61 protein-coding genes and 1 other RNA gene (1 of these 62 running past the window's edge) are annotated in these 57671 nt (G+C 43.9%); 9 read left to right on the plus strand and 53 right to left on the minus strand.

What is annotated here, in order from left to right; all coding sequences use genetic code 11:
- On the plus strand, positions 1–188 hold a 188-nt coding region (locus AC58QM_RS26125), incomplete at its 5' end, for a hypothetical protein (protein WP_497287742.1).
- A 407-nt stretch (positions 189–595) separates the two neighbouring features.
- Here AC58QM_RS26125 and AC58QM_RS26130 read toward each other — a convergent pair.
- The 10 genes from AC58QM_RS26130 to AC58QM_RS26175 all read right to left on the minus strand — a co-directional run bounded on the left by AC58QM_RS26130 (position 596) and on the right by AC58QM_RS26175 (position 11842).
- Positions 596–1858, minus strand: coding sequence for an adenosylhomocysteinase (locus AC58QM_RS26130; protein ID WP_497287743.1), 1263 nt, complete (start codon positions 1856–1858; stop codon positions 596–598).
- A gap of 11 nt (positions 1859–1869) precedes the next feature.
- The gene (bshC, locus tag AC58QM_RS26135) at positions 1870–3504 is read right to left on the minus strand and encodes a bacillithiol biosynthesis cysteine-adding enzyme BshC (protein ID WP_497287744.1); all 1635 of its coding nucleotides are present in this window, start codon (positions 3502–3504) and stop codon (positions 1870–1872) included.
- A 156-nt stretch (positions 3505–3660) separates the two neighbouring features.
- Positions 3661–4635, minus strand: coding sequence for an ABC transporter ATP-binding protein (locus AC58QM_RS26140; protein ID WP_497287745.1), 975 nt, complete (start codon positions 4633–4635; stop codon positions 3661–3663).
- The gene (locus tag AC58QM_RS26145; protein ID WP_497287746.1) at positions 4628–5665 is read right to left on the minus strand and encodes an ABC transporter ATP-binding protein; all 1038 of its coding nucleotides are present in this window, start codon (positions 5663–5665) and stop codon (positions 4628–4630) included. Before AC58QM_RS26145 ends, AC58QM_RS26140 begins: the two co-directional genes overlap by 8 nt.
- Before the next feature lie 13 nt (positions 5666–5678).
- The gene (locus AC58QM_RS26150) at positions 5679–6611 is read right to left on the minus strand and encodes an ABC transporter permease (protein ID WP_497287747.1); all 933 of its coding nucleotides are present in this window, start codon (positions 6609–6611) and stop codon (positions 5679–5681) included.
- Between the two features lie 3 nt (positions 6612–6614).
- The gene (locus tag AC58QM_RS26155; RefSeq protein WP_497287748.1) at positions 6615–7547 is read right to left on the minus strand and encodes an ABC transporter permease; all 933 of its coding nucleotides are present in this window, start codon (positions 7545–7547) and stop codon (positions 6615–6617) included.
- Between the two features lie 98 nt (positions 7548–7645).
- Positions 7646–9331 carry a peptide ABC transporter substrate-binding protein gene (locus AC58QM_RS26160; protein WP_497287749.1) on the minus strand — a complete coding sequence of 562 codons (1686 nt, stop codon included), beginning with the start codon at positions 9329–9331 and terminating at the stop codon, positions 7646–7648.
- A gap of 399 nt (positions 9332–9730) precedes the next feature.
- Complete coding sequence (locus AC58QM_RS26165) at positions 9731–10132, minus strand: DUF3397 domain-containing protein (protein ID WP_497287750.1); 402 nt, start codon at positions 10130–10132, stop codon at positions 9731–9733.
- Positions 10133–10145: 13 nt separating this feature from the next.
- On the minus strand, positions 10146–11099 hold the full coding sequence (locus AC58QM_RS26170; RefSeq protein WP_497287751.1) for a ketopantoate reductase family protein: 954 nt from the start codon (positions 11097–11099) through the stop codon (positions 10146–10148).
- Positions 11100–11188: 89 nt separating this feature from the next.
- Complete coding sequence (locus tag AC58QM_RS26175; RefSeq protein WP_497287752.1) at positions 11189–11842, minus strand: RsfA family transcriptional regulator; 654 nt, start codon at positions 11840–11842, stop codon at positions 11189–11191.
- A 389-nt stretch (positions 11843–12231) separates the two neighbouring features.
- On the opposite strand from AC58QM_RS26175, the gene AC58QM_RS26180 reads away from it, so the two are divergent.
- The gene (locus AC58QM_RS26180) at positions 12232–12462 is read left to right on the plus strand and encodes a DUF2626 domain-containing protein (RefSeq protein ID WP_028558057.1); all 231 of its coding nucleotides are present in this window, start codon (positions 12232–12234) and stop codon (positions 12460–12462) included.
- A 32-nt stretch (positions 12463–12494) separates the two neighbouring features.
- Here AC58QM_RS26180 and AC58QM_RS26185 read toward each other — a convergent pair whose 3' ends face one another.
- Complete coding sequence (locus AC58QM_RS26185; RefSeq protein WP_497287753.1) at positions 12495–13625, minus strand: class I SAM-dependent methyltransferase; 1131 nt, start codon at positions 13623–13625, stop codon at positions 12495–12497.
- A gap of 90 nt (positions 13626–13715) precedes the next feature.
- Between AC58QM_RS26185 and AC58QM_RS26190 the strand changes: the two genes are divergently transcribed.
- The 3 genes from AC58QM_RS26190 (at position 13716) to AC58QM_RS26200 (ending at position 16410) form a co-directional block, all read left to right on the plus strand.
- The gene (locus tag AC58QM_RS26190) at positions 13716–14684 is read left to right on the plus strand and encodes a hypothetical protein (RefSeq protein WP_497287754.1); all 969 of its coding nucleotides are present in this window, start codon (positions 13716–13718) and stop codon (positions 14682–14684) included.
- A gap of 100 nt (positions 14685–14784) precedes the next feature.
- A complete protein-coding gene (locus tag AC58QM_RS26195; protein ID WP_497287755.1) occupies positions 14785–15882 on the plus strand; it encodes a hypothetical protein in 1098 nt (365 codons plus the stop codon).
- A gap of 39 nt (positions 15883–15921) precedes the next feature.
- Positions 15922–16410: a hypothetical protein gene (locus AC58QM_RS26200; protein ID WP_497287756.1), complete on the plus strand. Its 489-nt coding sequence runs from the start codon at positions 15922–15924 to the stop codon at positions 16408–16410.
- Between the two features lie 42 nt (positions 16411–16452).
- Here the strand turns inward: AC58QM_RS26200 and AC58QM_RS26205 are convergent, their stop codons facing one another.
- Complete coding sequence (locus AC58QM_RS26205; protein WP_310226975.1) at positions 16453–17784, minus strand: PhoH family protein; 1332 nt, start codon at positions 17782–17784, stop codon at positions 16453–16455.
- Between the two features lie 113 nt (positions 17785–17897).
- Between AC58QM_RS26205 and AC58QM_RS26210 the strand changes: the two genes are divergently transcribed.
- Positions 17898–18446, plus strand: coding sequence for a YhcN/YlaJ family sporulation lipoprotein (locus AC58QM_RS26210; RefSeq protein ID WP_497287757.1), 549 nt, complete (start codon positions 17898–17900; stop codon positions 18444–18446).
- A 40-nt stretch (positions 18447–18486) separates the two neighbouring features.
- On the opposite strand, the gene AC58QM_RS26215 is transcribed toward AC58QM_RS26210, so the two are convergent.
- The 6 genes from AC58QM_RS26215 to AC58QM_RS26240 form a co-directional block, all read right to left on the minus strand.
- Positions 18487–18630 carry a hypothetical protein gene (locus AC58QM_RS26215; protein WP_497287758.1) on the minus strand — a complete coding sequence of 48 codons (144 nt, stop codon included), beginning with the start codon at positions 18628–18630 and terminating at the stop codon, positions 18487–18489.
- 198 nt (positions 18631–18828) lie between these two features.
- Entirely contained in the window at positions 18829–19110 is a 282-nt protein-coding gene (locus AC58QM_RS26220) for a hypothetical protein (RefSeq protein WP_497287759.1), read from the minus strand.
- Positions 19107–19550 (minus strand): hypothetical protein, encoded by a 444-nt coding sequence (locus tag AC58QM_RS26225; protein ID WP_497287760.1) that lies wholly within the window; start codon positions 19548–19550, stop codon positions 19107–19109. Before AC58QM_RS26225 ends, AC58QM_RS26220 begins: the two co-directional genes overlap by 4 nt.
- A gap of 16 nt (positions 19551–19566) precedes the next feature.
- Positions 19567–19845, minus strand: a complete 279-nt coding sequence (locus AC58QM_RS26230) for a YlaH-like family protein (protein ID WP_497287961.1) — start codon at positions 19843–19845, stop codon at positions 19567–19569.
- A 146-nt stretch (positions 19846–19991) separates the two neighbouring features.
- Entirely contained in the window at positions 19992–21833 is a 1842-nt protein-coding gene (typA, locus tag AC58QM_RS26235) for a translational GTPase TypA (RefSeq protein ID WP_497287761.1), read from the minus strand.
- 164 nt (positions 21834–21997) lie between these two features.
- Entirely contained in the window at positions 21998–22231 is a 234-nt protein-coding gene (locus AC58QM_RS26240; RefSeq protein WP_497287762.1) for a hypothetical protein, read from the minus strand.
- Positions 22232–22707: 476 nt separating this feature from the next.
- On the opposite strand from AC58QM_RS26240, the gene AC58QM_RS26245 reads away from it, so the two are divergent.
- Entirely contained in the window at positions 22708–23913 is a 1206-nt protein-coding gene (locus tag AC58QM_RS26245) for an MFS transporter (RefSeq protein WP_497287763.1), read from the plus strand.
- Between the two features lie 23 nt (positions 23914–23936).
- On the opposite strand, the gene AC58QM_RS26250 is transcribed toward AC58QM_RS26245, so the two are convergent.
- From AC58QM_RS26250 to AC58QM_RS26290, 9 genes are all read right to left on the minus strand, one after another.
- Complete coding sequence (locus AC58QM_RS26250; RefSeq protein WP_497287764.1) at positions 23937–24617, minus strand: TerC family protein; 681 nt, start codon at positions 24615–24617, stop codon at positions 23937–23939.
- A 71-nt stretch (positions 24618–24688) separates the two neighbouring features.
- Positions 24689–25897, minus strand: a complete 1209-nt coding sequence (gene thiI / locus AC58QM_RS26255; protein ID WP_497287765.1) for a tRNA uracil 4-sulfurtransferase ThiI — start codon at positions 25895–25897, stop codon at positions 24689–24691.
- Entirely contained in the window at positions 25894–27072 is a 1179-nt protein-coding gene (locus AC58QM_RS26260) for a cysteine desulfurase family protein (RefSeq protein ID WP_497287766.1), read from the minus strand. The genes thiI and AC58QM_RS26260 overlap by 4 nt, the downstream gene beginning before the upstream one ends.
- Positions 27073–27237: 165 nt before the next feature.
- On the minus strand, positions 27238–27948 hold the full coding sequence (locus AC58QM_RS26265) for a lytic transglycosylase domain-containing protein (protein ID WP_497287767.1): 711 nt from the start codon (positions 27946–27948) through the stop codon (positions 27238–27240).
- A gap of 121 nt (positions 27949–28069) precedes the next feature.
- Positions 28070–29362 carry a hemolysin family protein gene (locus AC58QM_RS26270; protein WP_310499111.1) on the minus strand — a complete coding sequence of 431 codons (1293 nt, stop codon included), beginning with the start codon at positions 29360–29362 and terminating at the stop codon, positions 28070–28072.
- 340 nt (positions 29363–29702) lie between these two features.
- Positions 29703–30104, minus strand: a complete 402-nt coding sequence (locus AC58QM_RS26275) for a hypothetical protein (protein WP_497287768.1) — start codon at positions 30102–30104, stop codon at positions 29703–29705.
- A gap of 22 nt (positions 30105–30126) precedes the next feature.
- Positions 30127–30348, minus strand: coding sequence for a DUF1540 domain-containing protein (locus AC58QM_RS26280; RefSeq protein ID WP_397340570.1), 222 nt, complete (start codon positions 30346–30348; stop codon positions 30127–30129).
- Positions 30349–30386: 38 nt separating this feature from the next.
- Positions 30387–31487: a glycoside hydrolase family 15 protein gene (locus tag AC58QM_RS26285; protein WP_497287769.1), complete on the minus strand. Its 1101-nt coding sequence runs from the start codon at positions 31485–31487 to the stop codon at positions 30387–30389.
- 74 nt (positions 31488–31561) lie between these two features.
- Positions 31562–32062, minus strand: a complete 501-nt coding sequence (locus tag AC58QM_RS26290) for a YpuI family protein (RefSeq protein WP_028558040.1) — start codon at positions 32060–32062, stop codon at positions 31562–31564.
- A 179-nt stretch (positions 32063–32241) separates the two neighbouring features.
- Here AC58QM_RS26290 and AC58QM_RS26295 point away from each other — a divergent pair, with 179 nt between their 5' ends.
- Complete coding sequence (locus tag AC58QM_RS26295) at positions 32242–34161, plus strand: S8 family peptidase (RefSeq protein ID WP_497287770.1); 1920 nt, start codon at positions 32242–32244, stop codon at positions 34159–34161.
- 148 nt (positions 34162–34309) lie between these two features.
- Here AC58QM_RS26295 and rnpB read toward each other — a convergent pair.
- The 25 genes from rnpB to rsgA all read right to left on the minus strand — a co-directional run bounded on the left by rnpB (position 34310) and on the right by rsgA (position 55378).
- An RNA gene (rnpB, locus tag AC58QM_RS26300) (RNase P RNA component class A) lies at positions 34310–34724 on the minus strand.
- Between the two features lie 87 nt (positions 34725–34811).
- The gene (locus AC58QM_RS26305) at positions 34812–35921 is read right to left on the minus strand and encodes a Nif3-like dinuclear metal center hexameric protein (RefSeq protein ID WP_497287771.1); all 1110 of its coding nucleotides are present in this window, start codon (positions 35919–35921) and stop codon (positions 34812–34814) included.
- A complete protein-coding gene (locus AC58QM_RS26310; protein ID WP_497287772.1) occupies positions 35897–36661 on the minus strand; it encodes a tRNA (adenine(22)-N(1))-methyltransferase in 765 nt (254 codons plus the stop codon). The genes AC58QM_RS26305 and AC58QM_RS26310 overlap by 25 nt, the downstream gene beginning before the upstream one ends.
- A 3-nt stretch (positions 36662–36664) precedes the next feature.
- Positions 36665–37495 (minus strand): hypothetical protein, encoded by an 831-nt coding sequence (locus tag AC58QM_RS26315; protein WP_497287773.1) that lies wholly within the window; start codon positions 37493–37495, stop codon positions 36665–36667.
- A gap of 118 nt (positions 37496–37613) precedes the next feature.
- Positions 37614–38729 carry an RNA polymerase sigma factor RpoD gene (gene rpoD / locus AC58QM_RS26320; protein WP_028558036.1) on the minus strand — a complete coding sequence of 372 codons (1116 nt, stop codon included), beginning with the start codon at positions 38727–38729 and terminating at the stop codon, positions 37614–37616.
- A gap of 37 nt (positions 38730–38766) precedes the next feature.
- Positions 38767–40614, minus strand: a complete 1848-nt coding sequence (dnaG, locus tag AC58QM_RS26325) for a DNA primase (RefSeq protein WP_497287774.1) — start codon at positions 40612–40614, stop codon at positions 38767–38769.
- Positions 40615–40662: 48 nt separating this feature from the next.
- Positions 40663–41127, minus strand: coding sequence for a YaiI/YqxD family protein (locus AC58QM_RS26330; protein ID WP_497287775.1), 465 nt, complete (start codon positions 41125–41127; stop codon positions 40663–40665).
- 88 nt (positions 41128–41215) lie between these two features.
- The gene (locus AC58QM_RS26335) at positions 41216–42031 is read right to left on the minus strand and encodes a pyruvate, water dikinase regulatory protein (protein WP_497287776.1); all 816 of its coding nucleotides are present in this window, start codon (positions 42029–42031) and stop codon (positions 41216–41218) included.
- Between the two features lie 178 nt (positions 42032–42209).
- Entirely contained in the window at positions 42210–42959 is a 750-nt protein-coding gene (gene recO, locus AC58QM_RS26340) for a DNA repair protein RecO (protein WP_497287777.1), read from the minus strand.
- A 46-nt stretch (positions 42960–43005) separates the two neighbouring features.
- Complete coding sequence (locus AC58QM_RS26345) at positions 43006–43158, minus strand: YqzL family protein (protein ID WP_497287778.1); 153 nt, start codon at positions 43156–43158, stop codon at positions 43006–43008.
- A 94-nt stretch (positions 43159–43252) separates the two neighbouring features.
- Positions 43253–44152 (minus strand): GTPase Era, encoded by a 900-nt coding sequence (era, locus tag AC58QM_RS26350; RefSeq protein WP_497263897.1) that lies wholly within the window; start codon positions 44150–44152, stop codon positions 43253–43255.
- Positions 44153–44158: 6 nt separating this feature from the next.
- Entirely contained in the window at positions 44159–44572 is a 414-nt protein-coding gene (gene cdd, locus AC58QM_RS26355; protein WP_497287779.1) for a cytidine deaminase, read from the minus strand.
- Between the two features lie 42 nt (positions 44573–44614).
- On the minus strand, positions 44615–45319 hold the full coding sequence (locus AC58QM_RS26360) for a diacylglycerol kinase (protein ID WP_497287780.1): 705 nt from the start codon (positions 45317–45319) through the stop codon (positions 44615–44617).
- Positions 45319–45846, minus strand: a complete 528-nt coding sequence (ybeY, locus tag AC58QM_RS26365; protein ID WP_497287962.1) for an rRNA maturation RNase YbeY — start codon at positions 45844–45846, stop codon at positions 45319–45321. Before ybeY ends, AC58QM_RS26360 begins: the two co-directional genes overlap by 1 nt.
- An 8-nt stretch (positions 45847–45854) precedes the next feature.
- Positions 45855–48101 (minus strand): HD family phosphohydrolase, encoded by a 2247-nt coding sequence (locus AC58QM_RS26370; RefSeq protein ID WP_497287781.1) that lies wholly within the window; start codon positions 48099–48101, stop codon positions 45855–45857.
- Positions 48102–48141: 40 nt separating this feature from the next.
- Positions 48142–49107: a PhoH family protein gene (locus AC58QM_RS26375; protein WP_497287782.1), complete on the minus strand. Its 966-nt coding sequence runs from the start codon at positions 49105–49107 to the stop codon at positions 48142–48144.
- 6 nt (positions 49108–49113) lie between these two features.
- On the minus strand, positions 49114–50307 hold the full coding sequence (yqfD, locus tag AC58QM_RS26380; protein ID WP_497287783.1) for a sporulation protein YqfD: 1194 nt from the start codon (positions 50305–50307) through the stop codon (positions 49114–49116).
- A gap of 41 nt (positions 50308–50348) precedes the next feature.
- A complete protein-coding gene (gene yqfC, locus AC58QM_RS26385) occupies positions 50349–50627 on the minus strand; it encodes a sporulation protein YqfC (RefSeq protein WP_056609736.1) in 279 nt (92 codons plus the stop codon).
- A gap of 197 nt (positions 50628–50824) precedes the next feature.
- The gene (locus AC58QM_RS26390) at positions 50825–51286 is read right to left on the minus strand and encodes a YqfB family membrane protein (protein ID WP_497287784.1); all 462 of its coding nucleotides are present in this window, start codon (positions 51284–51286) and stop codon (positions 50825–50827) included.
- Between the two features lie 17 nt (positions 51287–51303).
- On the minus strand, positions 51304–52293 hold the full coding sequence (gene floA, locus AC58QM_RS26395; protein ID WP_310226916.1) for a flotillin-like protein FloA: 990 nt from the start codon (positions 52291–52293) through the stop codon (positions 51304–51306).
- A 13-nt stretch (positions 52294–52306) separates the two neighbouring features.
- The gene (locus AC58QM_RS26400; RefSeq protein WP_497287785.1) at positions 52307–52972 is read right to left on the minus strand and encodes an NfeD family protein; all 666 of its coding nucleotides are present in this window, start codon (positions 52970–52972) and stop codon (positions 52307–52309) included.
- A gap of 160 nt (positions 52973–53132) precedes the next feature.
- Entirely contained in the window at positions 53133–53576 is a 444-nt protein-coding gene (locus AC58QM_RS26405; protein ID WP_057314579.1) for a GatB/YqeY domain-containing protein, read from the minus strand.
- Positions 53577–53584: 8 nt separating this feature from the next.
- Positions 53585–53758 (minus strand): 30S ribosomal protein S21, encoded by a 174-nt coding sequence (rpsU, locus tag AC58QM_RS26410; RefSeq protein ID WP_028558020.1) that lies wholly within the window; start codon positions 53756–53758, stop codon positions 53585–53587.
- Positions 53759–53872: 114 nt separating this feature from the next.
- The gene (locus tag AC58QM_RS26415; RefSeq protein WP_497287786.1) at positions 53873–54223 is read right to left on the minus strand and encodes a histidine triad nucleotide-binding protein; all 351 of its coding nucleotides are present in this window, start codon (positions 54221–54223) and stop codon (positions 53873–53875) included.
- A gap of 90 nt (positions 54224–54313) precedes the next feature.
- The gene (gene rsgA / locus AC58QM_RS26420) at positions 54314–55378 is read right to left on the minus strand and encodes a ribosome small subunit-dependent GTPase A (protein ID WP_497287787.1); all 1065 of its coding nucleotides are present in this window, start codon (positions 55376–55378) and stop codon (positions 54314–54316) included.
- A 191-nt stretch (positions 55379–55569) separates the two neighbouring features.
- Between rsgA and AC58QM_RS26425 the strand changes: the two genes are divergently transcribed.
- On the plus strand, positions 55570–57492 hold the full coding sequence (locus AC58QM_RS26425; protein ID WP_497287788.1) for an FAD-dependent oxidoreductase: 1923 nt from the start codon (positions 55570–55572) through the stop codon (positions 57490–57492).
- Positions 57493–57568: 76 nt separating this feature from the next.
- On the opposite strand, the gene AC58QM_RS26430 is transcribed toward AC58QM_RS26425, so the two are convergent.
- A protein-coding gene (locus AC58QM_RS26430) for a stalk domain-containing protein (RefSeq protein WP_497287963.1) crosses the window boundary here: on the minus strand, positions 57569–57671 show its final stretch. It continues 1835 nt past the right edge of the window; only the last 103 of its 1938 coding nucleotides appear in the window; its start codon lies off the right edge, out of view; its stop codon occupies positions 57569–57571.

The raw sequence follows: 57671 nt of genomic DNA on the forward strand, positions 1-57671 counted from the left end.
GTTGGGGTTGGGGTTGGGGTTGGGGTTGGGGTTGGGGTTGGGGTTGGGGTTGGGGTTGGGGTTGGGGTTGGGGTTGGGGTTGGGGTTGGGGTTGGGGTTGGGGTTGGGGTTGGGGTTCTGACTCTGGCTCTGGCTCTAGTTCTGGTTCTGCTGGTCTTGCCCTGTTCTGGCTCTGGTTCTGGCTCTGATTCCGTTCCTGCTGGTATGGCTCTGGGTTGAACAAATCAGACGACCACCATACCATTCGAACCCTTTCCAAAATCTAACTGGAAAAAGTACATCTATTTCGGGGAATTCTCCTCGAAAACAGGAATTAGATGGAAAATATACAGCAATTTCCTCCTCATTAGGGCTATACCGAGGAATATCGCAAAATTAGCTGTACGAAATCCAGTTATTCCGCAAAACAGCTCCCTTTTGATTTATTTAACTGTATAAAATACATCTATTCAAAGAAGCAACTAGCCACAAGTCCTACCACAAATGCCTCCAACTAACCTCCTCCTCTAAACAAATACAAGTTTCGCAACACATCCCCATAAATAAAAAAACACCCTTCAATCCACAAGTGGACCAAAGGGTATTCCAATCAATTCTAGTGCTCATCCCAGCTGTCTAGGTAAGCTTTTTGCTCATCAGATAGAGCATCAACGCTAGTACCTAGTGATTCCAGCTTGTAGCGAGCTACTTGCTCATCAAGTACATAAGGAACATTCACAACTGTATTACCAAGTGATTCGTAGGCATCATTCACATGTTTCAAGGACATCGCTTGAAGCGCAAATGTCATGTCCATGATTTCTGCTGGGTGACCATCACCAGCTGCAAGGTTAACCAAGCGGCCTTCAGCGAGTACGTAAATTTTACGACCATCTGTCAATTGATATTCCTCAATGTTACGACGAACTGTACGCTTCGAAGAAGACAATGCTTCTAACTCTGGTTTGTTCACTTCAACATCAAAGTGACCTGCGTTAGAAAGAATCGCGCCATCCTTCATCACTTTGTAGTGTTCACCACGAATGACATCACGGTTACCTGTAACCGTTACGAAGAAATCGCCTAATTTAGCTGCTTCAATCATCGGCATAACTGCGAAACCGTCCATGTAAGCCTCTACGCCTTTGATCGCATCGATTTCAGTAACGATAACGTTAGCGCCTAAGCCTTTTGCACGCATAGCCACACCTTTACCACACCAGCCGTAACCTACAACTACGACCGTTTTACCTGCAACAACCAAGTTCGTTGTACGGTTAATGCCATCCCAAACGGATTGGCCAGTACCGTAACGGTTGTCGAACAAATATTTACAGTAAGCATCATTAACAGCAACCATCGGGAAACCAAGCTTCCCGTCTTTTTCCATCGCTTTCAAACGAAGAATACCTGTTGTTGTTTCTTCTGCTCCACCGCGAACATTAACTGCCAAGTCTTTGCGCTCGGAGTGCAAGAGTGAAACGAGATCGCCACCATCATCAATGATTAGATCCGGTTTGGATTCCAATGACTTAATAAGAAGTTCTTTGTATTCTTCAGGACTTGGGTTGTATTTCGCAAATACAGTAATCCCATCTTCTACAAGCGCCGCGCAAACATCGTCTTGTGTGGAAAGCGGGTTGCTTCCCGTGATCGTCACTTCCGCACCACCAGCTTGAACGACTTTTGCTAAGTAAGCTGTTTTGGCTTCCAAGTGCAAGGAAATCGTAACTTTCAATCCTTTGAAAGGCTGCTCTTTCTCAAATTGCTCACGAATCCGATTCAAAACCGGCATATGCGCTTGAACCCAATCAATTTTCAAATGACCATCTGGCGCTAACGCCATGTCTGTTACAATACTGTTTGTTGCAGTTGTCATGTTCGTTCCTCCTACAAATAATAGATACGGTGCAAGCCATCTACGGGTATCGGCGTTTGTATTAATGTATGTAGCCAAACATTCCCATAACGATTCAGATAAGCACACCCATTATACACTCTTTCTTGGGGCTTGGCTAACGGAAATATCGTAAGTCGAACTCGATCCAATTGCCGGATCGCCGCATCGAACTGCGTGTGGGATGCTTCGCTAGCTTTATGATGCAAATATTCGATTTGTTCCACGATTTTAGCCAGATTCGTATCACCAAGTTTCTTCACACCAGGGTTAATGCTACTGAGTGATTCTACTAAGGGAGCATACGCACTCAAGAAGGATGCTTTTACGTCCTCAAATCGCTCATTAAGCTGAAGTGTGTCTTGCGCATCCAACCAAGCTTGCTTCTTCTCATCAAAACGTTCAATAACATCTGTCAATGCGAGCTCATATTTGTCCATCTGTTTCTTGATCGTGCCTTCAATCAATGTGAACTCCATACGCGGCAATACAATCGGCATCCGCATGTGAAAATGTTCAAACGCTTGCTTCGTAAGTGCCCAGTAAGCAATTTCGCCAGGGCCTAGTACGGTCGCTAAGACTGGGAATAAAAATTCTTGCATAAGCGGTCGCGTCATCACATTGTTACTAAACTGTTCAGGCGTCGTTATCGCTTTATCTAGAAGCTCATCTTTCGAGTAAGTTACGATATGTTTCTTATCCGAAAATTGATCACCTTCACGCTGTAGCAGCAGTCTTGCTCCCTCTGCAAAAACGAACAAGTTCGCAGCTTGCTCATGTACCTCAGCTTGAATCCCGTAGCCAGCTTGACTAACCTCCGCTTTACTTTGCATCAATGCCGCAGCTAAGGTCTCGTTCTGCCCAATAATCCGCTCGAACATCGATGATTCCAACGCGCGGAGCGCAGGCTCATCAGAATCAATCAATACGAGACCATACTCCCCGAACAACATCGCCATCCATCGAGCAAAAGCATCTGAAAGCGTCGCTTCACCTTCTGAAGCTGAACGCATTTTATCTAACAAAGAAGCTTTGAATTCCGTATCCATCAATGACTGATCTAACTTATTCAGCGCCTCTTCCCACGCGTCAGAGGTTAATGGCAGGCGGCTCACAGAAGTCCTTGCTCCTGTAGGATGATCTACCTTCAACTTTTCAATTTGCTGCGCGCTAGAAAGAACATGAACATGATTGACTTCGTCAAAATCGTGATCCTCCCCAGCTATCCAGAAAATAGGCACAACGGGGCGCTGTAACTTTGCACTCCATTCACGAGCGGATTGGATAAGGGTGATTGCCTTATACAAGATCATGAGTTGGCCGCCAAACAACCCTGCTTGCTGACCACCCACTACGGCTAGCGTTTGCTTGTCGCTTAGAGCCGCAATATGTTCGAATGCAGTCTCGCCATTCCCTACACGTCTATTGTAGGCTTCTAACACCTCTACAAGGCGCTCACGCTGAACATGCGGAGCATCTTGAGCTCCATCTAACCAAGTGACGCGAGCTTGCCAATCTTGTTCATTTCCAAAATGATACGGAAACAACGCTTTCGCATTGCCTTTACCCGTTATATAATCTTCCGCCAATATTTGATTTTTCTTCCAATGAAAAGTTTCCATTTGCATATGCGACTAGTGTCTCCTCTTCATAACAAATAAAACAACTATCTTTTGATTGTACACGGTAGCCCTGAAATCGTCAAAACTGTATTTATTATAATTACAATTATGTAGGAAGAGTTTAATGATGAAAAGCCGCCCCAATCGGGACGGCTAAACAAATTAGTATAAGTGACAAGCAACAAAGTGGTTTGGTTCCACTTCTTTACTAGGCGGCATGGAATCTGCACACTTCGCCATCGCTTGCGGACAACGTGTACGGAACGGACAACCACTTGGCGGGTTGAGCGGACTCGGTACATCGCCTTGAAGAATAATACGCTCACGCGTACGTTCAATTTCTGGATCCGGGATCGGAATCGCCGAAAGCAGTGATTGTGTATACGGATGTAACGGCTTCGCATAAAGTGCGTCGGACGTTGTCACCTCTACAAGGCTTCCCAAATACATAACTCCGATTCGATCAGAGATATGCTTAACCATCGCCAAATCATGCGCGATAAATAGATATGTTAAGCCCATTTCTTTTTGCAATCTTTTGAAAAGGTTAACGACTTGAGCTTGTACGGAAACGTCCAATGCTGAGATTGGCTCATCGGCGATAATGAACTTCGGTTCAATCGCAAGCGCACGGGCAATCCCAATACGTTGACGTTGACCACCGGAGAACTCATGCGGGAAACGACTTGCATGCTCATCGTTCAAGCCGACAGCACGAAGCAATTCCATAACGCGTTCTTTACGTTTCGCGCCTTTGTACAACCCGTGAATATCAATACCTTCAGCAATGATATTCCCAACAGTCATACGCGGGTTCAAGGATGCGTAAGGATCTTGGAATACCATTTGCATATTCCGATTAAATTCCTTCAGCTTTTTCCCAGTCAGCTTATGAACATCTTCACCATCGAAAATGACTTCGCCTTCTGTAGCGTCATAAAGTTTAATAATCGTTCTTCCTGCTGTGGATTTCCCACAACCGGACTCCCCTACTAAACCAAATGTTTCACCGCGTTTAATTTCTATTGAAAAATTGTCTACGGCTTTTAAAATCTTGCCGTTTCCAAGATTAAAGTGCTTCTTCATATTGCGAATTTGCAAAATCGGTTGATCAGACTTAGCCACTGACTTAGACATGACTGCTACCTCCCACTCCTACAGGACGTTCAACCTTCGGTGCGTCAGGGTGAAGCAACCAGCAAGCTGCTGAATGAGTATCAGACAACACAGAATGAGCTGGATCTTCTTCCAGACAGTGATTCATCGCATATGGACATCTCGCTGCGAATGCACACCCTTTAGGCGGAGCGAACAAATCTGGCGGTGTACCAGGAATCGGCACAAGCTCTTCATTCGTGTTCGTATCCAACCGCGGCACTGAACGAAGTAAACCCCACGTATACGGATGCTGTGGCTCGTAGAAAATCTCATCTACGGTGCCTTGTTCAATAATTTTCCCTGCATACATAACCACAACGCGGTCTGCCATATCGGCAACAACCCCTAGGTCATGCGTAATTAATATAATAGAAGAGTCCGTTTTCTCCGAGATCGTCTTCATTAGATCAATAATTTGTGCTTGGATCGTAACGTCTAGCGCTGTTGTAGGCTCATCAGCAATAAGAAGCTTAGGCGAACAAGCTAGAGCAATCGCGATCATAATACGTTGACGCATACCACCTGAAAGTTCATGTGGATATTGGTGAATACGCCCTTCAGGCGAATTGATACCAACAAGCTTGAGAATTTCAATTGCTTTTTCTCTAGCTGCGCTTTTACTCAAACCTTCGTGCTTAATCAAACCTTCCGTGATTTGATCGCCGATTTTCATCGTCGGATTCAATGAAGTCATTGGATCCTGGAAAATCATACCCATTTCTGAGCCACGAATTTTCTCCATCTGTCTGTTGGATAGTTTGGTAATGTCCACTTTCCCGTCAAACATGATAGAACCGCTTTTTATATAACTAGGCGGAGTAGGAATTAAACGCATGAGCGTTTGTGCCGTTACGGATTTACCGCAGCCGGATTCACCTACAATCGCCAACACTTCACCTTTTTTCAAAGAAAAAGATACGCCACGAACAGCTTGAACTTCACCCGCATAAGTCTGGAATGAAACTCGTAAATCTTTCACTTCTAGTAAATTGTCTTTGGTGCTCATCATTATTCACCCCTTCTTACTTGCGCATTTTTGGATCTAGCGCATCACGAAGCCCATCGCCGAGAAGATTGAAGCTTAACAAAATCAAGCTGAAGATAATCGTCGGGAAAATAAGGCGATGCGGATATAACCGAATATAGTTAGCACCATCTGACAGTAAGTTACCTAGCGATGCCAGAGGCGGCTTTACACCTAGACCAATGAAACTCAAGAATGCTTCAGTAAAGATCGCAGATGGCACAACGAATGTGATCTGTACGATAATTATACCAAGTGCATTCGGGATCAAGCTACGCATAATTATTCTCATGGGAGAAGCTCCCAATGTGCGTGAAGCAAGTACGAATTCTTGCTCTTTGAGCGTCAACATTTGTCCACGAACAAGTCGGGCCATCGGTACCCACCCTGTAATACTGTAGGCGATAATGATGGACGAAACCCCCGAACCGATAACCATGATCAATAGAATGGCAATCAACAAGAACGGAATCGCATAAACAATCTCAATGGAGCGTTGCATAATTTCATCGACTTTTCCGCCGTAATAAGCAGAAATACCACCGTAAATAACACCAACGACCAAATCAATTAAAGCAGCTGTAATACCAATAAATAGGGAGATACGAGTACCCCACCATACACGTGTCCAAACATCACGACCGAAGTCATCTGTTCCAAAGAAGTGCGACCCGCTTGGCACCGCATTTTTAAGCTTCAAATTTTGAGTCTGATAATCGTAGCTCGAAACAAATGGAACGATAATCGCAAGCACGATTAAAGTTACCAATATAATTAAGCCAGCCATAGCCAGTCTATTTTTCTTAAGTCGTCTCCATGCGTCCTGCCAATAATTAAGTGAAGGTCTTACAATAACTTCACCAGTTAGAGATTTATTTGAAACGGGAGCAAACTTGAAGTTAGTCTCTGTTGATTCATTTGGAGTTTGCATGAACTATTTCCCGCCTTTCCCAAGACGAATTCTAGGGTCTACTAAGCCATATACAACGTCAGTAATAAAGATAACGACAATCAAAATTGCTGAGTAAAAGATAGTTAATCCAGAAATCATCGTATAATCGTTCGAATATACAGATGATACAAAGTGTTTTCCTAAACCTGGCACACTAAAAATTTGTTCAACAACTAACGTTCCTGTGATGACGTTTACAAATATTGGGCCAATTATCGTGATAACCGGTAATATCGCGTTACGAATTGTATGCTTAACAACAACTGTTATAGTTGATAAACCTTTTGATTTCGCTGTTTTAATATAGTCTTGATTCAAAACATCTAACATCGACGTTCTCATTAAACGTGCCAAAATCGCAATCGTACCGAATGACAACGCAATAGCTGGTAAAATCTTGTATTCTGGGCCTTTCCAAAGACCTGCAGGAAGAATTCCCCACTTCACACCAACATAATAAGATAGCATAGGCCCAAGCACGAAAGATGGAATGGAAACACCTAAGATCGCAATGAACATCGCTGTGTAATCGCCGGCTTTGTTATGTTTCAAGGCCGCAATAATCCCTAAAGTCAAACCAACAACAATTGCGATTACAATTGAAATTAATCCAAGTTCTAAGGATGAAGGGAAAGCTTGTTTAATAATATCTGTTACTTTGTGAGCAGGGAATTGAAAGGAAGCTCCTAGATCGCCATGAATGATATTGTTCATGAATGTTAGGTATTGTTGCCATAACGGCTTATCAAGACCATATTGCTTCAATAACATATCTCTCGTAGCTTTCGGGATCTTCTCAGCGCCTTCTCCTAAGGGATTACCTGGCAAATTTTTCATCAAGACGAACGTGAATGTAGCAATTAGCCATAACGTAATAAGCGCATATAGGAAACGGCGAAGAATGAACTTAATCATATTGCTCCTCCTTTATTAAAATATAAAACAAGAAAGTTAGAAGGGGCCGCTCCCACGAGGTGCGAACGGCCCCTTCTGTTTAAAACAACGTTACAAGATTACTTACCAACGGAAGCCCATTTCAATTCCCACTCTTGTCCAAACGAAGGAAGAATCAAACCGTTAATTGTTGGTTTTTTCAAGTAAGCACGAGTACGGAAGTACAACGGCGCTACACCTTGATCATCCATAAGGATTTTCTCAGCGTCAACCAAAGCTTTAGCACGTTTTGTAACGTCTGTTTCTGTTTGAGCACCTTTTACAAGCTTATCGTATTCTGGGTTGCTGTAATCACCTTCATCAAACTCGCCGCCAGTTACCCACATATCCAAGAACGTCATTGGATCGTTGTAATCTGCGCCCCATAGGGAAAGAACGATGTCGAAATCTTTTTTGGAGGAAAGCTCGATACGCAATGCGTGAGGAACTGGGTTCGCTTCAGCTACGTAATTAAGGTTTTGTTTCCATTGTGCAAGGATAAACTCAAGTGATTTTTTCGCAGTTTCCGTATCATCCGCGTTCACTTTCATTTTTGGAAGTTCTTTCAGACCAAGCTCAGCCAAACCTTCAGCAAGCAAAGTTTTTGCTTTAGCAGCATCAAACTTCGGTTGTGTGTCGCCAGCTGTTTTACGGAATTCGCCGCCCGCACCGTCAGAAGTACCACCTGGTACTAGACCAGTGGAAGCTACGGAACCGTTAGCAAGTACTGTATCTACGTAAGCTTGACGATCGATTGCCATACCAAGCGCTTGACGGATCTTTTTGTTAGCAAGAGCTGGTTGTTTTTTCACTTGATACATAAGGTATGAGTTCGTCAACTCTGGTTTAGGCAGGTTGTCTGGTTTACCTTTGTACAAAGTTAATTGGTCACGGTTGATTTCAGTCAAATCAGCCGCGTCTGTTTCATATAGGTTAAGTCCTGTATTTGTGTCTTTAACGATATTGATCGTTGCTTTTGTTAATTTCACATTAGCAGCATCCCAATATTTTTCGTTTTTCACAAGCTCAAGCGTTTGGCCATGATCCCATTTGCTCAAAATGAACGGACCAGCACCAATAACTTTATCAGCTTCTGCGCCATATTTGTCGCCAGCTTTTGTTACGAAATCTTCACGTTGTGGTAAGAAAGTACCAAACGCAAGCATTTGCGTAAAGAAAGCAACTGGTTTTTCTAGTTTAATTTCGATTTGCTTGTCGCTGATTGCTTTAACGCCAAGTGCATCTTGTGCTTTTTTAACATCTTCAGGAGTTTTCGCTTTAGTAACAGCTTCTCCACCTTTAATCCAAGCTACTACGAAGCTATATTGCCCTTTTGTAGCAGGATCTAATGTACGTTTGAAGGAATAAACAAAATCTTGTGCTTTAACTGGTTGTCCATCAGACCAGTTCGCGTTATCACGAATATCGATCGTGTACGTAAGACCATCAGGAGAGATTTTAGGCATATCTTTTGCAAGACCAGCTACTGCTTTACCGTCTTTATCTGTACGGTATAGACCTTCGTTAAATGCGCTAATAAAAGTAAAAGCAGCATTTGCAGTTGCTTTGGAGCTGTCCATAATCGGAGGCTCAGCAGAGAAATTGATTTTAATTTCTTGAGGTTTGTTAGAAGCTGGAGCAGTTGTACCTTTAGTACCATCTGTTGGAGATACCGCTGGTGTTTCTTCACTTTTGCCACAACCTACTGCTACGCTACCCATAAGCGTTAATGCTACTGCTGTAGTAACCCATTTTGTCGCTTTCATATAAACTCCTCCTTTAAAATATGTATGTCTAGACATCTATGGTTAGGTGTTTTGTCAGCTTTATTCACATAAACCTTACACCTTTAACCCGGAGACCAATGAAACCGCTTCTTTAATGTTATGTTACATTACTTAGACCTCTGGTAAAAAAAATTACTAGAGTCTACGCAAGGAATTATAACATATACGATGAGTTTGTCTACAATTAATTTACCTGCGACTAAATAACCAGTAAAAAAATTTACTCTCACGGTTTTTAATTATACAACCAACGGTCAATAAAATCTAGACGATTTTGTTTGTTATTTTCTACAAATCTCAAAGAAATATTACAAAGAAACACTAATTTATTCCCCAAAACATCCAATGATAGGTAATTCCAATTCCATTCTATGTGAACTATGTCGAAAAAAGGTAGTTTTTGCCGATATGCACAACAAACAACAGAATGTAAAGGGCCGATAATCCTACAAAGCTAAGGCGCCATACAAGCCTGCCTACTTTGATTAAATTAGTCTCCCCTTTCAAGTGATTTTGATAACCTCCAATAATACCAAAGGCAATTAACAAGATAAGTACAATTAACCAGAAGCCAAATTGCGTATGAAAAAGCTTGTTCCACATTAAGGACACAGATCCTAGTAGAAACAAGGTTGTAATATCCATAGTAAACCTCGTGGTCATCTTCTTATCCTTGAGAATAAGAAAGATGATAAACCAAAATAGAGCAAACGTTAGAAATGGCGCTACAGCCAGCATTGCATATAAAGTAGATAATAGACTAACGAATCCATTCAGCAAGAAGAGTCACCTCTTAATTTTCTATCGCTTTAATCATTCTATACACCATGTCATGCGTGGAAAGTTTGAGCCCCAGTTCTTCCGCCATCTTTACTAATCTACCATTTAAATAATCAATTTCCGTCTGTCGTGCAGCCTCAATATCCTGCAACATGGAAGAATGATTCATTTTCGTCGCTTCACATACCGTTAGAATGGTTTCCCACAGCTCATCTGGCAGCGCAATCCTCTTGAGATTCGCCAAGTTGAGCGCTTCTTCATATAGATCTTTCATGAGGGATCGACTCCATTTAGAACGAAGCAAGTCACCATTGGGTACACGTAGTATGGCAGTTAGCGGGTTGATGACAACATTGATGACTAATTTGCTCCAAATTCTGACCTCCATGTTGTTCGACAATTCCGCAAGAAATCCTGCTGATTTCAACATCTGCATGAAAAAAATATGTTGGTTATTTGGAGTAAGCTGCTTATTTGATTCCAAAACCCCGAAATAGGTGATTCCACGCCCTGTATGGCGGACCGAATTATGCCCATTTCGTTTAGCCCCCTCTGTTGTAACGGCAAATAAAAGCTTATCGTATCCGATAGCTTGGCTTAATTTAAGTTCATGTCCAATCCCATTTTGAAAACAAACGAGATAAGTCTGATCTGTCATTTGATTCCGAAGATAGGTGACAAGTTCATCTGTAATGGCAGTTTGTTTCACCATAAGAAAGATATAATCGACTTGCCGCTCATTCGGAATGACGTCTTCCCTCGTTTCCTCGGAATAGCTGCTATATACGATTGGTTTGGTGGAATCCGTAGTTTGCGACGCTTCCCCATCCAACTCAACCCCTTGCTTAGACAATTCACTGGCTTGTTCCGTAGTCCTAGTTACCACCGTTAACTGCGAACATCGCGGCGCAAGCTTAGCGGCAAAAAGAAGCCCCAGAGAGCCCGCTCCAACAACCATAATATGCATGCCATAACCACCCTTTGATTCATGTAACCTTATTATACAGCAAAAAAGCCACACACCAAGGTTCCCCTTGATCAGTGGCTTCGCTTCACTTACTCTACTCTTTCCAAATTACCGTTGGCATCCATTTTGAATCGAGGCTTCTCTTCTTCCTCTTCTTCAACTAGAAATGCCATTTTCCGAGCACGATCCATAATTTGAATAAGCGCTTTATAATCATCATTCACAACGCGATAATCGGTTTCAACTTCATTCACTTGTTTATTTAACTTATTATTTTCTCTGCCAAGTCTATCGAGTTCGTCCTCTTTATCCTGCAGTTCTTTCTCTAACGTTTTAATATGACGATTCATATCCTGATAGGTGCTGCGCCATTGCCGTAAGAAACGAATAACCGCATCTATAGAGAGCGTTTCTTCTGAAAATACTTCATTTTTACCCGTAGATACCTCTGGACTATCAAGTAAACCAATTGAAGATGATCCGGAAATTGAAACAGGTGCGTGCTTTTTCATCTGCGTGCGCTTCTGACGTTGCGCTTTCGCAATTTGAATCGCTGCTTCATATTTTTTTCTAACAAAGCTGTTCCAACGAAACCCACATGCAGCCGCAGTACGTCCAATGCGCTCCCCAACTTCTTCAAACGCAGATAATTGTGTACTTCCTTCTCGGATATGACGCAATGTCAACTCCGCTAAAATTAAGTCGTCTTCATCGCTCCATGCATCTTGTCTTATTGCCGACATAAGGCCAAACCTCCTAACAAATTATAGGGATCTTTGGTCGGAGAGCAAAGTCTCTCCATTTGGGAGCTTCGATTCCCTGATCAAATTCTCTCCTACCCGCGGATACATCATAAAGAAGAATCAATTAGTCAGACAGGTATTAATTGATTCGTTGCCATTATTACTATTTCTATGCCCGTACTAGAGTTCATAGAATCTATTTGATACTAAATGGTATTGCCAAATTTTTTGACACTCATACATGGGATTCGTATAAAAAGGAATACTACGACTATATGATGAAATGTTTTGAATTTCGTCACCGTTTGACGGTTTACACCACTGGGATCAAACGGTATAATGTGTTGTAGTTAAAGTGCAACGTGGTACGAGAGGGGGATGTAACGAGAATGGATCGCATGTTTCGGGTTCTAGGTTTTTGGACACTTGTTATCGCACTAATGAGCTTAGCTGGCGATATGATACCTATGTCTCTGATTTTCTTTTTTCAAACTGCCGTATTCGTCATTCTAGGCTATATGCGCTTGTCAGAACGTACTTACATATTGTTGTTCTGGGGATATATGATTATCTCTTTCAGCGGATTTACGTATTGGTCATTTTTCAAAATGTCCATCTAAGACAAACGACAAACGAAAAGGTGAATCGGCATTTATGCCGATTCACCTTTTTTAATTGCGATAAACACTTTAAACAATTCGCTCATTCCATCGCTAAGCAGCAATTGTCGAATCGAACGATTCCTTTTGGAAACTTCACTAAAAGGATTTGGATCGAAATGATTTTGCAGCTTTTCCAAAATGCCCTGCTCCACTAAGAACTGACGCTGCGTCTGCAGGAGGTAGGGTTCAAATCCACTGGAAACCGCGGCGGCTTGACATAAGCTAAAATTGACATGAGCTGTGATATCCTGCTCACCCGGGTCGATGAAGGGGTTCCCATGCGCTTCGTGCTTACGATAGCACATCAATGTCCCCTGATGCCGATGAGAGGCATATAACTCCTCTGCTACATCACCATAATCAATTGCAATGACGCAGCCGCTTATGATTCGTTCCGTAAGTCGATCATACCAATCTACGGCTTCTAGATTCACTTCACTAATCTGTCCGTCTTGCCATTGAACTTCTAGCGTGTTCAGATAGTCTAATATGCGTCCCGGCTTAAGAGGTAACCAGATTTCTTGGAAATTCGGTTCTTCCTCCTGCCAATGCACGTAGGATTCCAGGAATGCTTGATCCCTATATTGAATACGGTGAATCGGAAAAGCATCCAGCAGTTCATTGGCTAAAACATAGACAGATTCTGCTGGTTCCTCACTTAACCATGCCGCTTCTTCCATGAAACGAATTCGTTCCACATGTTCAATCAGCATTTCTTTTTGCAAGTGACGATGGAAGGCACTCGATTCAATTAGGGTATAAGTTACTCGTTCGTAGATATCAGGGGCAGATTGTCGTAATTCATTCAGGACATGGAGAGCCATACGTCCATTCCCTCCTCCCCATTCAACCACTTCAATACATGATGGCTGACCAGCCTCACCATGAAGTTGTTTTAATAGGAAGGTGGCTACCATTTCACCCATGATGGTACCAATGGAAGAGCTCGTATAGAAATCCCCTTGCTTCCCTATTTTTATTTGTTCTTTACGGTAATAGCCGCCTGGATCCTGATATAAGCATATTTCCATATAGTCTCGAAAAGTAATTCGTTGATTAACCGCTGAATTCATTCGCTCTTTTAGCGCTGATATAACACCCGTGTGACCTAGTTGATTCACAATTACTAACCCCCCAGTTCTTTACTTACAGACAAATGAATAGGAAACCCTTATAATGATAAAGGATTATGGAAGGAGAGACAGCCCAGCATGACTAAGAAATGGATGACCTTAACAGCGATAACGGCAATTAGCCTAGTCTCGTTGACTGCATGTACGGATAACACACAAGTTAAAGAAGCGTTTCAACAATCTGTTAACAAACAATCAGAAATGAAATCTTATACGTTCGAGGGAAGTACTACTCTCGCTATTTCTGATGGTTTAATGAAATCAGCTAACCCGCTTACTAACGGTTTGCTATCTTTGATCAGAGAGAGCACGATTACGTGGAAGGGCATCAGCCAGCTAGATCCACTCCAATATCAAACAGACTTACGTATAACACCAAAGGGCTCTACATCCCCTATCGATTTGCCAATTCTCATTAAAGATAGCAAATTGTATTTTAATATGCCAGCCTTAAATAAGACCGCAGATGAGTTTTACGCGATTGATTTGCAAAAAATGAACGGAACCACAGCCAGTCCACTAAAGGCGGACACATTAAAAAATACGCCTCAAGTTACAACGGCACTTACAAAATTAATCTTTGAAGGTATGGATGCCAAATGGTTCAAGCAAGCTAAAGATCCGATCAAACTAGCTGACGGCACTTCAGCAAAATCAATTCAAGTTGAGCTGACGACGAAAAATGTCAAAGATATCAACACACAATTTCAAGCCAAACTACCGGATTTCATAGGCACTTTACAAACGAATGGCCTCATTTCAGCTGATAAAGCAGATGCACTCAAGAAAAATGGCGCAGCCTCCCTTGCACTCAAAGCGCCAAGCAGCATGAAGATTGCGATTGATGATCAAGGTTTTATTCGTGATCAGGCACTGGATATTACATTCACTGTGACGTTAGACGGTAAAGCCCTCGATAATCATATTGAACTTCATCAAACCTTTGATGCGATCAATCAAAATGCACCACTAACGAAAGAAATTCCTTCTAAAGTGAAGAGTTTTGATGATATTCTCAAGTTGTTAACACCTTCATCTAAAAAATAGGAATAAGGTCTAATACTTACCTTTCCCCAAAGGTAAGTATTTTTTTGTGCTTCATTTAATAGAAATATGATAATCTATTCATAGGGGGAGAATACCATCAATGAATGCTAAGAAACTCACAGCGCTGCTGTTATCCATTGTTTTGCTCACACTACTTACGTTGCCTTACAGAGCCGCTTGGGCCGAAGAAACCAAATCTTCGCAAGACGAAGCCAAAGAGTTGCTCCAGAAAGGTCTAACTATTTTTGAGATTGACAAAGAAGTTGCTCGCCTTAACGACCAGGATGCCAAAATTGGTGATCAAATCAAACAGAATGAACAAGATATCGTGAAACAGAGCGGCAACGTGGAATCGACTCGCAAGCATGCAGGTAAAGTACTAAGAGCCTACTACACAGGCGATCGCGATTCGATCTGGATGCTGCTCTTTGCGGCCAATTCTTTCACCGATGTCTTGCGCATGTTCGAATACTTACAAATGATTATTACGAATGACCATCGCTCACTCGCGAAGTTCACGGATTCATTTGAGAAGCTCACTAAGCTGCAAACAGAACTAGCCAGTTCTCGGACAGAGCTGCAAGTTACCAAAGATAAGTTTCTACAGCAGCGTGAAAGACTCGTTAAGCTTCAAGAAGAGTTGGACAAACAACTAGCTGTCAGTGCGCAAGCTCAGGTCATAGCGAGCCAAATTAAGAGCTTAAATGATCAATGGAAGCAAGAAGGCTTACCTTTGGCGAGAGACTACTTGGATCAATTATCCATGGCGTTCCGTGATTTGCCGCAATTCCTAATGAAAGACACCAAATATATTAACTTCACTTCCAAAACACCGATCATCAGCCTGACGGATGCAGATTTCAATGCATATCTTCACTCCAAAAGCGAGCTGCTGCAAACGTTGAATTTTGAATTCAACGATGGTTCTATGGTGGCAACAGGCAAAAAAGGCGGATTGCAGATTGCGATCTCCGGAAACTTCACCCTGCTTACCACCACAGATGGAATGAATGAAGTTCGATTCGTCGTCGATGATTTAGAATTCAATGAATTCAAGCTGCCAGACACCACTATCGAAGACTTTACGAAAGAATTCCAGCTAGGCTTTATTCCAAAAAAAGTAGCCAGCTTCCTCGATGTGCTTAGTGTCGAGACGAAAAAAGGCGTGGCAGTTGTGAAACTCAAATTATCTCTGTAGACTAGTAGGGATAATGAATGCAAAGTGAGGACAACTACCATGGAATTCAAAATAGGTCTGATGATGGATCTGCCCGACGGAAAAATACCTGGCTTCTATGCCCAAATCGTAAAAGCACTTGCGGGTAAAGTCGAATTATTCGATCGCGATAAAGAATTATTGATTGTCAGTAACGAAGAGCAACAACGCGCCGTTCTTGCGGTGATGGCACAATTCAACATTGAAACAACACTGATGGACTTGCGTTTGCTTCATGATGAAGCAGAATTGACAGATCTATTTAGTGACTACGGTTTTACAAGCCGCGCTGAGCACAACTATTTGTATGACAAAATCGTGATCCCTTTCCGGTTCACAGCCAACAGTCCGTCTGTGGAGGTCGATCAAGCTGCACTCCAGGTTGAAGAGCACCTCATTGCGCAGTATAAGGACGGAGATCACGATGTCTACGTGGTTGATCGACAACTCGAAGAGCTCATGCACGGAATTGCCAAAGCCTATCGTTGCAGCATCGAAATCGTGCGTTAGTAAGCAAAAAGCCCACATCAGCTGATGTGGGCTTTTCTCATTTTATAGCAGATCGGCAGCCAATTGGGCTAGGTGCGAGCGTTCGCCGCGCTCAAGCGTGATATGTCCACTAATCCCTTCCTGTTTAAAGCGTTCTACCACATACGTAAGCCCATTACTCGAAGCGTCTAGGTAAGGATGATCAATTTGATCTGGATCCCCCAGGAGAACGATTTTACTGCCCTCTCCAACGCGTGATACGATGGTTTTCACTTCGTGCTTAGAAAGATTCTGTGCTTCATCAATGATAATAAATTGCCCAGGAATAGACCGGCCACGGATATAAGTTAACGCCTCTACTTGAATACTGCCTAGACCAGCTAGTATTTTTTCAATATCACCTGGTTTTTTGGTATCAAACAAGTATTCCAAATTATCATAGATCGGCTGCATCCAAGGGCGCAGCTTTTCATCTTTTTCACCAGGCAGGTAACCAATATCCTTGCCCATCGGAACGACCGGACGAGCAATCAGCAACTTCTTATACTTACGATCATCCTCAATTTTCATGAGCCCCGCAGCTAACGTAAGCAGCGTTTTACCTGTACCCGCTTTCCCAGTTAGGGTGACGAGCGGGATATCGTCATTGAGCAGAAGCTCAAGAGCCATTCGCTGCTGCGCATTCCGCGCGGCAATTCCCCAGATGGGATCATTACTCATGTAAAGCGGCTCAAGCTTTTTGGCATCTGGTGTAACTTTGAGCAATGCAGACTTGGAAGAACCGAGCTCATCACGCAGAATCACAAATTCGTGAGGATGCAGCATATAGCTTAGATTGAGTGAAGTAACGGTCAAGAAGCGATACGAATAAAATTCATCAATGATGGAAGGATGAACAAAGAGTGTGATATAGCCGGTATACATGTCGGTTTGAGCTACAATCCGATCTGTTAAGTAATCCTGTGCCGGAATACCTAGTACATCCGCCTTAATTCGGACCAATGTATCCTTACTAACGATAACAACTGGTCGAGCCTCGTCATTCTCTTGCTCTTCCAGATGGTAGTTCAATGCAACCGCTAGAATGCGATTATCGTTTGTTAATTCAGCAAATGTATCTTGCAGCTTCGCAAAGCTGCGATGATTGAGTTCCACTTTAATGCTGCCGCCATGTCCAAGTGTGATGCCATCGGATAAATTTCCTTTGGCTCTTAATCCGTCTAGTAACCTCGAAACATGTCTAGCATTGCGACCGATTTCATCCGCATTTCGTTTCTTAGAATCGATTTCTTCCAACACCACGGCGGGTATGACCACTTCATTATCTTCAAATGCGAATAAAGCATTAGGGTCCTGAAGCAGTACATTGGTATCTAACACGTAAATTTTTTTCATTGGTGTGTCCCCTCCCAGATTTGGCGTTAGATCATTGGTTATATTCGTACATACAACCTAACTGTACAGGACAAACTAAACGCGAGATTCAAGGAAAGAAGGGAACGATTCTGGTGAGACTAATATACGTATACGGATTGATATTGATCCTCGCGGTAGGCTGCAGTCAAGCGCCGAAAAGTGGTGCCCCCTCTCAAGATACGAATCAAAGACAAGTAAAAGTTCAACAAATTGCTCCGCAAAAGCTTGAAATCAAAGATTCTAAGGCAGTTGCAGCGCATTTGGAAAACCTAGCATTGGGTATCCCTCAAGTCGAGAGCGCACATTGCGTGGTCTTCGGCAATACAGCAGTCGTCGGCATAAACCTTAAGAAGGAGCTTGATCGCGCCAAAGTCGGAACCGTGAAATATTCGGTTGCGGAGGCTCTGAAGAAGGATCCTTACGGAGTGAATGCGATCGTCACTGCTGATATGGATCTAGATCAACGCTTGCGCAACATTAGGGATAACATTCAAGCAGGAAGACCGATCACAGGCTTTGCAGAACAAATGGCTGATATTGTTGGTCGTGTAATGCCTCAACTGCCCCGTGATATTCGCAATGACCCGGATATGGATAATGCAGGCCCCAATGGGAATAGCCCACAAGTTCCAACCCGTTAAATCACTGAAGATGACAAAAAGCCTGACTGCATACGCAGATCTAGGCTTTTTTTATCGCATCAAAAACTTGACCGAGGGGAAAACGGGCATCTCGGCTCTCACAAGCTTTCGCATATTCAGCTTGAATGATCATGTGGGCGCTATCTATCCATTGCATCGGTGCAGCTGTTCGAAGTTCAGCCATATCGTTTGCGCCTCCTACTAGGTGGTTGAAAACGCTCCTTACACTTACAGTATAGCATAGCGAGTGCCAAGCGTTCCACCATTATGTATCTATTTTCAATTAAGCGGGCACTCCTTTATTACCCAGATATACTTTAGTGTACGTTGATTTGTTAAAGATATGTCGGTAATTCATTTTGTCGTTCACAGCGTTAAACGGCTATTGATTATTGTAAATCGGATTGGAGTTAATATCAGTCAACAGCTTTTCCACACTCTCGCGATCGAAACAATGCTTATGATATTCCCCTTCTTGTTCGTATCCGATCCAAACTTTCATCGGATCCTCAACAGGCAGTACCTCTAGCTTACTAACCCCATGATCTTCAACTAAAATAAGTGCGAAAAAATCCAACGTTTCTTTCGCCGCTTCATCTGAAGGACGAGCCTCCGACACAATATGCATTTGCAACCAATTGAAAAAAGCATCCCCTAGCTTCATCGAAAGTGTCCATCCTCTCTTAGTAGAACGATATCATAACCAGCATCCAACCAAGTTAGCCATTGTGTTATCCAACCTTCGTGCATCTCATAGCAAGCTTCCTTTTGTTCGTCCATCGCCATGACCAAAGCCTTAGCCTCTCGTTTATTCAACAAACGGTCCAGAAAGGCCTCTGCGCAATGCGAAAGATGAAAAGGCTCGCCATCAAACACAATATCACCTTCATGCGTTAAATCTAATTCTACGAGGTCTGACCCACACATTTCTTCCTCATCGCTCAGCAGCAAACTGGATTTGAACATCGCAAGTAATCTGGGGTGTTGCCGACTAGCAAGCTGACGAAATGCTTCAAATTCGGCATCTGGCAGACACATTATTCGCTCAGAGCCTAGTACAAGCGGCGAATAACTGAGAATAGGCGTAATCCAGTATTGGCTCATAAGGCATAGCTCCTTATTATGAAGTCGGTCGCTTACCCGTTCTTTTTTCAATAAAATAGCGAATTCTCACCATAAACATAAGAGAAATAGCTACAGCCAAACAAAGCACGATAGGTAGTCCTACAATTTGAAATACGAGCAGCATGACAGACCCAATCGCTAGCAGCACATAAATAAGCGCAGCTTTGAGGACAGGCAGTTTGCGCGTACGAAACACTTTATTGTACACATAGGACATGAACACAAAGATTAATAGATACGTGATGAAGAGGTGATTGGCAAACCATTCATTCAAGGCAGTCAACGAATATACACTCCATTTCATTAATTAAGTTAGTCAGCTAAGATGAGTCATTCCTCATTATCCCTTAAAACCGCAATAAAATAAAGGGAAATGCGGCTGGAAAGCCGACATTTCCCTTTATTCGAATACTTTGTGAATTATGCGTTAGCTTCAGCCATTTTGCGGTTCTTCTCAGCACGCTCGCGCTCGCTCTTGTTCAAAATCTTTTTACGGATACGAACAGATTTCGGTGTAATTTCACAATACTCATCATCGTTCAAATACTCAAGTGCTTGCTCCAAAGAATATGAACGAGGTGTTTTCATTTTCACTGTTTCTTCTTTGTTCGCGGAACGGATGTTGTTTACCGCTTTTTCTTTACAGATGTTAACGATGATATCATTGTCACGTGTATGCTCACCAACAACCATGCCTTCGTAAACTTCTGTTTGTGGATGTACGAACAAGATACCGCGATCTTCGACAGAAAGAATTCCGTAAAGTGTGGATACACCAGATTCGCTGGATACAAGTACGCCTTCATGACGTCCGCCAACGCCAGCTCCTTGGTAAGGGCCGTAGCTGTCAAATGCATGGTTCATAATTCCGTAACCACGAGTTAGTGTCAAGAAGTTCGTTCTGTAACCGATCAAACCACGTGCTGGGATCTTGAACTCTAGACGAACGTTACCGCTGCCGTTGTTAATCATGTTGACCATTTCGGCTTTACGAGAACCTAAGCTCTCCATAACGGAACCCATGCTATCTTCTGGAACGTCGATGATTAAATGCTCAATCGGCTCCATTTTTTGTCCGTCGATTTGACGAATGATTACTTCTGGTTTGGAAACTTGTAATTCAAAGCCTTCACGGCGCATGTTCTCGATCAAAATACCTAAGTGAAGCTCACCGCGGCCAGATACGATAAATGCATCCGGGCTGTCTGTATCTTCAACACGAAGGGAAACGTCTGTTTCAAGCTCTTTGTATAGACGCTCACGGATTTTACGGGAAGTCACCCATTTACCTTCACGACCCGCGAATGGCGAGTTGTTCACGATAAATGTCATTTGAAGCGTTGGCTCATCGATTTTCAAGACTGGCAAAGCTTCTGGGTTCGTAGGATCAGCTACCGTTTCACCAATGTTAATATCTTTGATACCTGCAATAGCAATGATGTCCCCTGCAGCCGCTTCTTCAATTTCAATACGCTTCAAACCACTGAATCCGAAAAGTTTTTCGATTCTAGCTTGTTTTTGTCCGCCTTCACGTGTCATAACGGCAACCGTTTGACCTTGACGGATTTTACCACGGTTCACACGGCCTACACCGATACGACCCAAGTATTCATTGTAATCCATCAATGTAACTAAGAATTGAAGTGGTTGGTCAACATCTTCCGTTGGAGCTGGGATATGTTGAACGACTGTTTCATAAATAGCTTCCATGTTATCATCTTGTTTCTCTGGATCAAGGCTTGAAGTCCCTTGCAATGCGGATGCATATACAACGTGGAAATCAAGTTGCTCGTCAGTTGCACCAAGCTCGATGAACAAATCAAGAACTTCGTCAACAACTTCTTGTGGACGCGCGTTCGGACGGTCAATCTTGTTCACAACGACAACTGGGGAAAGATTGCTTTCAAGAGCTTTACGTAGAACGAATTTTGTTTGTGGCATTGTGCCTTCGAAAGCATCAACAACCAACAATACGCCGTCTACCATTTTCATGATACGTTCAACTTCTCCGCCGAAGTCAGCATGTCCTGGTGTATCTACAATGTTAATCAAATAGTCTTTATAGTTAATCGCCGTATTTTTGGCAAGGATGGTAATACCGCGTTCTCTCTCTAGATCATTGGAATCCATTGCTCTTTCTTGAATAGCCTCGTTGTCGCGGAATGTTCCTGACTGTTGAAGCAATTTATCTACGAGTGTTGTTTTACCGTGGTCAACGTGCGCGATGATGGCAATATTGCGAATCTTGTCTCTTGCATGCATGAATGTCAAACCCTCTCTACCCTATAATTTTCGTCTCTGTTCATAAAACAAGCGTCGGACATAAGCGCCGACGCTTGACATTTACCCTTAGTATACGCAGTTTCTCGACATTATGCAAGATAAAAGGCACAGGATTCGAAACTTTTAACTGGAAAGAGTCGAGATCACCACAATCTCCGCTTTCGGAAAATCATGGAAAGTCCAGCAATGACAAGGATCAAAGCGATTACATAAATCCCTAATTTCACTAGGATGGTCAAAGCAAATAGGGCTACTGAAACGCCTCCTAATACCATTGCTGCGATCCAAATACCGCGATCACTGCCTCGTTCAAATAAATGAAGCTCGTATAAACCGATCGCTGGTCCTAAGATGAAGCCTGGCCATAAATAACTCATTGAACCCCATCCAAATATATTGCAAAAGAAAAATAAAAGCGCATACGTGGTCAAGATACCGCCAGGGACAAGCACACCTGCTGGTAATCTACGATTGAAATACAAGAAGTGAAATAGCAAGCCAGGCACGAGAAGTACAAGCGGCCAAAAGAAGGATAATAGCAGTTGGAAAAAACCCAATTTACCTAACAGCAATAAAACGGCCAAGCCAATAAATAAAATACCAATGGAGTAGCTATTTCTAGCGATACAAATCCCTCCTTAAAATGTAGACAGGTGAAGGTGCAAACTTCTATCTTTTTAGCCAAACTCGACACCTTTCAACAATTATTTTATCTCACCTCTTAGGAAATTGCTAGGTGTTTATCGTAGCTCATCTTTGCGTTCAATTCCATTTGACTGGGTATACTAAGGCACGCACGGAGACCTTTTGCATAGGGGTCAACGTGCGTCAGCTGTTCAATTAGGGAGGAATCATGGAGCAAACTCTGACTAGCAACCAAACACAACGGAAACCACTATGGACGAAAGCGTTTTTGATTACTTCACTTGCTAATTTACTTCTTTTCTTCAGCTTCCAAATGCTTATCCCAACGATCCCTACTCATCTTTCACAGTTAGGCGGGGACAACGTGCAGGTAGGTCTTGTCATTGGTATTTTCACTATCTCATCTCTCCTAACACGCCCCTTCGCCGGCAGAGCGCTGGACAGATTAGGTCGAAAACATGTCCTTCTGGTCGGTTTAACCATATGTGCCCTTACAATTGCCGGATACACCTATATCGCTGCTGTCACATTAATTCTAGCTGCACGTTTTGTTCATGGGATCGGATGGGGGTTATCAACGACTTCTCTGGGGACCGTAATCGCCGATATTATCCCTCCAGAGCGACGAGGGGAAGGCATGGGCTATTATGGGTTATCAAACACTTTAGCCATGGCGGTCGGCCCTCTCACGGGACTATGGGTTATGCAATCTTTAGGGTTTTCCTATGTTTTATTATTCTCGACCCTACTCGCCCTGTTATCCATATTCAGTTCACTTTTCATTACATATCCGAAGCCCCTTCCACCATTAAAAGCTCACAACCGCATTCGATTTGTAGATCGCCTTTGGGAACAGACCGCACTTCTCCCTTCTGCGTTGCTCCTCTGTACCGCTATTTGTTACGGCGGTATTGTTACCTTCATCACCTTATACGGCATAGAAGCCCATATCCCGAATGTGGGTTTGTTCTTCCTTTGCAACGCAAGTATGGTCCTGCTCGTTCGTCCCATCACGGGTGTTCTATTTGATCGCAAAGGACCTGCGTGGGTGCTGCTGCCTGGCGCGGCATTTACGATTAGTGGACTCTTGCTGCTTTCGTATGCACATTCCAATGCTAGCCTGGCTATTGCAGCCCTCTGCTATGGCGTTGGGTTTGGTTCGATACAACCCGCCCTGCAGGCTTGGACGATTCAGCGATCTTCCCCTGAGCGGCGTGGCGCCGCCAACGGAACTTTCTTCTCCGCCAATGATCTGGGCATCGGTTTAGGCGCTTTGGCGCTAGGAGCCCTTGCCAATTGGAGTGGCAGCTATGCCATGATGTATCGATACTCAACCATCTTAATCGTGCTATTCCTAATCATCTATGGCTGGTCATTATGGGCTTTGGTTTGGCCAAAAAAAACAGCACACTGACCTAAAGTCAGTGTGCTTAACACTCATTCATTCCTTGTCTTGAATTGAAATACGCGTAAACCTTTGGCAATACCACCTGCCGCGATGACAACAATCGTTGCCATAATAGGGATCCAAACATGTAAAAACTCATAATCATGCAATAGCCAATCAATCATTTTCTCATCTTTAACAAACATTTCCCCTGCGGTGTAACCTAGAATTCCTGCTCCGATAAAAACAAGAATCGGATATTTCTGCAATAAATTCATGACGAGCGTACTTCCCCAAATAATGATCGGAATACTCAACCCGATTCCTAAAATAATGACGGTATTATTGCCATTTCCTTTGGCTGCAATCGCTAGAACATTATCCAGACTCATGATGAAATCCGCGACAATGATGGTCCAAATCGCTTTACCAAGCGTTGAAGCTTCCTTAACATTGGAATGCCCCTCTTCATCCGTAAGAAGCTTAATGGCAATCCACAGGAGCAAGATAGAACCGCCAGCTTGGATAAACGGAATGGAAAGCAGACTTACTGCAACAAGTGTCAAAACTAACCGTAGGGCGATAGCTCCAAACGCCCCCCACCAGATCGCAAGCTTTCGCTGTTCAAGCGGCAGATTTTTGCTTGCTAAAGCAATAACAACCGCATTGTCGCCACTCAATACAATATTAATTAACATTATTTGCAAGAATAATAAGAGCGCATCAATCATGCTTCACGTCCTCCTATCGAACATGGAGAGCAAGTGATTGGAATAGCGGAGATCACAGCTGCAGAGAAGAGTTAGAATAAATGGGAATTGGATTCCTTTTTCAATTGTCCATGAACGATTTCAATAGTTTCTGTTTCTAAAACCGCTTTGTCTATAAGCTCATTTAGAAAACCCATGCTATTCTCTAGCTTCTCCACCAGACTGAGGTTAGGATTCGTACTTGGTGACGGTGGCAGAAATAAGGAACAACAATCTTCATAAGGTAGAATAGAAATCGGGAAAGTTCCGATCGATTCAGCAAGGCCAATAATTTCTTGCTTGTCCATCATCATCAACGGTTGTAGAAGCGGTATTGTCACCACACGTCCAATCGCATGTAGACTTGGCAGAGTTTGACTAGCAACTTGGCCCAAGCTCTCCCCTGTAACTAGGGCTCCTAGCCCTTCTCTTTCGGCAATTCGCTCTGCAATTCGGTACATCGCTCTCCTTATGAGAGTGACAAGCAGATTATCTTGATAGGCACGGTGAATAGAGGTTTGAACCTCTGTGAAGGACACCATGTGAAGCTTAATAGCGTCTGTGTAGCCTGCTAACTGATGCGCAAGCTCAATGACTTTATCCTTGGCACGCTCACTGGTGTAGGGGTAGCTATGGAAATGAATCGCCTCCATCGTCAAACCCTTCCGCATCGCTAACCAACCCGCTACAGGGCTATCAATACCTCCAGACAGCATGAGCAGCGCTTTACCACTAGTTCCTGATGGGAATCCCCCAGCCCCTTCTATAACTTCTACGTATAAAAGCACCTTTTCCTCTCGGATTTCTACTCGCAGCTCTACTTCAGGCTTTCGAACATCCACCTGTAATCCGGGAATAGCTTGAAGCACATAACCGCCTACTAAGTAATTCATTTGCTGAGAATCATGCGGAAATGCTTTATTCACTCTGCGCACAGTTACCTTAAAGGTCGCTGGTTGTTTGGGCAGTGACTGCATCATCCTCAGCGCTGTTTCTTGAATCACTTGTAAGTCTAGTGGCGCATGGTAAGCTGGACTGAAGGATGCAAGTCCGAAAACACGCTGTAAAGCAGCAGAAGCCTGTTCATAAGCGGCACCCCCTAGCTCCACATATACGCGTCCAAATTCAGGAATATACCTAACATCCGGAAAAGAACTCAAAACTTTACGAATTTGAATCATGACACTTCGTTCAAAACGGCTGCGATTTTTACCTTTCAGCATCATTTCGCCAAACCGTAGGATTAGACAATCTGGTTTCATCTTCGCTTCCCCCTTTGAATAACGGATGGGTTTCTCATGGGAGCAAGCTCCTGTACCACCTCTTGTAACGAACGTAAAAACAGCTCAATATCTTGCATCCGATGTTCATCGGACATACTTACTCGTAAACCACTAGCGGCTAATTCTCGGCTTATGCCCATGGCTAGCATGATCTCGCTCGGTTCTGATTCCCCCGATGTGCATGCAGATCTAGTTGATATGAAGATCCCCTTCTGCTCCAACGCATGTACGACAACCTCAGCCTTCATCCCCCCAAAAGCAAAATGAACAATATGAGGCGACAGCTCTTGTTCCACATCAGGAACCGTCAGTTCAAGTTCTGGTATTGCCATAATACCCGCTCGCAATTGCTCACTAAGCTTGTATTTATGCGTCATTTTCGTTGCTTGATTATCCATACTCATGCGCAGCGCCTTCGCCATTCCCACAATTAAAGGGACATTCTCCGTACCGGAGCGTACGCCGTATTCTTGTCCCCCGCCAGCAAGCAATGGTTTGAGCTGTACACCAGCTCTCCGATACAAGAAACCTACACCCTTCGGCCCTCGGAATTTATGCGCAGATGCACTGCAGAGATCGATTCCCCACGCCTTTGGGAGCAGTGGGAGTTTCGCAATACCTTGTACCGCATCCACATGAAACATGATTTTGGGATACCCGGTAAGAAGCCGACCTATTTCTTGAATTGGTTGAATGGTACCAACCTCGTTATTTACATACATGACACTGACTAGAATTGTATCTTCACAAATCGCAGCTTGAAGATCCTCTAACCGAATTCTCCCTGTCTTAGAGACGGGTAAATAGGTAACACGGAAGCCCTCCTGCTCTAATTCGGCAAAAACTTCCTTCACTGAAGCATGCTCGATTTGTGTCGTAATCAGATGTTTGCCGCGTTGTTGATAGTTGTAGGCTACACCTTTAATCGCTAAGTTATTACTTTCGGTACCGCCGGACGTACAAATAATATCACTTGCAGCTACATCAATTGCAGAGGCAATGACCCCCTTCGCACTCTGCAGAAGCTTTTCAGCTTCCACACCTAAGCGATGGATGGAGGAAGGATTGCCATAATGGGACTTCATCACTTCTGCGATGGTATCTATTACTTCATCATAAAGCGGCGACGTTGCCGCGTAATCCATATAAAGCATGTTCTGCAGATTCCCCTTCATACCTATAAACTACTTAATATATACATGCTAAGATGCCTTTCACTATTAAAGCCTATAACGACTAAGAACTCAAGTAAGTCAGCTAAAATGCGAAAAGCCGATCTCCGCATAATTCATGCGAAAATCAGCCCCTTGTTTCACCAATTACAGAGCAAAATTACTACGATGATTGAGCACTTTCGAGACATACGATTGTGTCTCTTTCGGCAAGAACTGAAGCTTACTCGCCAGATCCTGATCAGTCTTAATCCCCAAACGATCAACACGACCTGGACCCGCATTATAAGCGGCAAGCGCTACGCCTTCATTGCCATTATACTTCTTAAGCAAGCTGCCTAGGAATTGCGTTCCAGCTTCTACGTTCTGTTTAGGATCAAATGGATTCGTTACCCCATAACCACTGCTTGTTCCATCCATAAGCTGCATTAATCCCTTTGCACCTGCTGATGAAACAGCTGTATGATTGAAAGATGACTCTTGCTGGATAACAGCTTTAACCAAAGAAGAATCAACGCCAAATTTCCGACTAGTTTGTACAATTAGTCCTTCAAACTGATCAACAGAAGTTGTTTGTAAATTAGATTGTAATGGTGTAAAGGATTTATTCAAAGCGCCTAGTGCGCTTGGCAGTTTGCTTAACGATGGATTCAGTTCAGTCGCATCTAGAACATCAGTTCCAGTACTAACACCTTGTCCCATCAATGTATTCAATAGTTCACTAAAGTCACTAGTAACGTCAGAATTGGCTGATGATGTGTCATCTGAGAAAAGACTTATTTTACTCATTGTCTGAAGCTGCAGTAGCTCCTTCAACACTCTAGGATCAATAGCTTGCGCATTCGTGATGCTGTTCATCGCTCAGACCTCGCTTTTACTTTTTCATTGTTCTCATTGTACACGTTTTGAGCCCTGACGCCTAGTCTTTTCTTCCAAAGGCAGGGAAAAAGGGCAGTCACTCGACCGCCCCTCTTGCCTTTCAAGAAATATTTTGTTGAAGCATTTCATTGTCATTTATGGCTCTTCTCACTGTGACACGTGATATGCGCAAGTGATCCGTTTCTTCCACGATAAACATAAATTCATCATTGTAGCTCACCTGCTGATTGCGACTAGGAGGAATTTCGGTTTGGGAATAAATCCACCCTCCGATTGTATCATAGTCATCCGACTCAATTTCAAGTCCGAAGTACTCATTAACTTCGTCAATTAACAAGAGTCCATCAATGGAGAAGGTATGGTCATCTTTCATTTCAATTGTTGGTCGTTCCTCGTCAAACTCATCTTGGATTTCCCCAACAATCTCTTCCATAATGTCTTCTAACGTTACTAAGCCTGACGTACCGCCATATTCATCAATGAGCAAAGCCATTTGACTTTTGCGCTTTTGCATCATTTTGAGCAAATCACTGATATGAATGGAATCGGGTACGGTCGTAATCGGCCGAATGATTTTCTTAATGCCCTTGAGGTTGGCATCTGGCTTCAGCAAATCCTTAATGTGTACGAAACCGATAATATTATCCTTATCTGGATCACACACAGGATATCGCGTCCGCATTTCTTTGATGGCGATAGCTAAATTCTCTGCATAAGAAAGTCCTGCATATAAGCATTCCATTTCTGTGCGCGGAATCATAATTTCTCGAGCCGTCGTCTCTGCGAATCCGAATATATTATCAACAAGCGTGAGCTCTGTGTTATCAATTAGTCCGTTTTTGTGACTCTCCTGCATGAGGACTCGAATTTCGTCCTCCGTATGTGCAGATTCATGCTCCGTTGTAGGTTCAATCCCTGCTCGGCGAAGCATCCAGTTGGAAATGCCATTCAGCGTCCAAATAAACGGGTACATCATTTTGTAGAATAATACCATGGGTCCTGCAGAAAGCAAGGTAACTTGCTCTGCTTTACGAATCGCATACGTCTTAGGAAACTGTTCACCTAATGTAATATGAAGTGTCGTCATTAATGAAAATGCAATAATAAAAGTAATGGTGTGGAATACCGAATCAGGCAATCCCAATGGGGCAAATAAGGGCTCCAAAATCTTGGCGAACGTTGGTTCACCTACATAACCAAGTCCTAATGAAGTAAGCGTGATTCCTAACTGACAAGCACCTAAGTAAGCATCTAGATTATTCATAATTCCTTGAGCAAACTTCGCATTTCGCCGGCCTTCACCGACAAGCGATTCAATCCGACTTCCACGCACTTTCACCATAGCAAATTCAGCTGCTACAAAAAAACCGTTTAACAACACTAGTCCAAACATTAACAGAAAACTGATTAACGTTTCGGGCAAAGGATCTTCCAATACCTTACCTATCCCCTAACAAGTGCAAATGCTGCACCCAGGAGAGTAGGTACACCTCCCTTAATTTTCGATTTTAATTAGATTAAATATCACTACTCATTATATAATAATACTGTAATCATTCAAAGGTGCGAATATGACACTTGAAGCCAAATAGTACGAGCAAATGGGCGTAAACACATTAAAATGAGCCCTTATTGCGCTATTACACATGAATAATGGCCTTCTGGAGCTATTTTTCAGCTTTTTTTCATAAAAAAAAATAAAGCAAGCTGATTACTCAGCTTGCTTCGTGAACTTATGAATAATAGGGAATCAATAAAAAATAAGCGGCAACGGCAATAATACCAAGTGCAACGGACCAAGAGCCAATGCTCTTATTTCCCATTACAAAAGCGATCACACCGAGAATAATACCCGAAATCCCAAGTAAAACCGGCCATACGAATAACGAGGCCAGAGCAACAAACAGGGCAACGTATCCCACTGCCTTGTTGCGTGTTACAGCTTCTACAAGCTCAGCGACTTCCTCATCAGAAACGGTCGAGGCAGGTTCATAACCCCTGTTTACTCTGGTGTGAGGTACAGCAATCTCAGCTGCATATTCTTCTTGGGCATGGAGTCCGCTCTCAATATGAAGCTGACTCTTCTGGAATCGCTCCTTGGTGGCATTGTCTAAAGAACTGTCCTCTTTATTCATGCTACCTCCGCGTTACACATACCTAATGTTTAGTCGCAGGCTTAAACGTGTGGCAACACGTATTAGCCGCTTTAGTCGCAGAATCATGATGCGTAGTATCAAACGATTCTTCTGAAGCAAATTCGACATTGTAATCCGCATTCGCGTGCTGATCAATTTCAATCATGATCGTGTCTGCATGACAGTTGTTTCCTTGTGTCCAATATTCACAATTGGCTACTGCACACTTGACTGCTGGCATCATTATCACCCCCTTAACAATTTGCCCGGGGCAGGAGTGATCTATGCTCGGTCAAGCCTGTCAGATAAGACCAAGAACATCGCATGTGACCATAGCAAGGGGTGTGCTGGTTTGCCATGTCTGGCAATCCATTCCGCATAAACGTCAGGCTCACGGAGATGATCGTCTACTTGCTCAGGGAAGCGTCCAAGGTCATCAGCCTTACTAGCAATCCATGCCAACGATCGCTCTGCTTCTGCTTGATTCCCTAGCTCAAACTGGATCCATCCATACCAGGCAGTCAGTAGTAACCACTCACCGCCACCATAGTACGTATCCTCGATGTAGCGTTGAATCCCGCCATGCTTGAGTTCCTCTTCTATCGTTTGAACCGTTCTTAGTATGCGAGGGTCATTGGGTTCACAAACCCCAAAAGGTAATGCTAGCCACAATAGACTTGCATCAACACCATAATGAGCTGGTTGCCAGACTTCGTTTATGCAATGAATAGACTTTACGAAGCGCCCTTCATAGACGGCATGGGTGTGTATAAAATGCTGGATGAGCTCCGCTCGCTCTATTAAGTCTGGACGTGCTTCCAGCTCGCCTAGTGCCTTCAGACCGCCATACAAGCAAGCCAACGTTGCTGGATGGACATAATCCGGATATTCCTCCCAACAATCGAAATTCGGATAATGCCAGAACGCCATAATATAGTCTACCGTCAGCTCTATACTCTCTCTGAATTCTTCTAGAAGCGAGCTGTTCCCCGTTATGCGAATATGTTCGGCAAGTCCCCAGATCCAAGCGCCGTATCCATCCAGTTGAAAATGCCCCCACTCAGAATGATCATCTCGCCCATCCAACTGATATCTCGTCCCTAGAAATTCAGATCGGTCAATCCATTCTCTATTCTCGTGTTTACGCAGCAGCTCGGATACCCGCGGACGCTTATCCTTCAGAACATGATGTACCCAGCGATAGAATTGCTCCGCACTTTTCGTTTCTCCTACTCGATCCATCGCATTGGCAATAAAAGTACCATCTCGGAGCCAACTATAGGAATAGGGAGGAAAAAGAGGAGAAGCCACATATCCTCCGCTAGGATGTTGATTCAATTTAATGATTTCTTTGCTAACGTTGACTAATTGTTCTATCTCCATACAAATTTATCCCCCTCTATATGAAAAGGGATGCGGTGATCGCATCCCTTTGTAGATTAATTGTTAAGTTGGTGTTACACTTTTTCGCCTTGCATACGGCGCTGTGTGATGTAATCTGTTTCATAGTAAGCCAGGTCTTCCCTGAGCTCTTCAAATACTTTGGACAATTCAATGGTTAAGTCACGAACTTCGCGTGATGGTTTTTTGCGGAAACGAATCGCATCTTGTCCAGTGTAAGCGTAGCGACCGTCTTCGGAATAGCACTCATTCTTAGGATAGAAGAAGGTATTAACACATGTATGATATACCTCATAGAGCACTTTTTCCGAAAAATCAACATTGAAAGTAGGACGTCTTAAGCTAACGCCCAATTTCTCATAAGCCACTTCACAAAATACGAGAAGATGACGAGTGTCCTGTAAATACCCGCGGTAAAACTCATCCATTGCTGGATCATTTTCCACATTTAACAGTGAGAGCGAATGTTGATTAAGAAACAGTTCCATTTTGGCCGTCGTTTCTTTGAGCTTAGTACGCGTGGAATCACAAACATTTTTCACATTAAAAACAGCCATGTAAGAAGACCTCCTATAATTGCGCTACTTCTATCCTACCATAAATTATCGCGAAGTGGTATATGTAAAACACCTGATACCATGTATAAAAGATTACCGCTCGCCTAACCCTACTTGTAGTTGATTTGTTTTTCATTTACGAGTTGGCCTTTTTCTACAAACAAAAGGAGGGCATGATTATGTGGCGTTATCTCTCCACCATTGCGGTTGTACTTGGATTAGGGGTGTTTCTATTCCCTGAACAGCCTCCCCATCGCGCTAAACCAGGACCTGAGGTTTATAGTGCCAAATACGAAACATCGTCTAAGCTTGCACTGCTAGAACAGGATGTGAAACTCACAGACGAACTATGCAGAAGTCAATGTGCAATCGATTATACGACAATGCTCGGTCAGATCGATAGCGGTGACCCTGTAACCAATGTGCTGAAAAACATGCGAAATCACCATGAGAAGATGGAAGTACTCGTCTGGTCCAAGCGCGGCCAAACCTGGGAACAAGGCATCAAGTCGGGTGAACTGCCTGCCGAGCACAAAGACCAAGCTGCTACGTATTTGAAAGAAGCTAAATCTGTTGTCGATGGCGGCAAGCATTACCAATCGCCTAAATTTGGAGCTGGGCAGCAAGTTTATTTCGTCCAAGGAACACCTTCAACAAATGGACAAGATTCACTAATTGGGGTAATTCATCAAGATGTACTTGCGCATGTGACCGATCATCAAATGAAAAATTTAAGACTTGAGCCATACCCCAATGAGAATCGTTGGAAAGTAAAAGCTGTCGAGACCAATACGCTAAAAGAAAAGGTCGTCGATCATCCCGAAGATAACCAAGGAACTAGTCATTATCAACAAAATGAAGTGGTGGTACGCTTCAAAACGGATCCAACCGAAGCTCAACTAAAACAAATTAAGAATGAGATCAATGCCATCTCAGCACAAAAGCTTGGGTATACGTATGTTTTCCGAACAAATAGTATGGATGCCAAGTCTTTAATTGCCTATTTTGCTAAATGGAATGTCGCTTATGTAGAACCGCATTTTCTCTATATGACCAATGATTACTATCATGATCATGATGAGACGGATTCAAACACGAGTCACAGTGAATCTGATACTAATCAAACACCTGTCTCCTCGAATTTCATGCCAAACGATAATTTATATCAACGATATCAATGGAATCTTCCATTGATCGAAACAATACAAGGTTGGGAATTAAACCGCGGCGCAAATGACGTGATCGTAGCCGTTGTGGATACAGGTGTTGATTTGAAGCATCCTGATCTGCAAGGTCAGCTTCTTCCTGGTTACAATGTCATTAGCGGAAATGATAATCCGCAGGATGATGTTGGACATGGCACGCATGTAACAGGCGTCATCGCTGCCTTGGTTAATAATAATCTTGGTGTTGCAGGAATGACTTGGTTTAATAAAGTCTTGCCTGTTAAAGTGCTTGATCAGACTGGAGCAGGCAGCACGTACTCGGTAGCTCAAGGCATCATTTGGGCTACGGACCACGGGGCTAAGGTTATGAATCTCAGCCTTGGCAATTACGCAGATTCTGGCTTTCTCCATGATGCCATTCAGTACGCTTATGATCGAGACGTTGCGCTAATCGCGGCAAGCGGGAACGATAATACAGAGCAGCCTGGTTACCCTGCTGCATATCCTGAAGTATTTGCAGTGGCTGCCAGCGATTCGCATAATGAGAAAGCCCCCTTCTCGAATTATGGCGATTATATTGATGTGACTGCGCCTGGGGTTACGATTGCTAGTACGTATCCCAACAACCAGTATGCGGCTTTATCCGGCACTTCAATGGCTAGTCCACATGTGACTGCACTGGCCGCGTTGATTCGTTCCGCTAATCCTAGCTTGAAAAATACGGACGTATACGAAATCATGCGACAGTCTGCAATGGATTTAGGTGATGAAGGTCACGATAAATATTTCGGTTATGGGTTAATTGATGTTGTCAAAGCGATCCAAATGGCAAAACAAGATACGGCTCCGATGTCTTACTGGCCACAGGATTTAGCACGTCAATTGCATTTGGTCCCTAAAAAGTATGCGGGTAGCTTGGGACTCGAGAAGTAAAATGAGATAAAAGAAACCTTCAATCCCCTATGACGGGGTTGAAGGTTTTATTCATTTTATAGGGATATAGGGATATAGGGATATAGGGATAATTAGGATAAAAAATTAAAATACCCGCAAAGCCGAAGCTGTGCGGGTAACCGACTGTTTGGAAAGTTTGCCGTAAGCCGGGTTCTGTACTTCCAGTGGTCATAACGGGCGTCTGCTCCCCTGCCACTATTGAAGCGACAATCATCTATCTAGGCCGTGCATTGCTACACAGCTCAAGCGACCAACCCGAACGCGTCTCAGGCGAAGACTGCTGCCTCGAAAGCAACTAGCGTTCCATTAGGTCTTGCTCCAAGTGGGGTTTACCAGGATCTATGTCACCATAGAACCTCGTGGTCTCTTACACCACGGTTCCACCCTTGCCTGTGCTATATTTCAAGCCATCGGCGGTCCATTTCTGTGGCCCTATCCTTCAACTCGCGTTGACTGGACGTTATCCAGCACCCTGCCTTATGGAGCCCGGACTTTCCTCTCGCTATGGCTTACCCATAACCAGCGATTGTCTGTCAAACTTTCCATTGCATAGGCTAGTATACTAGGAATGACTTCGAATTACAACACATGAACATTTCCTTCTTTTCCAGAGGCCGCAGAAACCCTGCCTACATGAATTGGAAAGGTTCGGTATTAATTGCGGATGCGATCACTTGCGTATCCGTCTTAGCCAGCTGCGCAGCGAGGTAATCTGCGACACCTCGCTTCATGATTTTCTCGACGTTGTGCCCAACGTCGAGCAGAGCCAGCCCCGCCGCAAGCGCATCGTGCGCGGTGTGGTAGTCAATGTCGCCGGTGACGAGCACGTCGGCGCCAGCAAACATGGCGTGCCGCATGTAGCGGCCGCCTGAGCCTCCCAGCACGGCCACCTTGCGGATGGGCCGTGCTAGATCGCCGACGACGCGGACCGTCGGCACGTCAAACACAGCCTTCGCGTGCTCTGTGAGCTCGCGAAGTGTCATGGCCGCGGGCAGCTTGCCCACGCGGCCCAAACCGAACACTCTACCCTTGAGATCCATCGGGTAGAGGTCGTAGGCCACCTCCTCGTAGGGGTGGGCCTTCAACATCTCTTGAACCGCTCTGCGCTGAACGCTCGCGGTTACGATTGTTTCCACGCGTACCTCTTGTACGCGTTCTAGCTTACCAACTTCCCCGATAAACGGATTCGCGCCTTCCTGCGGCAGGAACGTCCCCGTCCCGGGGATATTAAAGCTGCAGGAGCTGTATTGGCCAATGCCCCCTGCTCCAGCCTTAAAAAGAGCATCCAGCACGACCTGATGATGTGTCTCAGGCACGAAGACGACAAGCTTCTGCAGCTTCTCCGTATGCACATCTTCTAGGTGAGTCAAATCCGTTAAGCCTAGTTGCTCTGACAGTAAATCGTTAACGCCGCCTTCAGCCACATCTAGGTTCGTATGGGCAATATACACAGCGATATCATTTTTGATTAATTTCTCATACAGACGACCTGCTGGCGTTTCTGTCTGAAGATGAGCGAGAGGCCTGAAAATAATGGCATGATGCGCAATAATAAGGTTGGCACCTGCTTCAATTGCTTCATCAACCACTGCATCTGTAACATCTAGTGCAACGAGTACTTTGGTAATGTCTTTTTGAAGGGAGCCTAGTTGCAAGCCAATTTTGTCATCTGCCATCGCATAATGCTTAGGAGCCAGCTGTTCGAATAGCTGAATTACCGTTTGACCTTTTGCAAGCAAGCGAGTACCTCCTTTATTTCACGTATTTCTTGGCTGACCTGCTCCGCTTTCGCAATGGAAGCTTCAGCAGTTGATAGTTTCAGTTGGTCAACGATCATGGCAAGCTTTTTCAGTTCACTTTCCCATTTGATAAACCAAACTTCTGGAGCTTCATTGATCAAATAAGGCCCCATCTGTTGCAAGCGTTCACTTGAAACAGCAACACCGTCCGGAAGAAAACGCTCTTTATACAGCATGTCTAAAGCGCCTATCTCTTCGCTGTCAGCAAGTGATGCTGTCAAAATTTCATAGATCTTTCCGTCTTCTTCAAGAATCGTCTCGGATTCTAGCTTCCAACCGTTGTGCAATAGCCAACGACGAACATGATCCTCACCGACATTCGGTTGCAAAATCAATTGCTGAACGCCAGCAAGTTTAGATTTGCCCGCTTCCAAAATGCTCGCCATTAGGCTTCCACCCATACCAGCGATCGTAATGACATTCACTTCGCCAGGCTCGATTACCGCAAGTCCATCGCCAGATCTTACTTGAATGATCTTAGAAAGTCCGCTCTCGAGTACTTGCCTCTGCGCAGCTTCGAAAGGACCAGGATTCACTTCCCCTGCCACCGCGGCAACAATTATTCCCTGCTGTGCCAAATAAGTTGGCAATAACGCATGATCAGAACCAATGTCTGCTACCTTGGAACCCATTGGGACTCGATCCGCGATCATTTGAAGTCGTTTTGATAATTTAACCATATGCTACATTACCCACTCTACCCATTTTTTTCGCAGCAAAAATAATGCCGCGCCTACCGAAACTAATTTTGCCGTAAAGGAAATTTGAATGAGACGTGAGCTCAATTCATTATCAACAATAAACGTCATGGCTTCAGGAAGAAACCAAGCTAAGCCTCCTACTAGCATGAGCACGCTAGCCGCTTGTTTATTCGTATGATGTGCAAGCCAAGCCATCCATATGAGTACAACACTCAATGGAATCCAACTTAATTCAAGTGAAAACCAGGATGGATGCTCCAGTTTTTGCATTAACAACCAGCTATACGTCCCAATAAGACCCAGCCATCCACAAATTTGGAAAATAGCCATTCGAGCAATTAAACCATTTAATAACCAAATGCAACTGCAAAATGCTAAATACCCAATATACGTAGTCGAAGTTTGAATACCCGACAGATCCATAATGTGGAGCCCTAATAATAATATAGCTACAGATGCTACACCACATAAGACATATGAAACAACAGGCGTACGACTAAACTGTCGGTATGCTCCCGCATAACAAATCATGACAAAAAGTGTGGAAATACCAATTTGCATTGGCAATCCAAAAGAGTTAAAATTAAGAGCAGATAAGGAAAGAGCGGCAATAACCGCTAAGCCCAACAACCATATTTTCCAATTACTGTTTGTTACTGCCGTTGCCGAAACACCTAGAAGTGAGTTCGGTTTAGGCGTCATATCATCCACATACAAATTCATAAGAAAATCGCAATAATGCTCAGGAAGCAATTTGCTCCGGCGCCAATGATCGATTTCTCTAACAATAATTTTTCTTCTCTCAGCATCCATCTATTTGCTCACCATCCTAGCTTCTTTATCGGTGATTTAATGCTCAGATTTTAGTGAATTCTGTGAAAAACCACAAAAAAGACCCCGCCGAATTTGGCAGGGCCCACTCCTAGCGATTTTATTCCAAAAAGTCCTTCAAACGTTTACTACGGCTTGGATGTCTTAACTTCCGCAAAGCTTTTGCTTCAATCTGACGAATCCGTTCCCTAGTAACTCCGAATACTTTTCCTACTTCTTCTAATGTTCTTGTACGTCCATCATCAAGTCCGAAACGCAACCGAAGTACATTCTCTTCTCTTTCAGTTAACGTATCTAGAACATCTTCAAGCTGTTCCTTCAGAAGCTCGTACGCAGCTGCATCAGCTGGCGCTAGTGCCTCTTGATCCTCGATAAAATCCCCTAAATGTGAATCATCTTCTTCACCAATCGGCGTTTCTAAGGAAACAGGCTCTTGAGCAATTTTCATGATTTCACGAACTTTATCCGTGCTTAAATCCATCTCTTTTGCAATTTCTTCTGGCGTAGGTTCGCGCCCCAATTCTTGCAGCAATTGACGGGAAACACGAATTAATTTGTTAATTGTTTCGACCATATGTACCGGAATCCGAATCGTTCTCGCTTGATCCGCAATGGCGCGAGTAATCGCTTGACGAATCCACCAAGTCGCATAGGTACTGAATTTGTAACCCTTCGTATGGTCAAACTTTTCAACAGCCTTAATAAGACCCATATTACCTTCTTGAATCAAATCAAGGAAAAGCATGCCGCGACCTACATAGCGTTTGGCAATACTCACAACGAGTCGAAGGTTCGCTTCAGCAAGACGACGCTTCGCTTCTTCATCCCCATTTTCAATACGTTTGGCCAATCCCACTTCGTCTTCCGCAGAAAGAAGCGGTACGCGACCAATTTCTTTCAAATACATCCGAACTGGATCATTAATTTTAATCCCCGGCGGCAAAGCCAGATCATCATCGAAGTTAAATTCATCGCGCTCGTTTTCTTCAGGATTCATCGAATCTTCATCCGACTCGTTCCCCACGTCAATACCTTGCTCGGAAAGTTGTTCAAAGAACTCATCGATTTGTTCAGGATCCTGATCGAAGGGAGCTAATTTCTCCATGATATCCTTGTAAGTTAGTGAGGACCGTTTTTTCCCCTGCTCTATAAGTTGGTCTTTCACCTGGTCCAGGGTCAATTCTGTCTCTAATTCTGTACGCTGATCATTCGCCATGGTACGGACTCCCTCCTCCCTAGTCATGTCAGTTTAGCTAAGATGACTTCAACCGTTTTTCTAGGGCAATAATTTCAATTGCAATTTGCGCAGCTTTAAGATGGTCTCCCTCGCGTACTGCGCGAGCTTGTTCTTCTTTCTTACGTTCAACTTCTTCTTGCATTGGAACTTTGCGAATTTGGCGAATATAGTCGTCAATCACTTGTTCGTTCAATCCATGGCCTGCTCCCATCATAACGATGGAGCTTGCCAAGCTCTCCAGCTGTTCGTCTTGCAGCATGGCAATGTATCGGCTTGCATCGGGCTCTAAATACTGAGCGTAGTAAGCATATAAATAAGCAGCTAAGACTGCGTGAGCTTCAACATTAAACTGGTCGCCTAATTGCGCTTCAACATGCGCGCATACATCACGATCGTGCATCATTACGGCCAAAATCAAGCGTTCCGCATTATGATAGGCAGGCAGTAAGGTAGGCGATTTTTTCTTTGTTCGTTCCGCTGGTCTCCCATTATTCATAACATTATTCCACAGAATTGGTTTATTATCCCCATCTGGTCGGTTTTTTTCCGATTGCAATAAGATTTCATGGAGATCTAACTTCATGGCTTCATAGGATGAATCCGGAAACTCTGAAGCCAACTGTTTGAGATAATGTTCGCGTTCCATCGGAGATTGCAGCTGACTAATTAACTTTACAGCTGATTGCAGATAACGTAATCGGTCACCGTCCTCGTGCAATTTAAAATTTTTGCGAATATATAAGAGCTTATATTTCATCGATGGCACGGAAGCTCCAATAATCTCCCGGGCGAATCGGTCAACCCCATATTGACGAACGTAATCGTCTGGATCTTTGCCATCTGGCAGCATCGCAACCGTGACCCTGCTTCCCGCTTCTTCCAACAACGGAATGCTCTTGAACGCAGCCGATTGTCCAGCATTGTCTCCATCATAGCAAATGACGATTTCATCCGCGTTGCGGTTCAATAAGGCAGCATGCTCTTTGGTTAATGCTGTTCCCATCGTCGCAACACCATTCGTGATGCCCGCTTCCCATGCTTTGATCAAATCCACATATCCTTCAAAGATAACGGCTTGTTGAAGCTTTCTCATATTCGGCCTTGAGAGGTGCAGATTATACAAAGTCCTGCTTTTATTAAAAAGCACAGATTCGGGACTATTTAAATATTTGGGCTGTGCGTCGCCCATCGCTCTTCCGGCAAATGCAATGACTTTGCCTGTAGAGTCGCAAATAGGGAACATGATCCTTTCGCGGAATTTGTCCACGTAGCCATGACCTTCATGTTTGGCAGAAATTAATCCGCCTTTTTCCATAAGGGCTAAATCAAACCCTCGTTTCTGTAACTGCTGCACGAGCGTGTCCCACATTACAGGTGCATAACCAATCTGGAACGTGTCAATCAGCTTATCAGAGATTCCTCTTGAGGTTAGATATCCTTTAGCTGCTTTGCCCTGTTCGGTATTACCTACAACATAATGATAGAACTTCGCGGCAAACTCATAAGCTTTAATTAAGGTCGCTTTTTCTTGCTGCTGCTCATTCTGCTCCTCCGATACCTCTTCCCAAGTAATAGGGATATCCGCGTCTTCTGCAAGCTTCGTGATCGCTTCGGCAAAACTCAGGCCCTCTATTTCCATAATGAATCGAATTAAGTTCCCGCCTGCCTGACACCCAAAGCAACGATAAATCTGTTTCTCAGGAGTGACAGTGAACGAAGGACTTTTCTCGGAGTGGAAAGGACAAAGCCCCTTCATATAATGCCCTTGTTTGCTCAAATGTACGTGCCTGCCGATGACATCTACGATATCATGGCGCTTCAGTACAGCCTCAATAACCTCTTCAGGTATGCGTCCGTACCTCATTTTAATCCACCTACAATTCAGGTCGCTTTTCCGACTAATTACTATTCGCTACTTATTTTCGATTTCCTGCAATTTTTCTAAAAGATTTGTCAAACCATGTAGAAAATTTTTACGATCCGTCTCTGTAAAAGGTTTTGGTCCTTTCGTATGCTTGCCATTTCTTCGCATTTTGGCGGAAGCATGACGGCGTTCCAACAGATAATCGATCGAACTATCGGTGTATTCCTGCCCCCGATTGGTCAAACAAATCGAACCCTTCGCGAGACCTAATGCCGCGAGCCCGAAGTCTTGTGTTACCAAAATATCACCTGACCGAATCTGATTGGCAATATATAAATCGACAGATTGATCGGACCGATCTACTTGAACTACCTTTACACCGGGGTTTTGCTTCATCTTATGATCGAAAGAAGCAACGAGTATAACTTGTACACCAAACTGTCTACCCGCCTGCTCGATTTCCGACTTTACTGGACAAGCATCGGCATCAACGATAATACTTCTTGCGTGCAAGTGTCAGCCCCTGCCTTTATAAGAAATCTCACCGTACTATTATATACGATGGACTTACAAAAAATCCTGCAAGCCAGAACATAAAAGCTTACGATCGATGTTCGATGTGATCCATGATTAGACTGGCCGTTTCTTCAACAGCACGGTTGGATACATCAAAAATCACACAACCGATTTTACTCATAATTTTATCAGCAAAATCCAGTTCTATTTTAATACGTTCTACATTCGCATAGGTTGCATTTTCTGCAAGACCAAGTGTTCGAAGCCGTTCTTGACGGATGACATTTAATTTATTAGGGTCAATTCGCAAGCCAATAATCTTGTCTTTGGGCACGGTATAAATGGCTGCTGGAGGTTGCATTTCCGGTACCAAAGGGACGTTGGCCACTTTCAATCTTTTATGTGCCAAATACATGGACAATGGTGTTTTGGATGTACGGGATACGCCAAGAAGAATAATATCCGCTTTTTGAATGCCGCTAAAATCGCGCCCATCATCGTATTTGACCGCAAACTCGACTGCCTCGACTTTCTTGAAATAATCCTCATCTAAAGGATGAATCATACCTGGTTGTCTGCGCGGCTCTTGGCGAAGTGCGTTTCCAAGTGTAGTCACTACAGGTCCTAGCAAATCAATAAAAGGAATATCATACTGCTTCGCTTTGGCAATCAAATCATCCCTCAATTCTGGAATGACCAAGGTAAATACAACAATCCCGCCATGCGTTCTAATCCCATTGATGACTTTATCTATACCTTCAAAATCATGAATAAACGGGGCTCTCACTATTTCCACAGGCACAGGATGAAATTGCATGGCAGCTGCCCGGACGACAGATTCTCCTGTTTCACCAACAGAATCCGAAACGACGTAAACACGAGTAGGTTGTGGATGTTCCATATTCCTAACCCCTTTCAGCAGGGACAAGACCCTACACTAGCATTTGTATGTAAAGAACAACAGTTCAGAACGACAGCATGAGAAAAACCTCACCGATATGCGGTCAGCACAAGGGCGAGGTGTTTTCCACCACATCATATCAAAGGAAGAATTGCATGTCAAATGAATCCAGTGCCTCTTAAATATTGTATTTCTCCATCTGCTCAATAAATCCTCTTGATTTCCATTGTACGCCAATATGTACATCCATGTAGGCACGCATACACTGCTTCAGTTGCTCTTTCGTCTCTGCCTTAACTTGAACAGCGCCTAACCTTCTCATATCCATCCTCGGAAAAAGCCTCAGCAGCTTATGAGCACCTTCACCAATCGCGATCGCCGAGACATCCTTGAATCGACAACGCCGGCATATGGTGCCTCCGAGATTCGGACTGAATGCTGTGATGCCATCCGTTTCACCGCAAGCCACACAAGCATCAGTTACAGGTAGGTATCCTGCTAAATCGAACATCTTCATCTCATAGAGATGCGTGACGATCTGCATGTCTTTATTGTCTTCAATCGCCATTAAGCCAGCCTTCAGCTGCTCAAATAAGTAATTGTTGCCTTCTTCATCACCCAGCATGCGATCCGTCATTTCGGCCAGATAAGAGGCATAAGCCGACTTATGCAAGTCTTCACGCAGAGCATGGTGGGCTTCAATGATTTCAGCACCATTAAGTGATCCCATCTGACCCCTTTGTTTAAAAAAAACAAAATCGCCGTACGTAAACAGCTGCGTAACGGCGCCATGTTTGCTCTTCAGTTTCTTCGCACCACGAGCCATTACGCCAACCTTCCCCAGCTCGGGGGTGAATAAACGAATGATCTTGTTGCCTTCACCGTAGTCCATGCTACGAATGACAATACCTTGAACGCTATGCAGCAAGTAGCTTCCCCCATGAATGCCGCTCTAAGCAATCAAATCCTTGCTGTCACATATTCAGACCATCGAGCGGCTCTTCGTTACTTAAATCCTCATCTTCCACTTCTGAATCCATGCCAGGTTCTCCCGTTACTTGTTTGTACAGCAGATAGGCGTCCACATCACCGGTCTTTGAAAAATACGTCCACGAAAAATCTTTCATGTTCAGCATCCTCCCCATCGAACGTGATGTTCATAGGATGTGCATTGACCGCCTCACTATGCGATGTAAAAACTGGTACTCTCAGGAAATTTTATTACTCGTGACGGAAACCAAGATCACGAAGAACTCTGTCTTGATTTCTCCAGTCTTTCTTGACTTTCACCCATAATTCTAAGAACGTTTTGGAACCTAGAAGTGTTTCAATATCACGACGGGCTTGTCTCCCAATTTCCTTCAACAACGCACCTTGCTTCCCGATCACGATACCTTTTTGAGACTCACGCTCTACGAATATGACAGCCGAGATATGAACGACACCATTCGGCTCAACACGCATATCTTCAATCTGCACGGCAATAGAGTGAGGAATTTCTTCCCGTGTCATATGCAAAATTTTCTCGCGAACGAGCTCCGCGCATACGAATTGCTCCGGATGATCCGTAATTTGATCCGCCGGGTAATATTGAGGCCCTTCTGGCAAATAGCGAATAATTTGCTCCAAAAGTGTTGTCACATTGTTCCCTTTTAACGCGGATACAGGTACGATTTCAGCAAAATTATACAAATCTTTGTAATTTGTAATAATCGCAAGCAGCGCTTCCGGCTGTACCAAGTCGATTTTGTTCAAAACGAGAATAACCGGTGTTTCGATATGCTTCAACTGCTCGATAATATAACGGTCTCCGCCACCAATACCGTCTGCTACATCGACCAAGAATAACACTGCGTCGACTTCCCCTAGTGTCCCATGAGCAACTTTACTCATGTAATCACCAAGTTTAGACGTAGGTTTATGGATCCCTGGTGTATCTAGAAATACAATCTGTCCATTGTCTGAGGTATACACACCATGGATCTTATTTCTAGTCGTTTGAGGCTTATCCGACATAATCGCAATCTTTTGTCCGATAATTTGGTTCATTAGTGTTGATTTGCCGACATTCGGCCGTCCGATAATCGCGACAAACCCTGACTTAAATTCTTTTTTGGCCACTTCTACTTATCCTCCATTTGTGTGCAAATCCTTTGTTGTAAAAGCGCCTGGCAATAAAGCAGCTACCGTCGTTTCAACGAAAGCTCCTTTGAGATTACTCAAATAAACAGGCATTTCCGGTTCGCACAGTTCAATTAATACTTGTCGACATACGCCACATGGCGAAATCGGTCCTTCCGTATCTCCAGTTACCGCGATTGCTTGGAAGGATCCTCGTGGATGTCCATCAGCAATTGCGCGGAATAACGCTGTTCGTTCGGCACAGTTCGTCGGTCCATAGGCAGCATTCTCGACGTTGCATCCTAGGTGCACGTTTCCATTCGCGTCCAATAACGCAGCACCGACCTGAAAGTTGGAATAAGGCGTATAGGCTCGTTTCATCGCTTCTTTAGCGAAATCAATGAGTTCTTGCGGATTCATAGCCATCCACCCTTTTATTAGAAATAGTAAGTAATAGTTAAGTTATAGCATGTTTAAGCAGGTAAAAGCGAGGAGCGTCACCACAATACCAATCATTGCCCCCAAAAAGAGTGCTGGGAATGGCCTTGTTTTTTTATCATACAACACAATTAGGATAATAATAGACAGCGTATAAGCAAGTAACGCAGCTATCGTTTCGGTCACAATGACCAAAATGACTGTAGCAATTGCAAATGCAATAGCTGTCAATAAACTAGGCCGCACTAATTTCCCTTTATCTGAAAAGCGAGTCTCAATAACAATCACCGTCAGCATGACAAGAGCAATTAAAATCCATATCGCACCTGCAGATAGCGGTGTTTCTTGGAGTCTAGCGTGTCGCAGCAACTGATCGATGGGCTCATAGAAAACAACTAATCCCACAACGACTGCAAACATGGCAGACACCAATACGGACGCCGCGGCGACGTCCTTCGCAATTTTGGCTAATGGATGTCGGTCTGGCATCGCCAGGTCCACCGTTTTCTCCACAGCCGTATTAATTAATTCCGTGACAATCATGAGGGTTACCGCTAATAAGATAAATAAAATATCTGTTTTGGACAAATGGATGAACAGTGCTGCTAGTAAAACAAGAAACGCAACGGAAAAATGAAACTTCATATTACGTTGCGTATCTAGTGCGTACTTAATTCCCTCATAGGCATACCGAAAACTTCTGCGCCATTTACGGAAGCCGCCCGACATTATCGCGTCAAGCCTGCTTTCTGCAAAATGTCCTCCTGTTTAGCGAACATCACTTTTTCTTCCTCTTCACTCTGGTGATCGTACCCAATTAGATGCAGGAAGCCATGTACAAATAAGAAGCCCAACTCGCGTTCTACCGAGTGACCATAATCTTCCGCTTGCGCGATAGCACGCGGTACGGAAATAATAATATCGCCAAGCGGCTCAATGAACGCTTCCGATACGGTTTCACCTTCTTCAAGTTCACCTTCGGAATCGTCGCCATCATCCTCATAATTGATCTGAATCTCGTCATCCCCAAATTCACTCATTGCAAAGGAAAGGACATCCGTTGGCTTATCTAAATTACGGTACTGTTTATTCAAATCTTGGATCGTCTCATCGTCAACAAACGTAAGAGCAACCTCACCTTCAGTAATGCCTTCAATCTCACCTGCAAGTTTAAGAAGTTCTTCAAGCTTCTCAATGAACGCAGGTGTGATTTCCTTTTCTTCTTGTTCACTGCTCCATGCTAACGTTAAATCCACACTTGCCATTAGGAATTGCCCTCCTTCTTATCACCTGGCTTCTTAGCCGTGATTTCACCTGGATACTCTATGCGCGAATGAAAAATCCCTAACAAGGTTTCATTCAATGTTTTCGCTATCTTATCAAGCTCTTTCAGTGTGAGGTCACATTCGTTGAACTGACCATCATCTAACCGTGATTTGATAATCTTGGTTACCATGGAATCGATCTGTTCCAGCGTAGGGTTACGTAATGAACGTACTGCCGCTTCAACGCTGTCTGCAATTCCCACAATAGCCGCTTCTTTCGATTGCGCTTTAGGACCTGGATATCGAAAATCTTCTTCACGTATCCCTTTCTCACTGTTCTCTTCTTCAGCTTGCTTCTTCGCTTTATGATAGAAAAAGTGCAGTAGCGTTGTTCCATGATGCTGCTCAGCGATATCGCGAATCGGTTTCGGCATTTTGAAGTCCTTCAACATATCAACACCATCACGCGGATGCGCGATAATAATGGACTTGCTTAAATTCGGATCAATCCGATCATGCGGATTTTCTATATTCGTTTGATTTTCGATAAAGTAACTTGGTCGCTTGGTTTTACCGATATCATGGTAGTACGATCCTACCCGGCATAGTAACCCGTCTGCACCAATGGATTCGGCCGCCGCTTCAGACAGGTTACCTACCATCACACTGTGATGATACGTGCCTGGTGTCTCTGTAAGCAGTTTGCGCAGTAAGGGATGATTTGGATTTGAAAGCTCGACAAGCTTAAGCGGAGAAAGGATCCCGAAGGAAGCTTCAAAAAACGGAAGCAATCCAATGACGAATACGACCGTAACTAGTCCGCCAGCTGTAGCGAAAGACAGGGACATCAATGCTTCTCTTTGTTGAAAATGATCTTCCATCAACAGCATCGCCGTTATGGTCAACATGGAGAAGAAGGCGATCATGAGGCCCGCTTTCAAAATAGTAGCACGTTGACTTGCACGTTGAATCGTAAACACGCCGCTAAAGCAAATAACCAAACTGACTAATCCAAACCGGAAGTCGAATAGCGCATCGTGCTCTGCATTAAAAATAATGCTCGCAATAATGGAGAATAAAACCGATGAAATAAATGCAAGCGGTGCATCCAACAAGATCGCGATCAAGATGCTTCCAAGAGCAGTCGGAGCCAAATATCCAATAAATGGATAGTCGAAATTTTGCAGGAGTGAAATAATTTTCATGCCAGCGATATTCATTAAAAATATCAAAACAAGCATGACCAGCTGCGAATTATTGTATTTGACCTGCATGTTACTCTGTCTAACGAACATAAAGATGACAAATGATAACAGCGCGCACAGAATAACAAGGCCAAACTGCGGCAAATGATTCGCCTTATCCTTGAGCAGTTTAAGCTTTTCCAACCGTGTATATATTTCTTCTGTAATGACATCGCCGGCTTTGACCAGCACATCATTCTTATTAATATAAACAGTCTTCATATTGCCTCTGGCTTGCCCTTTGGCATCATCAGTCCCTTTTTGATCAAAAAATTTATTCGGCGTAATTAATGCTCTGGCAATCTCGGTTACCATTTCACGGGAAGTATTCTTTGCTAGCGTAGACGTATTCACCATTTCTGCAACCTTAGCCCTGGCTGTTTTTGCATCCAGGATTTCGTCAATCATCAGCTTGGTGACAATATCTTTCGTCACAGTACGCATATCCGCGAGATCTTCCTTGGTCAACCGCGGGAGTTTAAAATAAATTTCCTCAGGAAGCGGATATTTCTGATCCGACAAGCCAAGTTGAATTTGTTCAAGTAACAAATCGTTATATTGCCCACTATTCCGCAGGGTTTTGATGGCATCATTCGTCAAGTCACTAATCAATTGTGGAATGACACGACGGTAAATACTCACCTTATCATCGAACTTCACTTCTTCATCCGCATTGATCTGAGATAATTTATCAAAAATGGCATCACTGATGACTTCATTCTTGAGGTTAACGATCTTATAGACAGGCTGGACGCGCTTCGCAGCATCTTCTTTGGCTTGCTCCGTCGCGACAGCGTTCTCAATCTGCTCAGGTGCATAGATCGTCTTCTCACTCTTCATACCCAGGGTAATATCAAAAACTTGTGGAACAAGCTTCTCATATAGAGTGGCGTAGAATATCAATCCTAATATGAGAAATAAAAGTATTCTTAAGCCCGTATTGTATTTCCATCCGCTCAGCCGGTAATGAAATTTGCCTTTCATTTGCACTTCATTTTTCATTACGGAGGTCATTCCTCTCTATCTAGCCAAACTAGCATCTTTACTTAGTCGATTCAGCGTTATAGGCAACAATGATCTTCTGAACGAGTGAATGACGTACAACGTCACCCTCATCAAAATGAATAAAGCCCAATTCTTCAATACCACTTAGAATGCGAGACGCTTCAACCAATCCAGAGGACTTGCCTCGAGGTAAGTCAATCTGTGTCACATCGCCGGTGATAACCATCTTAGAACCAAAACCAAGTCTTGTCAGAAACATCTTCATTTGCTCAGGAGTTGTGTTCTGGGCCTCATCCAGGATGATAAATGAATCGTCCAATGTACGCCCTCTCATATAGGCTAACGGGGCAATTTCTATGAGTCCGCGTTCTAGTGACTTCGCTACTTGCTCAGGCCCTAAGACGTCATTAAGAGCATCATACAATGGGCGTAAATAAGGGTCAACTTTTTCCTGTAAGTCCCCTGGTAGAAATCCGAGACTTTCCCCCGCTTCTACGGCAGGACGTGTAAGAACAATGCGTTTTACTGCGCCTTCCTTCAGACGAGTTACCGCTAGAACAACAGCTAAATAGGTTTTGCCTGTTCCTGCTGGGCCAATCCCAAAGACAATATCCTTCTTCTTAATCGTTTCTACATATTTTTTCTGTCCAATCGTTTTGACACGGATCGGCTTCCCTTTGTGCGTGCTCGTAATTTCACCTTTGAATAGATCCAATAATTGCTCTGCTTTCATTTGTTTCGCTAATTCAACGGCATAGAGCACATCTCGCTCTGTCACAGTGTAATTATTGCGGATTAGCTGCAAAAGAACTTCAAAGAGCTGCTGAAGTGAGTTCACTTCGGCAGCCCTGCCTTGTATCGTTATTTCGGCTTCGCGCGTAAAGATTTGAGCATCAATTTCCCGTTCGATGATATGCAAGAATTTATCCTGCGGCCCAAATAAAGCTAGTCCTTCAGCCGGATTTTTTAATGTAATTTTTACAGATTGCGCATTTTCTATCAACAGGCCTCATTCTCCTCGTGTCACAATTGGTTGTTCTTCAGCAATATTCTCTTCGACCTCAAAATGAATGTCTATATAAATTTTACCATTCTCTGTTTTTTCATGCAAAATTTTTTCTCCGACGATCCTCGCATCCTCACCTGCAGCAGCTAATAATTTGGCTCTAGCCTGCTCGATGCCAACCTTTTTGGCATTCGCCGGTTCCATCGGCTCTTCAACCAAATTCACCTCCATCACCTTCTCATGTAGCCATCCAAGTCCAAGTGAAAATGAGCGCCAAGCCAGTGTTTTTCGTTCAGGTATCGTTTCAAAATGTTCAAATTGCGTCTTACCATAGCCAGTAAGTTGGAGAGCCCTTGTCCCAAACACGAGGTAGCTGCGATGTACAGTTTCACCTGTATAGACTCTATACTGTTTCGTTAGCGGCGCTTCAATTCGTGAGGTATACCAGACGACTCCTCTTATCTTACCATCTGCAACAACGACTTGACTATTTTGCTCATCTCCAATCGTACCCGAGATTAAAATGGCCCCTTTGCGAACATACGTATTCGGCTTAACCATCGGTTTTCCCTTTATGGATTGAATTTCGGTAACCAACGCACTTTTGGCAGCTACGATATTGCGAGGATCTTTTAATGGTTCTTTGCGCGGAATGGTTGCCTCAACCACTTTTATCGTGATATGCGTTCCGCGAATTTCAACACCGACCCACGCCGCATCCGGCAGTTCCTGCTGTATGGCACGCGATAAGTCCTCTGTTTTATCCAGCTTAAATTTCCACTGAAACTTATGAATACCTTGTTTGGATGCTGCTTGCAAAATGTCCTTGGCTTCAATACGATCATTGCCATCCACCGTTACCTGCCACACCAAAGAGGTCAGCACATATAGGCTGATGATAAAAGCTGCGAATCCCCCAAACAACACTTTTCGCTTACCGATTTTATCCATAAAAAAGGGCAGGCCAAATCTCTCTAACACGTGCACTCTACAGCCTGTCCGTTTCAAGAGCGGCCGAAGTCGAAAGAAATCCTTAATGAGGATATACAGCTCCAGTTTCCCGTCTTTGCCAGCTTGAATATCCCAAATGGAGAAGCCGCCCTCCACCATGGGATGTATCAACCTTTCGCAGTCCTTGCCTCTAATTTGTATGCGTACATAGCCACGCAAACGGGCAATGAATAGGGATTGTTTCATGACTCAGCCTCCAGTTCTCATTCACACTGCCAATTACTTTTCTATGGCATATATTTCACGTGATCGATAATACCTTCGATGAACACCTCTTCGGAAAGGATCGCTCTAATAACCAACTGCTGGCCACAAACCTCCAACGTCCCTTTCGCTAACTCCAACTTGAGTATTTCACTAGAAAAATGCAGTACGCCCCGGTGATTCTCAACATATAGCTGTACGTTGCCGATCATCGTAATTCGCGGCAAATCCTGTACAACATCTTGGGGAAGATCAAGGATCTTGGCCGTGAACTGGTTCCATTTGCGGGTCAAGCGACGCATAGCTGGGCAGTACCCCCTCTAACTAGAAGATCAAGAATGCAGAAAACGCGCATAGACTTTCTACCAAATTATGCGGAAGAATCCGCTTTTATGCTGACTAAACAGCTGCGCTGTCCTTCTCGGGATGCATGCGTTTTATTCAAACTAAACGCAAAAAGCCCCTTTGCTTATTTGCAAAAGGGGCTTCTTATAAATGATTATCTGCGATATGGCTTTTTGGCACGCGGCGGACCAAGGATCTCGGCCCATACGACACCTTGCAGCACCTGTTCACGATTAGGCTGATCCGGAAAAATACGTGAAGAGGAAATTTCATCCGAATAGATAGGTGAACTCGCTGCTACACTACTTTTCGTAACCTGTGGTGTGAAAGGTGATGTTTTCTGCTTAACTGTCGCCGCCGACTTCCCAAGTCCCGACTGGCTAAATTCGTCTCTGATGCGTTCAGGTCGACTCAATGGAGCAACATGTCCCGCTTGGGCTTTCTTCGCTTCTACAGGCCTCCCAGCGTCGCCTGGGCCATTACCAAAGGTTGGCATGCCCGTTCTGGTCGCCCCACGCGCTGCACGTTTGCGCCTGCTTTGAATTTGATAATAAAAGGTTAGCGCAATAATGACCAAATACCAGTTCTTATATAAGAATACGATTAGCGCTTCCATTCCATCACCTCGTAATCTTATTCCTTCTCAGGTTTTCCGTCATTTATTTTGCCTAATGAGGAACGCATCTGAGTATCGGATTCAATATTTTTGAGATTCATATAATCCATTACGCCTAATTGGCCATTGCGAAGTGCCTCAGCCATAGCAAGCGGTACCTGTGACTCGGACTCAACAACCTTAGCTCGCATCTCAACGACTCGCGCTTTCATTTCTTGCTCAGCTGCAACAGCCATCGCACGGCGTTCCTCTGCCTTCGCTTGCGCAATACGTTTGTCCGCTTCGGCTTGCTCCGTTTGCAAATGGGCACCAATATTTTTACCTACATCCACATCCGCAATATCAATGGACAGAATTTCAAAAGCTGTACCCGCATCCAAACCTTTGCCTAAGACCGTGCGAGAGATCATGTCTGGATTTTCTAAAACATCCTTATGTGATTCGCTTGAACCTACGGTTGTAACGATCCCCTCTCCAACACGGGCAATAATGGTTTCTTCCCCTGCACCACCGACGAGTCGATCAATGTTCGCACGAACCGTAACCCTTGCAATAACTTTTACTTCAATACCGTTCTTCGCAACTGCTGAGACGTTAGGCGTTTCGATTACACGTGGATTTACACTCATTTGAACGGCTAGCAATACATCACGGCCCGCCAAATCAATGGCTGCTGCACGCTCGAACTCCAAGTGAATTTTGGCTCGATGTGCTGCGATTAACGCATTCACAACGCGGTCAACATTACCGCCTGCTAGATAGTGACTTTCTAATTGGTTAACACTAAGATCAATCCCGGCTTTCGTTGCTTTAATCATAGGATTCACGATACGACTTGGTGTAACTCGACGGAGTCTCATCGCAATCAAGGTAATAATACTAATTCTTACTCCAGAAGCTAGCGCAGATATCCATAGCATAACTGGAACAACACTTAGTAAAATCGATAATACGATAATAATGATGGCTGCGAGCAGCACCAAGTATAAGCCTGGTTCAATTGTCATTGTATGTTTCCTCCTAATTGTTATGTTGGTTATCCACTTCTTTGACTACAACACGAACCCCTTCTACTTCTACAACAACAATGGCCCTGTTGGCAGAAATGAAATTCCCATTCGTAACGACATCTACGCGTTCACCCTGAATGAGGGCCGTACCCGCTGGTCGCAGCGGCGTTAACGCCTCACCCGTCAACCCGATCAAGTTGGATCGATCTGGATTTGATGTGTAGCCCTTGCTAGTCGTTAATTGCTCTTTCAGAATAAAGCGATTCCAAACACCGCGGTGCTTGAATGTCCGAATGGCAGCAATAACAACCACAATTGCCACAAGTAACGCGATGACTAGCATATAAGCCGCTTCCTTCGGATCGGAAGACGCCATCATCACGCCGCCGAACAGACAGATCGCTCCTAGCACACTGAGAATGCCGAAACTCGGAACAACTAATTCTAAAATCAAAAGGATTAAACCAATTGCCAATACGGTTAAATCACCAAAGCTTGCAAAACCTGCTAAATAGAAGCCCAAGAAATATAAACCAAAACCAGCAACACCGGCTAAGGCCAACAAGCCGCTACTGAAAAATAGCAGTTCAAGCGCAATGCCAATAATGCCAACCACCAATAAAACGGTTGCGGTTACAGGGTGGGTCAGAAACTCAGATAAGTTATCAAGAAACATCGTCGTTCACTCCTTCCCCTAAACTTTCTTATCTATAGATATGTACGTATTAGTTTATGAACTGTTTCGGTATTTCATTAGAATAATTAATAATGCTCCATAAAATGGAAAAAAGACCGAGCAGAAAAATCCACTCGATCTTCACAAAACATATTTGGTGTTAACCTAATAGTTGTTGAACTAACTGATTGATAAGTTTACCATCAGCGCGTCCTTTAACCTGAGGCATCAATGCCGTCATCACTTTGCCCATATCCGCTTTGGAAGAAGCACCAATTTGCTGGATGGTCTGCTGTACAATGGCTTTCACTTCTTCCTCAGAAAGCTGTTGCGGCATGTACTCAGCTAGAATAACAAGTTCCGCGCTCAGGTTGTCGGCTAGGTCATCTCTACCTGCCTTGGTAAATTCTTGGAGGGAATCCTTACGCTGTTTGATCTCACGAGTTAGAACATCAAGCACTTCATTGTCGTCTAAGGGTCTTTTCAGATCAATCTCAGAATTCTTAATCGTAGATCGTACCATTCGAATTACAGAGAGCTTAAACTTGTCCTGACTCTTCATCGCTTGTTTCATATCTTCGTTCAATCGATCGCTTAAGCTCATGTTGCCTCCTAGAACTTTCTTTTACGAGCAGCCTCTGATTTAAGCTTACGCTTAACGCTAGGCTTGTCATAATGCTTACGTTTCTTAACTTCTGCAAGAACGCCATCCTTAGCGATGGAACGCTTAAAGCGACGAAGTGCAGCATCTATAGTTTCGTTCTTACGAACTCGAGTTTCTGACAACAGTTTTCCCTCCCTCCGAACAGACCATCTAAGACAAAACGGTTCATCAAATCTCATTATAGGTGATAGTAATTAGGGTGTCAATCGCAAAACTGATCTTTCCTACTAGAAAGATTAGTTATGCACCCCAAGCGGAGCCAATCTGGCGCCTGCCATCAAATGATAATGCAAATGGTGAACGATTTGCCCTGCGTTTGCTCCAATGTTCGTTATTACACGATAACCGGATTCTTCTACTTCTAGTTCTCTAGCAATTTGCGCAGCAACACGCTGCATTTGCCCAACAACAGCCCAATCTTCCGGTTGTCCAGCAGCAAGTGAGGCAAAGTGCTTTTTCGGAATAATAAGGACATGAATTGGTGCTGCAGGTTGAATATCATGAAAAGCTAGAATCTGATCATCTTCATAGACTTTCTTCGAGGGAAGCTCCCCTGCAATGATTTTACAAAAAATACAATCACTCATTGATCCATTCGTCCTCCCGACATTGTTGTCCTACTTAGTTATAAGTTTATCGGAAAGCCATCAAAAAATCCAATCCAAATCTTATCGAAATTAGCGATGAGGTTGACTTTTGAGGGATTGATGGATCTTTTTCCATTTCGCTTTCTCCGCAGCCTGTAGACCTTTATCTTCTTTACGAGCCAGATATGCTAGCTCCTTCTGTAGTTTCACATAATTCTGAAATCGCTCCGCGGATAACGCGCCCGAATCCAACGCTGCTTTCACTGCACATTTCGGTTCATTCTCATGCTTACAATCTTGGAAGAAACACTGCTCTGCAAATTCTTCGATATCCTGAAACGACGTGCTGAGCCCTTCTGAGGCGCTCCAAAGCTGCAACTCTCTCATCCCTGGGGTATCAATCAAAATGCCGCCATCCGGCAGCAGAATAAGCTCACGATGCGTTGTCGTATGCTTTCCTTTGTCATCACCAGATCGAATATCACCTGTGTTTAATATATCTCGGCCATATATACGATTCACCAATGTGGATTTCCCAACACCTGAGGAACCTAAAAGCGCGACTGTTTGACCAGGCGCCATGTAACTTGCAAGTTCAGTTAAACCCCGATTCTCGGCGGAGCTAATAATATGAATAGGAACGCCTATAGCAACGCTCGCAACTTCTGCCGCGAGTTCGTCTGGATTCTCGCATAGATCTGCCTTACTCAATACGATGACGGGATTAGCCCCGCTCTCCCATGCCAAAACCAAATAGCGCTCAATTCGGCGGATATTAAAATCCTGATTCAAAGCATTTACCAGAAAAACAGTATCGACATTTGTTGCAACGATTTGTTCTTCCGTGACTTGTCCGGCCACTTTACGGGAAAACTTACTTCGACGAGGAAGCACTGCATGAATCACAGCACGCCCTTCTCCATCTCTCAGCGAAATGACAACCCAATCCCCTACAGCAGGGTAATCCTCGCGACGTAGAGCTTGGTGACGCATTTTGCCAGAAACTTCAGCCAGCACTTCGCCAACTTCCGTCTGAACGCGGTACATATGTTTATGTTCTAAGGAGACGCGGCCTGCGACAAATCCTTCTTCGTTAAGGTAAGGTTCAAACGCTTTTTCAAAAAATACATGCCATCCTAAATTTGCTTTATCCAAGTCAATAATTCATCCTCTCAAGGTGTTCTAACATGAAGTATATACCTATGCTATGCCCCCCACACGGGAAAGAATTATTTAGATTGTTTAATCCTGCAGCCCGAATTTGGCGCCGGTCAATTCATTTGTAGACTAACAGTCTAATTTTGCATATAATAGGTGTAAACCGATCGTTTGAATGGAGTGAGCGGATGAGTCAATTCATGAGAGCCTCGACCCGCAAAAAGCGTGATGTCATGATGGAAGTCGCTTTAACCATGTTTATGGATAAAGGTTATGAGAACGTCTCTGTCGATGATATTATCGCAGCTACAAGCACATCCAAAGGCACTTTTTATCATTATTTCAAAAGTAAGGATGCCATTATTTCGGCGCTGTATAACAAACAAATTCAACTGATTCAGGACTGGGTGAAACAACCTCCTTCAAAGGTTCAATCACTAGAGGGACACATTAATCGCCTCTTTTTAGACTTAGCGTCGAATATGCAACTCTCACCGCGACTTATTCGCAGTTTACAGGCCCTTTCCTTGCAAAATGATACGGTCAAATTGGAAGAGCTGCAGCAATTGAACGTATTAAAAGAAAGTTTAATGCACTGGCTCCCGGAGCCTAAAAAGATTGAACTACTCGTATGTATGTATGCCGGTACCATCCGTACTTGGTGTACGCAAGAAGATGCCGATTTACTCTCCATGATGAAAAACAACTTAGCCTGGCTATGGGTAGGCCTTCGTTCCGAAGAACCTTACGCATCGTTACAGGTAGAACCAGCCCCCAAGGAGGAAAAGCTTATGAAAGTAGCCATTATCGGTGGAGGTCTTGCTGGACTAACCGCAGCTGCATATTTATCTGAAAACCCACACGTAGAAGGTATTCTGTTTGAACGCAGTCCTCAGCTCGGAGGTCGCGCTTTTACGTATGAGAAAGCCGGTTTCACACTCAACTACGGCGCACATGCGATCTATGGAATCGATCGTCATACATTGACTACAATGGAGCGTGAGCTTGGACTATCCTTCTCTTCCAAGCAGGTGGATAAGCGAAAAGTCGTTTATGCGAAGCATAATCAACTTACAACCGCGCCGCTCGATGCCATTAATCTTCTCAAAACAGATCTGCTCAACACAATACAAAAAGTTCGTTTTGTCGGGGAAATTGCCGCTATTATCGCAAATATTCATAATATAAAAAACTACGCTACCTTAGCGGATTACCTTGCTGAGTCTAATGCGGATGAAGATGTGAAAGAGCTTTGGGAGCATCTCGTTTGTTCCAATTTCTTCATTACTCCTGAGGATGCTCGTAATGTATCTGGCGCAGTCATTAGTGAGTATTATCATAACTTGTTCCTCTCCAGTAAACCCGTCAACTACGTTTTGGGCAGTTGGGCTGTTATTACCAATCAACTGAAGCAGAAAATGACGACTTCTGGCAAATGGGAACTCGCCCTTCAAGAAGGTGTTGATGGACTTCGTTATGAAGATCGCAAATTTGTGTTAAAAACGAAAACACGTGAAATGGCGTTTGATAAAGTCATTTTCGCAATGCCGGTTCAACAAGTTGTTAAACTGCTCAAAGGAACGGCATGGGAACCTTTCCTCGCTCCATACGAGTCCAACACAGCAACAGAGGTTATGGTTTACGACATTGGGTTAAGCCGCGTAGTCGCAAGACCATTCAGTTACATCAGCGATATGGATAACAAATTGTTCATTAGTGATGTTTCTGCCACAGACCACACGTTAGTACCAGAAGGCGGGCAACTACTCCAAGGTATCGCCTACTTAAGTGATAACTTCGACAGCGATGAAGAACGTAAAGCTTATTTGGATAATAAAACATCGCAAATGGAAGCTCTGTTCGATCAACATTATCCAGGCTGGCGCGATGTCACAGCGGTAAAACGCGTATCGAAGAAAGCCATGGTATCCAGTGTTAAAAACATTGCATCCAACCGACTCTTACCAACTCGCGTCGAAAATATTCCGTTCTATTTCTGCGGAGACGGCTGCACTGGCAAAGGTGAGCTTGCAGAACGCGCATTCTCAAGTGCACGCAGCGCGGCACTATCTATCGTGCAAGAGGTGGAACAAGCTTTACAGAACGTTTAACAACGTTTCAAGACAAACAAAGCTGCTCAATATCTGACTTGTCGTCAGGTATTGAAGCAGCTTTTTTATTCAACCTTTATTTGGTTGTAATCGAAACCGTTCTCGTTACCCCGTCCCAGTTGACGGTACCTCCGAACGTCTCTCCTACGAATCTAGCAGGCGCAAGCGTGTAGCCATTC

This window comes from Paenibacillus sp. J22P165 (genome assembly GCF_059692015.1).

Excerpts from the sequence above, each read along its gene's own strand:
- AC58QM_RS26130 (WP_497287743.1), bottom strand. The coding sequence starts at position 1,858 with ATGACAACTGCAACAAACAGTATTGTAACAGACATGGCGTTAGCGCCA.
- bshC (WP_497287744.1), bottom strand. The coding sequence starts at position 3,504 with ATGCAAATGGAAACTTTTCATTGGAAGAAAAATCAAATATTGGCGGAA.
- AC58QM_RS26140 (WP_497287745.1), bottom strand. The coding sequence starts at position 4,635 with ATGTCTAAGTCAGTGGCTAAGTCTGATCAACCGATTTTGCAAATTCGC.
- AC58QM_RS26145 (WP_497287746.1), bottom strand. The coding sequence starts at position 5,665 with ATGATGAGCACCAAAGACAATTTACTAGAAGTGAAAGATTTACGAGTT.
- AC58QM_RS26150 (WP_497287747.1), bottom strand. The coding sequence starts at position 6,611 with ATGCAAACTCCAAATGAATCAACAGAGACTAACTTCAAGTTTGCTCCC.
- AC58QM_RS26155 (WP_497287748.1), bottom strand. The coding sequence starts at position 7,547 with ATGATTAAGTTCATTCTTCGCCGTTTCCTATATGCGCTTATTACGTTA.
- AC58QM_RS26160 (WP_497287749.1), bottom strand. The coding sequence starts at position 9,331 with ATGAAAGCGACAAAATGGGTTACTACAGCAGTAGCATTAACGCTTATG.
- AC58QM_RS26170 (WP_497287751.1), bottom strand. The coding sequence starts at position 11,099 with ATGCATATTATGGTTGTTGGAGCGGGCTCTCTGGGGCTTCTTTTTGCC.
- AC58QM_RS26175 (WP_497287752.1), bottom strand. The coding sequence starts at position 11,842 with ATGTCGGCAATAAGACAAGATGCATGGAGCGATGAAGACGACTTAATT.
- AC58QM_RS26180 (WP_028558057.1), top strand. The coding sequence starts at position 12,232 with ATGGATCGCATGTTTCGGGTTCTAGGTTTTTGGACACTTGTTATCGCA.
- AC58QM_RS26190 (WP_497287754.1), top strand. The coding sequence starts at position 13,716 with ATGACTAAGAAATGGATGACCTTAACAGCGATAACGGCAATTAGCCTA.
- AC58QM_RS26195 (WP_497287755.1), top strand. The coding sequence starts at position 14,785 with ATGAATGCTAAGAAACTCACAGCGCTGCTGTTATCCATTGTTTTGCTC.
- AC58QM_RS26200 (WP_497287756.1), top strand. The coding sequence starts at position 15,922 with ATGGAATTCAAAATAGGTCTGATGATGGATCTGCCCGACGGAAAAATA.
- AC58QM_RS26205 (WP_310226975.1), bottom strand. The coding sequence starts at position 17,784 with ATGAAAAAAATTTACGTGTTAGATACCAATGTACTGCTTCAGGACCCT.
- AC58QM_RS26215 (WP_497287758.1), bottom strand. The coding sequence starts at position 18,630 with ATGGCTGAACTTCGAACAGCTGCACCGATGCAATGGATAGATAGCGCC.
- AC58QM_RS26220 (WP_497287759.1), bottom strand. The coding sequence starts at position 19,110 with ATGAAGCTAGGGGATGCTTTTTTCAATTGGTTGCAAATGCATATTGTG.
- AC58QM_RS26225 (WP_497287760.1), bottom strand. The coding sequence starts at position 19,550 with ATGAGCCAATACTGGATTACGCCTATTCTCAGTTATTCGCCGCTTGTA.
- typA (WP_497287761.1), bottom strand. The coding sequence starts at position 21,833 with ATGCATGCAAGAGACAAGATTCGCAATATTGCCATCATCGCGCACGTT.
- AC58QM_RS26240 (WP_497287762.1), bottom strand. The coding sequence starts at position 22,231 with ATGAGTTATTTATGGCCAGGCTTCATCTTAGGACCAGCGATCGGTTTA.
- AC58QM_RS26245 (WP_497287763.1), top strand. The coding sequence starts at position 22,708 with ATGGAGCAAACTCTGACTAGCAACCAAACACAACGGAAACCACTATGG.
- AC58QM_RS26250 (WP_497287764.1), bottom strand. The coding sequence starts at position 24,617 with ATGATTGATGCGCTCTTATTATTCTTGCAAATAATGTTAATTAATATT.
- thiI (WP_497287765.1), bottom strand. The coding sequence starts at position 25,897 with ATGAAACCAGATTGTCTAATCCTACGGTTTGGCGAAATGATGCTGAAA.
- AC58QM_RS26260 (WP_497287766.1), bottom strand. The coding sequence starts at position 27,072 with ATGCTTTATATGGATTACGCGGCAACGTCGCCGCTTTATGATGAAGTA.
- AC58QM_RS26265 (WP_497287767.1), bottom strand. The coding sequence starts at position 27,948 with ATGAACAGCATCACGAATGCGCAAGCTATTGATCCTAGAGTGTTGAAG.
- AC58QM_RS26270 (WP_310499111.1), bottom strand. The coding sequence starts at position 29,362 with ATGTTTGGACTAGTGTTGTTAAACGGTTTTTTTGTAGCAGCTGAATTT.
- AC58QM_RS26275 (WP_497287768.1), bottom strand. The coding sequence starts at position 30,104 with ATGAATAAAGAGGACAGTTCTTTAGACAATGCCACCAAGGAGCGATTC.
- AC58QM_RS26280 (WP_397340570.1), bottom strand. The coding sequence starts at position 30,348 with ATGATGCCAGCAGTCAAGTGTGCAGTAGCCAATTGTGAATATTGGACA.
- AC58QM_RS26285 (WP_497287769.1), bottom strand. The coding sequence starts at position 31,487 with ATGGAGATAGAACAATTAGTCAACGTTAGCAAAGAAATCATTAAATTG.
- AC58QM_RS26290 (WP_028558040.1), bottom strand. The coding sequence starts at position 32,062 with ATGGCTGTTTTTAATGTGAAAAATGTTTGTGATTCCACGCGTACTAAG.
- AC58QM_RS26295 (WP_497287770.1), top strand. The coding sequence starts at position 32,242 with ATGTGGCGTTATCTCTCCACCATTGCGGTTGTACTTGGATTAGGGGTG.
- AC58QM_RS26310 (WP_497287772.1), bottom strand. The coding sequence starts at position 36,661 with ATGGTTAAATTATCAAAACGACTTCAAATGATCGCGGATCGAGTCCCA.
- AC58QM_RS26315 (WP_497287773.1), bottom strand. The coding sequence starts at position 37,495 with ATGGATGCTGAGAGAAGAAAAATTATTGTTAGAGAAATCGATCATTGG.
- rpoD (WP_028558036.1), bottom strand. The coding sequence starts at position 38,729 with ATGGCGAATGATCAGCGTACAGAATTAGAGACAGAATTGACCCTGGAC.
- dnaG (WP_497287774.1), bottom strand. The coding sequence starts at position 40,614 with ATGAGGTACGGACGCATACCTGAAGAGGTTATTGAGGCTGTACTGAAG.
- AC58QM_RS26335 (WP_497287776.1), bottom strand. The coding sequence starts at position 42,031 with ATGGAACATCCACAACCTACTCGTGTTTACGTCGTTTCGGATTCTGTT.
- AC58QM_RS26345 (WP_497287778.1), bottom strand. The coding sequence starts at position 43,158 with ATGAAAGATTTTTCGTGGACGTATTTTTCAAAGACCGGTGATGTGGAC.
- cdd (WP_497287779.1), bottom strand. The coding sequence starts at position 44,572 with ATGAATCCGCAAGAACTCATTGATTTCGCTAAAGAAGCGATGAAACGA.
- AC58QM_RS26360 (WP_497287780.1), bottom strand. The coding sequence starts at position 45,319 with ATGTCGGGCGGCTTCCGTAAATGGCGCAGAAGTTTTCGGTATGCCTAT.
- AC58QM_RS26370 (WP_497287781.1), bottom strand. The coding sequence starts at position 48,101 with ATGAAAAATGAAGTGCAAATGAAAGGCAAATTTCATTACCGGCTGAGC.
- yqfD (WP_497287783.1), bottom strand. The coding sequence starts at position 50,307 with ATGAAACAATCCCTATTCATTGCCCGTTTGCGTGGCTATGTACGCATA.
- yqfC (WP_056609736.1), bottom strand. The coding sequence starts at position 50,627 with ATGCGTCGCTTGACCCGCAAATGGAACCAGTTCACGGCCAAGATCCTT.
- AC58QM_RS26390 (WP_497287784.1), bottom strand. The coding sequence starts at position 51,286 with ATGGAAGCGCTAATCGTATTCTTATATAAGAACTGGTATTTGGTCATT.
- floA (WP_310226916.1), bottom strand. The coding sequence starts at position 52,293 with ATGACAATTGAACCAGGCTTATACTTGGTGCTGCTCGCAGCCATCATT.
- AC58QM_RS26400 (WP_497287785.1), bottom strand. The coding sequence starts at position 52,972 with ATGTTTCTTGATAACTTATCTGAGTTTCTGACCCACCCTGTAACCGCA.
- AC58QM_RS26405 (WP_057314579.1), bottom strand. The coding sequence starts at position 53,576 with ATGAGCTTAAGCGATCGATTGAACGAAGATATGAAACAAGCGATGAAG.
- AC58QM_RS26415 (WP_497287786.1), bottom strand. The coding sequence starts at position 54,223 with ATGAGTGATTGTATTTTTTGTAAAATCATTGCAGGGGAGCTTCCCTCG.
- AC58QM_RS26425 (WP_497287788.1), top strand. The coding sequence starts at position 55,570 with ATGAGTCAATTCATGAGAGCCTCGACCCGCAAAAAGCGTGATGTCATG.